This window comes from Streptomyces sp. NPDC012637 (assembly GCF_042954805.1).
Taxonomy (GTDB): Bacteria; Actinomycetota; Actinomycetes; order Streptomycetales; family Streptomycetaceae; genus Streptomyces.
In genome coordinates this window covers 110,350-168,020 of the sequence record NZ_JBIBDS010000005.1, presented here as the reverse complement: position 1 = coordinate 168,020, position 57,671 = coordinate 110,350, and the positions used below count along the sequence as shown (strand labels likewise).

37 protein-coding genes (2 of these 37 only partly in view) are annotated in these 57,671 nt (G+C 72.5%); 22 read left to right on the top strand and 15 right to left on the bottom strand.

Annotated features, from left to right (window positions below; translation table 11 throughout):
- From ACFY8W_RS21135 to ACFY8W_RS21105, 7 genes are all read left to right on the top strand, one after another.
- Positions 1 to 525 carry the 3' portion of a DNA ligase gene (locus ACFY8W_RS21135; protein ID WP_391107273.1) on the top strand. Its footprint begins 519 nt before the window's first position, so only the last 525 of its 1,044 coding nucleotides appear in the window; its start codon lies off the left edge, out of view; it ends in the stop codon at positions 523 to 525.
- 596 nt (positions 526 to 1,121) lie between these two features.
- The gene (locus ACFY8W_RS21130) at positions 1,122 to 3,431 is read left to right on the top strand and encodes a PBS lyase (RefSeq protein ID WP_391107270.1); all 2,310 of its coding nucleotides are present in this window, start codon (positions 1,122 to 1,124) and stop codon (positions 3,429 to 3,431) included.
- Between the two features lie 995 nt (positions 3,432 to 4,426).
- Positions 4,427 to 4,912, top strand: a complete 486-nt coding sequence (locus ACFY8W_RS21125; RefSeq protein WP_391107268.1) for a class F sortase — start codon at positions 4,427 to 4,429, stop codon at positions 4,910 to 4,912.
- Between the two features lie 73 nt (positions 4,913 to 4,985).
- On the top strand, positions 4,986 to 5,828 hold the full coding sequence (locus ACFY8W_RS21120) for a hypothetical protein (protein ID WP_391107265.1): 843 nt from the start codon (positions 4,986 to 4,988) through the stop codon (positions 5,826 to 5,828).
- A 314-nt stretch (positions 5,829 to 6,142) separates the two neighbouring features.
- Entirely contained in the window at positions 6,143 to 7,360 is a 1,218-nt protein-coding gene (locus ACFY8W_RS21115; RefSeq protein ID WP_391107263.1) for a histidine kinase dimerization/phospho-acceptor domain-containing protein, read from the top strand.
- A 59-nt stretch (positions 7,361 to 7,419) separates the two neighbouring features.
- Positions 7,420 to 8,820, top strand: a complete 1,401-nt coding sequence (locus ACFY8W_RS21110; RefSeq protein WP_391107260.1) for an FtsW/RodA/SpoVE family cell cycle protein — start codon at positions 7,420 to 7,422, stop codon at positions 8,818 to 8,820.
- 10 nt (positions 8,821 to 8,830) lie between these two features.
- The gene (locus ACFY8W_RS21105) at positions 8,831 to 10,309 is read left to right on the top strand and encodes a penicillin-binding transpeptidase domain-containing protein (protein WP_391107257.1); all 1,479 of its coding nucleotides are present in this window, start codon (positions 8,831 to 8,833) and stop codon (positions 10,307 to 10,309) included.
- Positions 10,310 to 10,455: 146 nt separating this feature from the next.
- On the opposite strand, the gene ACFY8W_RS21100 is transcribed toward ACFY8W_RS21105, so the two are convergent.
- Positions 10,456 to 10,974 (bottom strand): hypothetical protein, encoded by a 519-nt coding sequence (locus ACFY8W_RS21100; protein ID WP_391107255.1) that lies wholly within the window; start codon positions 10,972 to 10,974, stop codon positions 10,456 to 10,458.
- Between the two features lie 10 nt (positions 10,975 to 10,984).
- Positions 10,985 to 18,502, bottom strand: a complete 7,518-nt coding sequence (locus ACFY8W_RS21095; RefSeq protein ID WP_391107252.1) for a ricin-type beta-trefoil lectin domain protein — start codon at positions 18,500 to 18,502, stop codon at positions 10,985 to 10,987.
- Between the two features lie 545 nt (positions 18,503 to 19,047).
- Between ACFY8W_RS21095 and ACFY8W_RS21090 the strand changes: the two genes are divergently transcribed.
- Positions 19,048 to 22,206, top strand: a complete 3,159-nt coding sequence (locus tag ACFY8W_RS21090) for a DNRLRE domain-containing protein (protein WP_391107249.1) — start codon at positions 19,048 to 19,050, stop codon at positions 22,204 to 22,206.
- Positions 22,207 to 22,303: 97 nt separating this feature from the next.
- Here ACFY8W_RS21090 and ACFY8W_RS21085 read toward each other — a convergent pair whose 3' ends face one another.
- On the bottom strand, positions 22,304 to 23,419 hold the full coding sequence (locus ACFY8W_RS21085) for a diiron oxygenase (protein ID WP_391107246.1): 1,116 nt from the start codon (positions 23,417 to 23,419) through the stop codon (positions 22,304 to 22,306).
- Between the two features lie 110 nt (positions 23,420 to 23,529).
- Between ACFY8W_RS21085 and ACFY8W_RS21080 the strand changes: the two genes are divergently transcribed.
- From ACFY8W_RS21080 to ACFY8W_RS21065, 4 genes are all read left to right on the top strand, one after another.
- The gene (locus tag ACFY8W_RS21080) at positions 23,530 to 24,465 is read left to right on the top strand and encodes a diiron oxygenase (RefSeq protein WP_391107243.1); all 936 of its coding nucleotides are present in this window, start codon (positions 23,530 to 23,532) and stop codon (positions 24,463 to 24,465) included.
- 29 nt (positions 24,466 to 24,494) lie between these two features.
- Positions 24,495 to 25,217, top strand: coding sequence for a TetR family transcriptional regulator (locus ACFY8W_RS21075; protein WP_391107240.1), 723 nt, complete (start codon positions 24,495 to 24,497; stop codon positions 25,215 to 25,217).
- A 282-nt stretch (positions 25,218 to 25,499) separates the two neighbouring features.
- Positions 25,500 to 25,814, top strand: coding sequence for a hypothetical protein (locus ACFY8W_RS21070; protein ID WP_391107237.1), 315 nt, complete (start codon positions 25,500 to 25,502; stop codon positions 25,812 to 25,814).
- 225 nt (positions 25,815 to 26,039) lie between these two features.
- Positions 26,040 to 27,170: an NlpC/P60 family protein gene (locus ACFY8W_RS21065; protein ID WP_391108246.1), complete on the top strand. Its 1,131-nt coding sequence runs from the start codon at positions 26,040 to 26,042 to the stop codon at positions 27,168 to 27,170.
- Positions 27,171 to 27,258: 88 nt separating this feature from the next.
- Here ACFY8W_RS21065 and ACFY8W_RS21060 read toward each other — a convergent pair whose 3' ends face one another.
- Genes ACFY8W_RS21060 through ACFY8W_RS21040 form a run of 5 tightly spaced genes read right to left on the bottom strand, consistent with a single transcriptional unit; the run spans position 27,259 to position 32,985 of the window.
- On the bottom strand, positions 27,259 to 28,494 hold the full coding sequence (locus tag ACFY8W_RS21060; protein WP_391107235.1) for a styrene monooxygenase/indole monooxygenase family protein: 1,236 nt from the start codon (positions 28,492 to 28,494) through the stop codon (positions 27,259 to 27,261).
- 55 nt (positions 28,495 to 28,549) lie between these two features.
- Positions 28,550 to 29,233, bottom strand: a complete 684-nt coding sequence (locus ACFY8W_RS21055; protein ID WP_391107233.1) for an ATP/GTP-binding protein — start codon at positions 29,231 to 29,233, stop codon at positions 28,550 to 28,552.
- Positions 29,214 to 29,627, bottom strand: coding sequence for a DUF742 domain-containing protein (locus ACFY8W_RS21050; protein WP_391107230.1), 414 nt, complete (start codon positions 29,625 to 29,627; stop codon positions 29,214 to 29,216). The genes ACFY8W_RS21055 and ACFY8W_RS21050 overlap by 20 nt, the downstream gene beginning before the upstream one ends.
- Positions 29,624 to 30,115, bottom strand: coding sequence for a roadblock/LC7 domain-containing protein (locus tag ACFY8W_RS21045; RefSeq protein ID WP_391107227.1), 492 nt, complete (start codon positions 30,113 to 30,115; stop codon positions 29,624 to 29,626). Before ACFY8W_RS21045 ends, ACFY8W_RS21050 begins: the two co-directional genes overlap by 4 nt.
- Positions 30,112 to 32,985, bottom strand: a complete 2,874-nt coding sequence (locus ACFY8W_RS21040) for a nitrate- and nitrite sensing domain-containing protein (RefSeq protein ID WP_391107224.1) — start codon at positions 32,983 to 32,985, stop codon at positions 30,112 to 30,114. Before ACFY8W_RS21040 ends, ACFY8W_RS21045 begins: the two co-directional genes overlap by 4 nt.
- 383 nt (positions 32,986 to 33,368) lie before the next feature.
- Between ACFY8W_RS21040 and ACFY8W_RS21035 the strand changes: the two genes are divergently transcribed.
- The gene (locus tag ACFY8W_RS21035) at positions 33,369 to 34,151 is read left to right on the top strand and encodes a hypothetical protein (RefSeq protein ID WP_391107221.1); all 783 of its coding nucleotides are present in this window, start codon (positions 33,369 to 33,371) and stop codon (positions 34,149 to 34,151) included.
- A 17-nt stretch (positions 34,152 to 34,168) separates the two neighbouring features.
- On the opposite strand, the gene ACFY8W_RS21030 is transcribed toward ACFY8W_RS21035, so the two are convergent.
- A complete protein-coding gene (locus ACFY8W_RS21030; RefSeq protein ID WP_391107218.1) occupies positions 34,169 to 34,654 on the bottom strand; it encodes a MarR family transcriptional regulator in 486 nt (161 codons plus the stop codon).
- A 226-nt stretch (positions 34,655 to 34,880) separates the two neighbouring features.
- On the opposite strand from ACFY8W_RS21030, the gene ACFY8W_RS21025 reads away from it, so the two are divergent.
- The 3 genes from ACFY8W_RS21025 to ACFY8W_RS21015 all read left to right on the top strand — a co-directional run bounded on the left by ACFY8W_RS21025 (position 34,881) and on the right by ACFY8W_RS21015 (position 38,162).
- On the top strand, positions 34,881 to 35,717 hold the full coding sequence (locus tag ACFY8W_RS21025; protein ID WP_391107216.1) for a GH25 family lysozyme: 837 nt from the start codon (positions 34,881 to 34,883) through the stop codon (positions 35,715 to 35,717).
- Between the two features lie 206 nt (positions 35,718 to 35,923).
- Positions 35,924 to 36,808 (top strand): lytic polysaccharide monooxygenase, encoded by an 885-nt coding sequence (locus ACFY8W_RS21020; protein ID WP_391107213.1) that lies wholly within the window; start codon positions 35,924 to 35,926, stop codon positions 36,806 to 36,808.
- A gap of 202 nt (positions 36,809 to 37,010) precedes the next feature.
- Positions 37,011 to 38,162 carry a glutamate--cysteine ligase gene (locus tag ACFY8W_RS21015; RefSeq protein WP_391107210.1) on the top strand — a complete coding sequence of 384 codons (1,152 nt, stop codon included), beginning with the start codon at positions 37,011 to 37,013 and terminating at the stop codon, positions 38,160 to 38,162.
- A gap of 148 nt (positions 38,163 to 38,310) precedes the next feature.
- Here ACFY8W_RS21015 and lon read toward each other — a convergent pair whose 3' ends face one another.
- The gene (gene lon / locus ACFY8W_RS21010) at positions 38,311 to 40,722 is read right to left on the bottom strand and encodes an endopeptidase La (RefSeq protein WP_391107207.1); all 2,412 of its coding nucleotides are present in this window, start codon (positions 40,720 to 40,722) and stop codon (positions 38,311 to 38,313) included.
- 130 nt (positions 40,723 to 40,852) lie between these two features.
- Between lon and ACFY8W_RS21005 the strand changes: the two genes are divergently transcribed.
- From ACFY8W_RS21005 to ACFY8W_RS20980, 6 genes are all read left to right on the top strand, one after another.
- The gene (locus ACFY8W_RS21005) at positions 40,853 to 41,488 is read left to right on the top strand and encodes a GNAT family N-acetyltransferase (protein ID WP_391107204.1); all 636 of its coding nucleotides are present in this window, start codon (positions 40,853 to 40,855) and stop codon (positions 41,486 to 41,488) included.
- Positions 41,489 to 41,600: 112 nt separating this feature from the next.
- Positions 41,601 to 42,113, top strand: coding sequence for a hypothetical protein (locus tag ACFY8W_RS21000; RefSeq protein WP_391107202.1), 513 nt, complete (start codon positions 41,601 to 41,603; stop codon positions 42,111 to 42,113).
- A 250-nt stretch (positions 42,114 to 42,363) separates the two neighbouring features.
- Positions 42,364 to 43,047 carry a spermidine synthase gene (locus tag ACFY8W_RS20995; RefSeq protein ID WP_391107199.1) on the top strand — a complete coding sequence of 228 codons (684 nt, stop codon included), beginning with the start codon at positions 42,364 to 42,366 and terminating at the stop codon, positions 43,045 to 43,047.
- 72 nt (positions 43,048 to 43,119) lie between these two features.
- A complete protein-coding gene (locus tag ACFY8W_RS20990; protein WP_128978112.1) occupies positions 43,120 to 43,857 on the top strand; it encodes a response regulator transcription factor in 738 nt (245 codons plus the stop codon).
- A complete protein-coding gene (locus ACFY8W_RS20985; protein ID WP_391107196.1) occupies positions 43,854 to 44,951 on the top strand; it encodes an ATP-binding protein in 1,098 nt (365 codons plus the stop codon). The genes ACFY8W_RS20990 and ACFY8W_RS20985 overlap by 4 nt, the downstream gene beginning before the upstream one ends.
- A gap of 303 nt (positions 44,952 to 45,254) precedes the next feature.
- Entirely contained in the window at positions 45,255 to 49,049 is a 3,795-nt protein-coding gene (locus tag ACFY8W_RS20980) for a multifunctional oxoglutarate decarboxylase/oxoglutarate dehydrogenase thiamine pyrophosphate-binding subunit/dihydrolipoyllysine-residue succinyltransferase subunit (protein ID WP_391107193.1), read from the top strand.
- Between the two features lie 92 nt (positions 49,050 to 49,141).
- On the opposite strand, the gene fxsT is transcribed toward ACFY8W_RS20980, so the two are convergent.
- The 5 genes from fxsT to ACFY8W_RS20955 all read right to left on the bottom strand — a co-directional run.
- Positions 49,142 to 52,162: an FxSxx-COOH system tetratricopeptide repeat protein gene (gene fxsT, locus ACFY8W_RS20975; protein WP_391107190.1), complete on the bottom strand. Its 3,021-nt coding sequence runs from the start codon at positions 52,160 to 52,162 to the stop codon at positions 49,142 to 49,144.
- A gap of 61 nt (positions 52,163 to 52,223) precedes the next feature.
- A complete protein-coding gene (locus ACFY8W_RS20970) occupies positions 52,224 to 53,495 on the bottom strand; it encodes an aKG-HExxH-type peptide beta-hydroxylase (protein ID WP_391107187.1) in 1,272 nt (423 codons plus the stop codon).
- A 141-nt stretch (positions 53,496 to 53,636) separates the two neighbouring features.
- Entirely contained in the window at positions 53,637 to 53,822 is a 186-nt protein-coding gene (locus ACFY8W_RS20965) for a hypothetical protein (protein WP_391107184.1), read from the bottom strand.
- 90 nt (positions 53,823 to 53,912) lie between these two features.
- Entirely contained in the window at positions 53,913 to 57,167 is a 3,255-nt protein-coding gene (locus tag ACFY8W_RS20960) for an SAV_2336 N-terminal domain-related protein (protein WP_391107181.1), read from the bottom strand.
- A gap of 7 nt (positions 57,168 to 57,174) precedes the next feature.
- Positions 57,175 to 57,671, bottom strand: the final stretch of a protein-coding gene (locus ACFY8W_RS20955) for an AAA family ATPase (protein ID WP_391107178.1). It continues 511 nt past the right edge of the window; 497 of the gene's 1,008 nt are visible here — the last part of the coding sequence; the start codon falls outside the window, past its right edge; its stop codon occupies positions 57,175 to 57,177.

The following is a 57,671-nucleotide window of genomic DNA, read 5'->3' as shown; positions in this document are numbered from 1 at the left end:
CTGCACGAACGCTGGGACCTCCTCGGCGCCGCCCTCGCCGGCATCGGGCCGCCGCTCCAGCGGGTGCTCGCCACCGACGACGAGGCGACGGCGCACGAGTGGTTCGGCGCGCTGCGCGACGCGGGCGTCGAGGGCGTGGTGGCGAAGGCCTGGAACTCGGCGTACCGGCCCGGTGGCACCTGGTCCTGGCGGAAGGTACGGCACTCGGACACCGGCGACGCCCTGCTCGCCGGGCTGTTCGGGCCGCCCGACCGGCCGCACGCACTGCTCGTGCGCCTGCCCGACGGGCGCGAGTTGCGCACCACGCCACGGCTGACCGGGGCCCAGGCGCGCGAGGTGGCCGAGCTGACGGCGGGGCGGGTGGCGGCGGAGCCGGTGGAACACCCGGAACACGGGCCGGTACGGCCGCTCACCGGACCCGTCACGGTCGAACTGCGCGTGATCGCCGGTCGCCAGGACACGGCAAGGTTCGTACGGGTACGGGAGGCGGAGCCGTGGCCGGAGCCGGAGGGCGGGGACGCGTAGGGCGGGGACCCGTAGCGCGGGGACGCGTAGGGCGGGGAGCCCGAGGGCGGGGACCAGTAGGGCAAGGAGCCCGAGGGCGGGCAGGCGTGGGCGGGAAGGCGCAGGGCGAGGAGGCGTGGGGCGAGAAGGCGCAGGGCGGGAAGGCGTAGGGCGGGAAGGCGTAGGGCGAGGAGGCGCATGGCGAGGTGGGGCGGGGAGGCGTGGGAGCCCCGCTGTTCGTCCTCGGCCTGCCCGGCCTCCCAGCGTGAACTGGCCCCGCGGCCGGATAGCGATCCCCCTCCCCCTCCGCTCCGTTCCGGACAAAGTCCCCGCGCACCCGGGTGCGGGACGCGGTGCGGGCGGTCGGGTGCGCAAGTGTGCATGTCCGACGGGCGGTTGAGGTGTCGATGGACGGGCGGAGGGGGCCCGTGAGGCTGCTCCAGCGGCGGGTCGAGGGGCCCTCGGGGCTCCCGGCGGGCCCCCGGCGGACCTGCGCGTGGCGCAAAGCGAGCGGCCGCGCGGGGCCTGCGGAACAGCGTCCGGCGGGCGGGTCCTTGTTATGGGTGCGTTGGTGCACACTTGCTGCCTGGTAAGCGCTCACGGGGAAGGCGGCCTGCATGCTGACGGGGATCGAGGAGGTCGACTGGGCCTCGCTGGGCCATGCGTACGGCCCCGCGGACGACGTGCCGGAGCTCCTGCGGGGTCTCGCCTCCGACGACCCCGCCGAGCGGGAGAACGCGCTCGACGGCATGTACGGGGCGGTGCACCACCAGGGTGACGTCTACGACTCGACTCTCGCTTGTATCCCCTTCCTCCTCGAACTGGTCGCCGACCCCACGGTCCAGGACCGGGGCGGCATCGTCGAGTTGCTCACCAGCATCGGCGGCATCGACCTGTGCGGGGACGAGGAGCTGGAGGAACTCGACCCGGACGACGAGGAGTTCATACCGGCGGCGAACTACGCGATGGCCGCCGCCGCGATCGCGGCAGGCGCCGACGTGTTCCTCGCGCTCGTCGACGACCCCGATCCCGAGGTACGGCTCGCGGCCCCGTGCGCGCTGGCCTCGCTGCACTGCGACCCGGTCCGGGTGCTCGACCTGCTGCGCGAGCGGCTCACGGTCGAACAGGACACCGAGGTGCGGCTCGCCCTGGTCGCGGCGGTCGGACGGATCGCGCTGCGGCACGAGTCGCTGCGCGACGAGACCGTGGACTGGCTGGGCTGGCTGTCGCGCGCCGCGCAGGCGCCGGGGCTGCGGCTCGCGGCGCTCGCGCAGCTGGGCCGGGTGGCGCCGGCCGAGATCCCGGAGGACGTGGTGGAACGGGTCACCGTGCTGCTCGACGAGGTACGGGCGGCCCCGCCCGGCCCGTCGGACGCATCGGCGGACGCCTTCGGCTCGCTCGACTCGCTCGGCTCGCTGGACTCGCTGGGCTCGCTCGACTCGCTGAACTCCGTCGCTGGAGTCGTGGGAGCTGCGGATGCCGACGGCGTCGAGGGCATCGGCAGGATCGACGGGGCAGACGGGGCAGACGGGCTCGATGGGACCGACGGGGTCGACAGCATCGATGGTGCCGCGGCGGGCTGTACGGCCGCCGCCTCCGCCGCCGCCTCCGCCTCGGCGTTGATGGGGCAGGTCCGCGAGCTGTTCGAGGAGCACTCGGTGGGCCGCCCGACGCCGTGGACGGAGGAGCTGCTGCGCACGCTGCACTCCGCCCTGGACGACCGGGTCGACGACCGCATCGCGCTGATCCTGGCGCAGCTGCGCAGCCCCGACTGGGGTCAGCGGTCGGACGCGATCTGGTTGTGCGGCGGTCTGATACGGGTGTGGCGCGGGCGGTACGAGGAAGTGGTACGCCTGGTCGGGGCGCAACTGAGCGATCCGGAGCCGCGGTTGCGCGAGGCCGCGACGTCGTTCCTGGAACGGCTCTTCGAGCTGGGCGGGCCCGCGGCGGACGCGCTCGCCACGCGCCTCTCCACCGGGTCGCCGGGGCCGCTCGGCCTGCCGGGGCCGGGCGCGCGGGCCGGGCGGGGCGGGGCGCTGCTCGCGCTCGCCCGTTGCGGCGACGCGCGGGCGATCCCGCTGCTCGCCAGGGCGCTGGAGGAGCGGGAGGTACGGCGGGAGCTGTTGTACGCGGTCGACTCGCTGGGCCCGGCGGCGCAGCCGCTCGCGCCGGTGCTGCGGCGCCGGCTCGGAGAGGTGGAGCTCGACGACCTGCTGTACGACCGGGCGGCGCCGCTGCTGTTCGCACTGGGCTCGGTGCGGGGCGCCCAGGCGTTGCCGGAGGTGCTGCGGGTGCTGCGCGGTGCGCCGGTGAACCGGCGGGAGTGGGTGCGGGAGGCGTGCCTGCGGACACTCGCGGCGTTCGGGCCGGCCGCCCGGAAGGCGCTGCCGGACGTGCGGCGGCTGCTCGACTCGGAGTCGGCGGCGGTGTCGTCGATGGCGGCGCGGGCGATGTGGGCGCTGGACGGTTCGCTGGACGAGGCGCTCGGCGCGCTCGACCGTTGGCTGCGGCCGGGTACGTCGGGCGGCGAGTGGTGCGCGGCGGCCCTCGCGCTGGGTGCCATCGGGCCGGCAGCGGCCCGCTCGGCCCCTGCCCTGCGTGCGGGGCTCGGCGCGCGGGACCTGTGGGTCCGGGTGCGTTCGGCGGCGGCGCTGTGGCGGGTGGCGGGCGACGCGACGGAGACCCTGCCGGTGCTGCTCGCGGGCTGGGAGGAGAACCGGCACACCCGCGTGGCCGTGGCGGAGTGCCTGGCGGAGATGGGCCCGGCGGCGTCCGCCGCGGAGCCCGCGATCCGCGCGGAACTCTCCCGCCGACGCCGCCACAACGCCCGAGAGGACGGCGCGGGTTCCCACGACGTCCACGACGACGAGAAGCTCCTCACCTTGTGCCGCGCGGCCCTGACCCAGATGGAGCGCCGGATGTACTGACGGCGTCAGGCCGCCAGGAGGCCGCGCGACCGGGCGGGCGGGAGGCCGTCGCCGCCTGCCGGGACTGCGCGGCGGGCGGGCGGAAGGCCGGGAGGCCGTCGCCGTCTGCCGGACTGCGTGGCGGGCGGGCGGGAGACCGCGCGGCTCGGCGACCGCGCGGCCGGGCGGCGAGGGGCGCGCGGCCGAGCGGGCGGCGAGGGGCGGGACTGAAGGGCCCTGCCAGGCCCGCCGGTCGGTCGGGGCCCGGCCCCCGGCGGCCGCCGGACGGCGGCCGCCGGGGGCCGGACGGCGGACGGCGGACGGCGGGCGCCGGGCGCCGGGCGCCGGACGAGCCGGCCGATGACGGGGCCGGGCGGACCGGCCGGATGACGGGGGGCGACGGCGGCCACGACCGCGCTCCGCCCTCGGCGGGGGCGCTGGCGCCCCCGCCTGCTGCTTGCGGCACACCGCGGCGGGATGCCGCTGTGCCCACGCGCGCCGCTGCCGGTCCATCGGAGCGGGGCCGCGAGCCCACCGCGGCAGGGCCGCGAGCCCAACGCAGTCGGCCGCCAGCCCCGACGCGGGCCGCACCGCACCCGCGGACCGTGAGCCCCCGGCGCGGACTTCCCCGTGCCCCGCCCCTCCGACCGCCCCTCCGACCGCCCCTCGGACCGCCGCGCATCCGCTTCTCCCGTGCCGCGCACTGCGCGGCATGCACCGAGCCCGCAGGCTCACCTCCGGCTCACCGTTACACAACCGCAAAGACGGACATTTACCTTCGTATCCGGTCAACCGCCGCCACCCGATCGGAGTCCACCATGGGCCGCCGCCCCTCTCCCCTCCGCCGCCCCTCTTCCCTCCGCCACACCTCCCCCCTCCGCCGACGCGGGCTGCTCGTCAGCAGCGCGGTCGCCGTCGCCGTCGGAGGCGGCGTCATCGGGTGCAGCGGTGCCGTCGGGGCGGCGGGGGCCGGGACAGGGGCCGGGGCGCCGGATGTCAGCATGCGGAACGTGGCCGTGACGCCCGCCGCCCGCCAGGCGGCGCCGGCCATGGCGGCCTCGGAACCGAATCGTCTGGTCATACCGTCTGCGGGAGTGGACGCCGGGCCGATGCTGAAGCTCGGCCTTGACGCGGATCAGGAGATGCGGGTGCCGTCGGTGGAGCAGGCCGAGCAGCCCGGCTGGTACACGGGGATCGTGACGCCGGGCGAGCGCGGGGCGGCGGTGGTCGTCGCGCACTACGACACGGCGCGCGGACCCGCCCTGATGCGCGACGTGGCGAAGATCAAGGCCGGAGACCTGATCGAGGTGGGGCGCGCGGACGGTTCGACGGCACGGTTCGCGGTGCGCGAGATCCAGCAAGTGGACAAAAAGGACTTCCCTACGAATAAGGTCTATGGGAAGACCGACCGGCCCGAGCTCCGCCTCATCACCTGCGGCGGGCCCGTCCGGGACGGTCACCGCACCGACAACATCATCTTCTTCGCCGACCTGGTGAAGTGACCCCTACCGGGGTCCAAGGGGAACCCATGGGGACCTCAGGAAGCCGACGACCCCGACCCGCCCGAGGAGGGCAGTGACCACGCGACGCCGAGCGCGGCTCTCCGCCGCCACCGCCACCGCGGCCGTCCCGGTCGCGGCCCTCGGCGCGCTCGCGCTCGCCCTGACCGCCGTCCTCACCGGCTGCGGCGGCCAGGGCGAACTCCAGAGCTCCGGCCGCACTCCCTCCGCCGTCGGCCCGGTCCGGCTCTGGCCCGACCTGCCGCCCGCGACCAACCCGCCGATCGACTACGGCGAGACCGACACCCAGCGCGTCCCCGGGATCGAGGTCCCGGACAACGACGTCCACACCGTCGACGCCGTGGCGGTCGTCCAGGCCGAGGTACGCGGCAACGAGGAGTCCCGCTCCGGCCCGGACGGGATGTACGAGGAGACGGTGCGGGCCGTCGAGGACTGCGGCAAGGACGAGGACAAGGGCAGAGACGCGGCCAAGGGCAAGGGCAAGGGCGCTGCCTGTCCGATTCTCAAGCCGTACTACCGCGACCTCACCGGCAACGGCCGCGACGAGCTCATCGTCGGCATCCGCATGCCGGACCAGCAGCTCGGCGTCCGGGTCTATCTCGCCGAGAACGGCGGTCTGACGCGGATCATGTCCACCGTCGACCAGGTCGTCAGCGTCGAGCTCGCCGGACGGGACCTGATCACGCGGGTCAGCTCGGCCGGGATTCCCGGGTACGAGTACCGGACCGCGTGGTCCTGGGACGAGCAACAGGGGTCGATGCTGCCGGCGCGCGACGAGATCGTGCGGGTGAAGCCCGGCGCGGGGAGCTCGATGGTTCCCGCACCCGAGTTCGTGAGCCCGACCGCCACCGCCCCCGGCCGCACCCCCGCCCCGAGCCCCTCCGAGGCGGGCCCGTGAACCGGCCCGAGGAACCCCACACGCCCGGCACGCCCCGATCGCCCCGCACACCCCGCTGGCACCGCGGGCACCACCGGCCCCGCCGACCCCGCTGGCCCTGGCCACCCCGAGCATCCCGCTCACCCCGCTCATCCCAGGCAGCCCAGACACCCCAGGCACCCCAGGCAGCCCAGACATCCAGAGCACCCCAGGCATCCAGGGCACCCCAGCCACCCTGGGCCGGCCGGAGCACGAGGTCCGCGGCCCGCCGCTTCCCCCGGCTGCCCGCCTGGACCGCGACCCTCACCTGGAAGGCCGCGGTCTTCATCACCGTGATGTGCTGCGCCCTCGCGGCACTCCTCGGCGTCCTCGTCCACGTGTCGGTCGCCGGGCAGACCGTGAAGGACTCCCGGGACAAGGCGCTGACCCGGCTCGACGAGGTCAGCCGGCTCTACGAGTCGGGCGAGCCGCTGCCCCGGTTCGCCGGGGTCGACCCGGCCGGGCTGCCCGAGTCCCTCCGGGCCCTCGCGCTGGCGGGCGAGCGGGGCACGATGGTGACCGAGTTCGAGGGCCGCCCGACCATGTGGGCGGCGGCCCCCGCCGACGGCCGCGCCCTCGCCGTACGCATCGACTACACCCAGAGCGCCGACACCATCGACGGGCTCGACCGCTCGATCCTCGGCTCCTCCGTCCTCGCCATCGGGGCGACCCTGCTCGTCGGCGCCTTCGCCGTCACCCGGATCACCCGGCGCCTGCACGCGACCGCGCAGGTGGCGCGGCGGATCAGCGCCGGCGACCTGGACGCGCGCGTCAACGACCCCCGTACGGAGGACCCTTCGCGCCCCCAGGACGAGGTGGCCACGGTCTCCGGGGCGCTCGACACCATGGCCTCCTCGCTCCAGCGCAAGCTGCAGAGCGAGCAGCGGTTCACCGCCGACGTGGCGCACGAGCTGCGCACCCCGCTCACCGGCCTCTCCGCCGCGGCCGAACTGCTGCCGGAGGGGCGGCCCTCGGAGCTGGTGCAGGACCGGGTGCGGACGATGCGCGCGCTCACCGAGGACCTGCTGGAGATCTCACGGCTCGACGCGGGCACCGAGAAGGTGGACCTGGCCGTGCACGACCTGGGGCCGCTCGCCGAACGGGTCGTGCGCGCGTCCGGCACCGACACCGAGGTCCGGGTGGTGCGGGACGTGACGGTGGAGACGGACAAGCGGCGGCTCGAGCGGGTGCTGGGCAACCTCGTCGCCAACGCCCACAAGCACGGCGCGCCGCCGGTGGTGCTGACCGTCGACGGGCCGGTGGTGACGGTACGGGACCACGGCACGGGCTATCCGGAGTACCTGCTGGCGGCCGGACCGCAGCGGTTCCGTACGGAGGGCGGCGGCAAGGGCCACGGCCTCGGGCTGACCATCGCCGTGGGCCAGGCCGAGGTGATCGGCGCGGAACTCGTCTTCTCCAACGCTCCGGAGGAGGACGGCCCCGGGGCCCTCGCCCGTCTCACGCTGCCGGAGTACGTACGCCTGGCCGATCCGGAAGTGCCGACGGACGCGTGACGGCGGCACACCGTCACACAAAAGGGACATAAGGCTTACTGCTTGCTACGTTGCGGTCCATGACCGCACCGCCGCCGACGGACGCGAAGGACACCAGGGACGCGCCCCCGCCCGGCGTGCGTGTGCCCAAGCGCCGTGGTGTGGAGTTCTCGCTGCTGGTCGGCGCGGTCCTCATCTCCGTGTGCGGTTACGCGGAGGTCGGGCTCGCCCGCAGCGGTGCCGTGCCGCCCGACGCGGCGCGCTACGGTGCCGGGCTCGGGCTCCTCGCGCTGCTCGCCCATCTCGCGGTCCGGCTGCGCGCGCCCTTCGCCGACCCGCTCCTGCTGCCGATCGCCGTGCTGCTCAACGGGCTCGGCCTGGTCCTCATCTACCGGCTGGACCTGGAGACGCCGGGCGACCGGGCCGCGCCGACCCAGCTGGTCTGGTCGACGCTCGGCGTCGGCCTGTTCATCGCCGTGGTCCTGCTGATCCGCGACCACCGGGTGCTGCAGCGGTACGCGTACCTGTCCGTCGCCGCCGCGCTCGCGCTCATGATCCTGCCGATCTTCTTCCCTGCCGTGAACGGCGCCAAGATCTGGATCCGGATCGGCGGACTCTCGTTCCAGCCGGGCGAGTTCGCCAAGATCCTGCTGGCCGTCTTCTTCGCCGCGTACCTCGCCGCCAACCGCAACGCGCTCGCGTACACGGGCCGGAAGGTCTGGCGGCTGCAGTTCCCGACGGGCCGGGTGCTCGGGCCGATCGTGGCGATCTGGCTGCTGAGCGTCATCGTGCTGGTCCTCGAACGGGACCTGGGCACGTCGCTGCTCTTCTTCGGGCTCTTCGTGATCATGCTGTACGTGGCGACCGGGCGCACCGGCTGGATCGCGGTCGGGCTGCTGCTCGCCTCCGCCGGCGCCTTCCTCGTCGGCTCGCTCGAACCGCACGTCCACAGCCGGGTGCAGGACTGGCTGGACCCGTTCGCCTCGATCCGGGCGGGCGACGGGCCGGGGCAGCTGGCCCAGTCGCTGTTCGCGTTCGCCGCGGGAGGGATGCTCGGCACGGGCCTCGGGCTCGGGCACTCGGTGCTCATCGGCTTCGCCGCCAAGTCGGACTTCATCCTCGCCACAGCCGGCGAGGAGCTGGGCCTGGTCGGCCTGACGGCGCTCTTCCTCCTCTACGCGCTGCTGGTCGCCCGCGGCTACCGCGCCGGGCTGGCCCTGCGCGACCCCTTCGGCCGGCTGCTCGCCATCGGCCTGGCCTCGATCCTGGCGCTCCAGGTCTTCGTCATCGCGGGCGGGGTGATGGGGCTGATCCCGCTCACCGGCATGGCGATGCCGTTCCTCGCCCAGGGCGGGTCCTCGGTCGTCACCAACTGGGTGATCGTGGCGCTGCTCGTCCGGGTCTCGGACTCGGCGCGCGCCCCGCGCCCGGACATGGCGGACACCGGCGTCATCGCCCCGATCGCGGAGGACGCGAAGTGAGGGGACCCCGATGATCCGCTACATCCGACGGGCCGCCGCCCTCTGTCTGGTGCTGCTCGTGGCGCTGCTCGTCAACGCGGCCCGGGTGATGTTGTTCGAGGCGGACGAGCTGGACGACAACCCGGCCAACCGCCGCATCGCCATCTCCCGCTGGGAACAGCCGCGCGGCGCGATCCTGGTCGACGGCCGGCCGGTGACCGGCTCGCGCGACAGCGGGCAGCAGCTGCGCTGGGAACGCACGTACACCCAGGGCCCGTTGTACGCGCCGGTGACCGGCTACGCCTCCCAGACGTACGGGACGACGCTCCTGGAGAGCGCCGAGGACGACCTGCTGTCCGGCACCGATCCGATGCTCGCGCCGCTTCCCCTCTGGAGCGACGTGAGCCGCGGCCGGCGGCCGGGCGGCGACGTCGTCACGACCGTACGGGCCCGGATGCAGGAGGCGGCGTTCCGCGGGCTCGACGGCAAGCGGGGCGCGGTCGCGGCGATCGAGCCGTCGAGCGGCCGGATCCTGGCGCTGGTCTCCTCCCCCTCGTACGACCCTGGGGTGCTCTCCGGCACGGGCGCGGGGGTCAAGGACGCGTGGCAGCGCCTGAACACCTCCCCCAACCAGCCGATGCTGGACCGGGCGATCCGGCAGACCTATCCGCCGGGCTCCACCTTCAAGATCGTGACGGCGGCGGCGGCCCTGGACGCGGGCGTGGTCACCGACCCCGACGCCCCGACCGACACCCCGGACCCCTTCGTCCTCCCCGGCACCCGGCAGGTCCTGCCGAACGAGGCCACGGGCTGCGCGGACGCCTCGCTGGCCGACGCCATCCGGTGGTCGTGCAACACGGTGATGGCAGGGCTGTCCGTGAAGGTCGGTCTTGACCGGATGGTGGCGACGGCCCAGGCCTTCGGCTTCAACGACACGGGCCTGCGGGTCCCGTCGTGGGTGGCGAAGTCGAACTTCGACACCGACATGAGCGACGACCAGCTGGCCCTCTCCTCCATCGGCCAGTTCGACACGGCGGCCACTCCGCTGCAGATGGCGATGGTCGCGGCGGCCGTCGCCAACAACGGCGAGATCGCCCAGCCCCACCTGGTCGAGCGCACCACCACCTCGGGCGGCACCACGGTCGACACCACCGGCCGCCGCACCTACCGCCAGGCGATGCGCCCGTCGACCGCGACCCGCCTCCAGGAGCTGATGGTCCGCGCGGTGGAGGACGGCACGGGCACGAACGCCGCCATCCCGGGCGCCCGCGTCGGCGGCAAGACCGGCACCGCCCAGCACGGCCTGGGCAACACCGGCACCCCCTACGCCTGGTTCATCGCCTGGGCCCAGGCCAAGGACTCGGCCCAGCCGGCGGTCGCGGTCGCGGTTGTGGTGGAGGACGCGGAGGCGAACCGCACGGACATCAGCGGGGGCGGGGACGCGGCACCGATCGCGAAGGCGGTGATGGAGGAGGGGTTGAGGCTGGAGGCGGAGGGGCGGGGGCGGTGACACCGGCAGCGAGGGGCCGGGGGGCTGGTGGGGCCCGGCACGTGCGGCTCACACGGACAGCCCGAGCGGGGAACACGGAAAGGGCGAAGCCCCGGCCTCTACGGCCGGGGCTTCACCCCTCTTGATGCCGGCGGGAAAGCCAGGCGTCAGATCTCCTCCTGCTGAAGGTCCCAGGGAAGGCGGTCACCCGCGGCAGCCTGCACCGCTCGGAGCCTCTCCAGGTCCTCCTCGATCAGCATGAGCGCCTCGAACGCGTAGGCAGCCCCGGCGAGCGACTCGCCCTGCATCACCTCCGCGTACAGGACCCAGAGGCCCTCGCGTGCCGCGGCGACGCAATCGACCGCCTCCGGACTCCCGGAATCGACAGCCGGTCCGAGGATGCGCAGCAACGATCCGAGCGTCTCGCGCCGCGCGGGTTCGGACAGCGGACCCAGCAGGGCGGCGAGGGCCACCGAGACGAATGCCGACGACGCCGACACGAGGCTCTCGCCCGGTGTCATCACGTGGTCCTGCAGCGCGGGGAGGAACGCGTCGCCGCTGCCCTGCTCCTCACCGAGGCCGATCAGGTCCCTGATCATGCCGGGGAGGTGAGCAGCACTCTCACCGCAACCACAGTCCATCCGCTCCCAATCGAGCTTCTGGATTTCGATCTCGAAGAGATTCATTGCCACTTGCCTAGTCTCCCCATGGGCCGCCGGGTTCGCCCTGAATCCCGGGCACGAAGTTGTCGCGGCTGGGATAGTCCGCCTGACATCTTACGCAGACCTTCTTCAGGACGGCCGTCCATTTGCGCTGATTGTCCCGCGCCATCTGATACGCGTTGGTGAAGATGACCTCGTCGAGGTTTCCTCCCAAGGCGATCAGTGCATTGCCTTCGGCGCAGTATCCGCCGCCGGACGAGGCAAGCACGGTGTCACCGGTGCGGGTGTTGATGGCACCGACGAACGTACGGGTCCTTGTCGCCGCGCTGGAGGCAAGCGCCGCATAGGTGGGGACGCGAGCCTCGACCTCCGCCAGGCGCTGGTCCAGGTCCCAGTTCGCCGGCGCACGGTCGATGTCGACGTTCGGCGCCCGGCCACCGGAGTCACCCCGCGTGCTGGGCACCTTGCCGGAGCCGCCACTGCCGCTGGAACCGCCGTTGCTGCGGGCGGAACCGCCGGACTTGCCGCCGCCTCCGCCGCCGGAGCCCTTGCTGCCGCCGCCTGCCTTGCTGCCTCCGCCAGGCTGGGAGGAGGACTTCGGTGCGGACTTGGACTGGGCGTTCTTCTGGACCGGGTTACCTGTCTTGCGCTTAGCGGCGGCCGCCGCGTCTGCCTTTCTCTTGGCGGCTTCGGCTGCCTTCTTCTTGGCTCTTTGCGCGGCCTCCTTCTTGGCCTTCTCGATGGCGGCCTTCTTGGCTCTCAAAGCTGCCGCTTCAGCTGCCTTGGCAGCCTTGAGCACCGCCTCCGCGGCCCGCTTGGCGGCCTTGAACGCCTGGATGGCGTCGATGGTGCGGTTGACCGCCTTGATGACGGACGGGATCTTGCCGAGCTTCGTCCACGGAATCGCGTCGATGATCAGGCTTGCGCAGGACCACATGTCACCGCCGAAGCAGGCCATGGCGTCGTTGATGCCGATGAAGTCCTTCAGGGTGTCCCACGCAATGGAGAGGATCACCGAGGTGAGGGACTTGCCCATCGTCGCCTGCGCCTGGGCGACCTGCGCCGCCGACAGACCCGCACCGGCCAGGGCAGCGGCCTTCTCCGAAGCGGTCAGGCTGATCGCGAGACCGGTCGGGTCGGAGTACGTGACCGGGTTGTTGTGCGCGTACGCGTAGCCGTTGGACTGCAACGGATCGTTGGGGTCGAGCAGAGGGTCGACGGACAGGAAACGTCCGACCACCGGGTCGTACAGGCGGGCGCCAAGCGGCTGGAAGCCGGAGGCGTCGTCCCGGTCCTTGCCCAGGAAGCCCTTGTGGGTCTGGAGGTTCTGACCCGCCGTGTCGGCGCCGCGCTGGTTGCCGAACGGGTCCTGCTTGCGCACCCGCACCGGCATGCCGGTGTAGAGGGCGACCTCCGCGTACACGCTGCCCTGGTGGTCCATGGCGAGTGCGTTGAGCGCGTCGCCGCCCGTGCCGTTGGCGTAGCGGAGAACCGCACCGCCGGGAACCGGGTAGGTGCGCTCGGTGCGGACCAGGACGCCGCCCTGCTGGAGGGTGACCTGAGCCTCGCCCAGGTAGAGCGTGGCCTGCTTGCCCTGGATGGTCAGCAGACGCTCGCCGTCGGGGCCGTAGATGTGACGGGTGTCGTTCTGCGGCAGCCACTGCTGGGCGGCCTGGGCCGCGTCACAGGTGGCGAGCACGATCGCGGTGCCGTTGACGTTCGCCGCGCCCTGCACCGCGAGGCACAGGCCGGAGGCCTGGTGGATCAGCTGGCCGGAGGCGTTGCGCTTGACCTGCTGAGCGGTGCTGCCGTTGCACTTCTGCAGCTGGATCGCCGAGCCCGCGGTGTTGGCGGTCGGCTGGACGCACCAGTTGTCGTACACCGACAGCGTGCCCAGGTCGGCGTTCGCCTGGCCCGGGGCCGGGGTGAAGTGCCAGTTCTGCGCGACGGTGGCGTTGCACTGGTAGAGCTGGATCGGCTGACCGGCGGACGCGAGGCCGGACTTCAGGTCGAGGCACTTCTGGCCGAGACCCACGTACGGGGTCTTGCCACCGGAACCCTGACCGGTGATCCGGTCGACCTTGCCGTCGTAAGTCCAGGTCAGGTCCTGCTTGTCACCGTTCTGGACCGAGGTGATCGACTTGGTCTCACCAGTCAGCTCGTACAGACGCGTGGCCTCGGCCGTGACCTGCGCACCCGCAGGGGTGGTGTAGGCCTTCGTGACCTTGGTCAGCGTGTGCGGCTGGCTGCCGTCGGCCTTGCCGTAGGCGTAGGTGCTGACGGCGTCCTTGGCTGTGTTGCCGGAGAGGTCCTTCTCGGTCAGCTTGGTGCGGTTGCCGAGCAGGTCGTACTCGTACTCCTGCCAGTAACCGGAACCGTCCGCACCAGCGGCGACGTTGAGCGTGCCATCGGCGTTCTTCGGAGTGGTGCAGCCCTGCGTCGCCGGGTCCTTACCGGTCCAGGCGGACTTCAGCTGCCCCATCGGGTCGTAGGCGAAGCACTGGCGCTCCTCGATCCCGACGGACTTCTCCTGGATCGAGGTGACGTTGCCGGCCGGGTCGTACGTGTAGGCCCGGTTCGACACCAGGTTGCCACCGACCAGGCTGGCGTCGTTCTTCTCGCGGTAGACCGACTGCTCCTTGAGCTCACCGCTGCCCTCGTCGAAGGAGCTCTGCGTCCACACCCGGTACGGCTGCGCGCCGAGGGTGGACCGGAGCACCTGGCCGTACGGGGAGTAGGTGGTCTCGGAGCCGTACCAGTCCTTGCCGGAGATGGAGAGCGGCTTGCCGTCCTTGTTGTAGCGGACGACCAGCTTCTCGCTGGCGAACTTGCCCACCGCGGGAAGGGTGGTCTCGTTCAGCATGCCGTTGTCGGAGTACACGTAGTCGTACGTGTAGTCCTTGGCGAAGCCCCAGGTGTCGACGAGGGACTGCGGCAGGGACAGCGTGGTCGAGGTCGGCTCGTAGTCCTTCGTGTAGCCGTTGACCTTCTGCGTGTACGCCAGGGTGTCCGTGTAGCGGGTGGCGGTGGCGGGCATGCCCTTGCCGCCCGGAACCGTGTCGTACGTGAAGGAGGCCAGCAGCTTTCCGCTGGCGTTGTTCTCTCGGAGTTCCGTCGGCCGCGACAGCTCGTCGTAGCCATTCCAGATCGTGATGCCGCGGGCGTTGGTGGTCGTCTCGGCCCGGCCGAAGGTGTCGAAGGTGGTCCGGGTGGTGCCCGAGTCGGGATCGGTCGCCGTCTCCACCTGGGCGTTGTGGTTGTACGTCCACGTCCACGGGTGCGTCGGGTCGGCCGACGCGGTCGCCTTCACGAGCTGGCCGCGCGCGTCGTACTGGTAGCGCGTCGACGTGAAGCCGCCGGGCGCCGCCGGGTTGAACGTGTCCGCACGCGTCGTCCGGCCCGTCGCGTCGGTCCAGACGCGGTAGGACGAGTCGCCCTGCGGCTGGATGACCTTCGACCAGTCCTCGCCGTACTCGTAGCGAATGGCCCGCTCCGGGTACGCCTTGGAGATGGCCTCCTGGGTGCTCGGGTCCACGTACTTCATGTACGGCGTCTCCTGGAGCACACGGCCCAGACCGTCGTACGTGTAGCGCGTGATGTTCGGGATGGCCGTGTCGGACAGCGGCGTGAACAGCACGCCCGGCGTGGCCTCCTTGGTCAGGTAGGCGTTGTTGGTCTGCCAGACCTCACCGGAGCTGTTGTACAGGGTGTCGGTGACGAGCCAGCCGGCGTTGTTGTCCGCCTCCTCCATCTGCTGCCGCTCACGGCCGAGGCCGTCGTACAGCGTGACGGAGGTCTCGATCCGGTCCTCGTAGCCACGCGAGTAGGTCGTGACGTACGGAGGCTTGCGGATCTTGATCCGCTCGTCGGCGGGGTCGGTCTCCTCCTTCGGGATCGTGTAGACCGCGCGGAAGTCCGCCACGCCGGAGCCCGGCGTCCGGCCCGGTGCCCACGCCTCGGCCAGCCGGCCCATCGGGTCGTACACGGCTGTGCTGGTGTGGTTGTTCGCGTCGGTCGTCTTGAGTGTGACGGAGCGGCCCGGCTCCAACTCCTGGGTCTGGCTGTGCCCGGCGACGTTGGTCGTGGTGATCTCGAAGATCTGACCGGTGGCCGGCCCGATGGACCGGTACGTGATCGTCGCGGACTTCGGGGTGGGCTGGGTCAGCTGGTCCGCCGGCGTCTGCTTGACCACCCGGCCGACGGCGTCGAACTCCTTGGTGCCGGTGCTCTGGAAGCCGGTTCCGGCACCGTTGAGCGTCCAGGCCTCGGTGGCCAGACCACGGGTCGCGCCGCCGAGCGCGGTTCCGTACGTCGTGCCGTCATAGGCCGTACGGTTGGCGCCGGTCAGCGAGCCGAGGTCGGCCCAGTTGGCGTTCGCGCAGGTCGTCGGCGAGACCAGCACCTGCTTCGAAAGACCGATCAGGTTCTTCGTCGTCTCGTGCAGGTACTCCGACTTGGTGCAGGACTCGTCACCGGTCTTCCCGGTGTCACCGAGCGACTCCACCAGCGTCGGCAGGCCGTACGTCGACTCGTACGTCGTGTTCGTCCGGACCTCGCGCACCGTACGCGGGTCGTCCGTGTTCGTACCCGACGACTTCGTGTACGCGATCTCCTCGGGCTCCGTGACGCGCCAGGCCTTCAGGTCGGAGAGGCCGTCGTCGCGGTCGCGCTTGGCCAGTTCCGTGGCCTCGGGGATCGTGACGCTGCGGGTCAGCCAGTTGGTGTCCGCGTCCGTCGGGTTGGTGTACGTGAGCTCTTCGGATATGCGGCCGGCGAACGGCTCACGGTCGTAGACCGTCGTGCCGTCCGACGCCTTGATCACGTTGCCGTGGACGTCCTTCACCGGCACGGTGTCGCCCATGCCGCGGAAGAAGCGGGTGACGGCCTTGGACTGCTTGCTGCCGAACTCCGGGTCCTCGGCGCCCGTGATGACCGTGGTCTGCTCGAAGCCCGCGAACTGCGAGTACGTGCGGGTCGACTTCTTGGTGAACTCGGCCTCAGCCAGCTTCCAGCCGGCGTTCTTGTACTCGTACGCCGTCTTGGTGGCGTGGGCGCCGTCGACGTTCGGGAGTTCCTCGATCGCCGTGGCCACGTACTTGTGGAACCAGTCGATGTCCTCGACCTCGGGGTCCGGGCTCCAGTACGTCGGGTAGCAGAGGCGGTTGTTGGCCTTCAGCGCGGCCGTGTCCGTCTTGCCGGGCAGGCCGAGACCGGTGGCGCAGTCGTCGGCGGTGTCGCCCCACTTGGGGATGCTGTACGTGACGTAGGTCTCGCCGCCGTACTCGTTGATGACGCGTGCGACGCGCAGGCGGGAGAAGCCCGGCCGGGGGTCGTACGGGTCGCCCTTCTTGTACGAGCCGTCCGCCGCGTCCTCGGTCCGCCGCTTCATGACGCGGTTGGGCATGTCCTCGGCGTTGGGCTCGAACCGCACCGGGTTGAGCTCGACCTTCGCGTCGGTGGTGCCGTTGCGGGCGTAGCCGGTGCGCTGGATGGACTCCAGCCACAGGGCGGTGTTCGCGTTCGGGGTGCCGCGGTACTGCTCGGCGAAGCTCTGCGTCAGGACGTGCTCGTCGACGACCTGGCGGGCGCTGGTGTCGGTACGGCGCTGGGCGGAGGTGGTGATCTTGGCCAGACGCTTGCGCGACCAGAAGGTCGGGCCCGCGTTCCAGCACATCTTGCCCTTCTCACAGCGCAGGTCGGCCGGAGTGTCGTACCAGATGCTGTAGTTGCCCGGGTCCTTCGAGGTGAAGTTGGTCTCGGTGCAGGTCACCGTGCCGACCGTGTAGCAGCGCTCGTCGACGGTGAAGCCGACGCGGGCCGGAGCGGTCGCGCTGAAGATGTTGTCCTTGCGCTGGCCGTAGTAGATGTGGTCGAGCCAGCCGTCGCGGTCGTAGACGACCGGACCCTTGAAGTACAGGTTCCGGGCGTAGTAGTTCTGCTCCTTCTTCCACCACAGCGACATGGCGTTGCCGTGGACGTCCTCGACGTAGTCGAGGCCCCAGCGCCAGCCCTGGTCGCAGAAGGACTTCTTCCAGTCCTCGACGGTCGATCCCTGGTAGCAGTCCTCGCCCGCGTGGTTTCCGTAGACGGGGACGGTGAGGACCGAGTCGGTCTTCGGGTCGTCGTCAGCGGTGTCGGTGGTGCCCTTGTCGGACCAGCCCGGCAGCTTGTTCAGGCCGAAGTGGTACCGGGTGCCGTCCTTGGTGGTGACGATCCAGTACTCGCCGTCCTTGGCGCCGTTGCCGGTGTTCTGGCCCTTGACCTGCTCGATCTTGGAGCCGTCGCCGTTGGCGGTGAACCACTTGTTCTTGGTGGCGTCCCAGACCAGCTCGGTGGTCATGCCGCCGAGCGAGAGGGTGGCGTTCTTCGAGCCCCAGCACAGGTCCGGCGTGCGGTGGGTGGCGTTGTTGGAGCCGGCCTTCTTGGAGTCCTGGCGGCAGTTGGTGTACGTGCGGGTGATGGAGCCCGCGTTGTAGTCCCAGCCGTCGCCGATCCAGGAGGCCTGGTTGTTGCTCGCCGAGGTGCGGCCGTCGACCGACTGCGACGAGTAGCCCAGGGAGACCTTCGGCATCAGACCGCCGGCGGTCTCCGGCACCTGCACGTCGTACGAGTAGGTGAAGGCGCCCGAGGACGAGCCCGCCGACCAGGATCCGGAGGACAGCAGCGGGGAGGCGGTGAAGTCACCGGAGGCGGAGGCGCCGGTGTCCATCATGCCGACCGCGCCGGAGCCGCTGGAGGTGCCGGCGGCGGAGAACGACGCCTTGTTGACCGCGCCGGCCGAGGCATCGGGGCCGTCGAGCAGCTTGGCGACCGGGATGGTGCCGGAGACGATCTTGCGGGTCTTGGCGCCCTTGGCGGCCTTGGTACGGGTCGGCGCGTCCTTGGCCGGAACCGTCTCCACCGTCGAGCTCAGGCGCTCGAACTGGCCCTCGGTCTCCGAGCCGTCCTTGCCGGCCATGGTCTGCGTGCCGGCCTCGGCCTCGCAGTCACCCACGCCCATCGCGTCGATGACACAGTCGGGCAGCAGGACGAGACCGAACCGGTCGGCGGCCTGCGGGCCGTAGAGGTCGGCGAAGCCGGTGGTGTCGACGCTGAGCGCGACCTGGGCGGCCGGGTCCACGCCGGTCGGCGGCGTGACCTTCATGATCAGGCCGGGCACGCCCGCGTCCTGGGACTCCACGGGAGTCTGCAGGTCGACGGTCCAGTTGCCCGCGACGGCCGCCGGGTCCGTGCCCTCGGGTACGCCGATCGCGACGGGCAGGTCGCCGGAGACCGGCTTCATGGTGCCCGGTGCGTCGGTCGACTCGAGCGGGGCCGTACCCACGCCCGCCGTCCACGGGACCGCGTTCTTCGGGTCGTACGGATCGACCGGAACCTGCGGAGCCAGGCTCAGCTTCGTGTCCGCCGTGTCGTCGCCTCCGGCCTCGGTGGCCTTCGGCAGGTCCGGCAGGTCGACCTGGGAGATGGACTCCTCGCGGCTCATGCCCGGCCCCGGGATGGCCAAGGCCTCCCCGCCCAGGCTCGTCACCGTCAGTGTCGAGGACAACAGCATGACGATCGCCGTGCGGCTTCGCCGCCGGCGTCGTCGTTGTGACTCTGTCAAGGCTGGGCGTCCCCGCCCCAGCCATGACAGCGGACCTGAAGCACGCATACGCGTCGACTCCCACCCTGGCAGTTCGAACAACCGATTGAGGTGCGGAAACACCAAAAGGCACACGCCTGGCTCAGGCGCGTGCGTGCGCACTCTCTGTCATGCCCGGACCACATTTCAAGATCGGCCCAAGAGCCGCGAGGGCGAGAAAAGTGATCTCGGTCACGCCCTGAAACGGAGCAGAGCATTCCCATGACAGACCAGCCGGGCGGATCGCGGGAAATCTTCTGATCACGGCCAATACGGCACCGAAAACGGCCTGAACCGGGCGGCATTGACGCTTGGTCATCGGGGTTCCACGTTTGCGTAACGGATTCATAAAACCTTCACGCATGGACGGGATGCTTCACGTGTGTGATCGTGTGCGCGCCTTATGCCCCGCGGCTTGCCGTCCGGGGCTTGCTGTGTTGTCCACCATCCGTCTGGTTCACACGGGAGTAGACCGCGTGTCCGCGCCGCCTCGTTATCTCAGCCCATTCGTGCGCACGCGCACGCGGCTGTCCTTGACAATCGGCCTCGTCCTGGCCGCCCTGACCGCTGCCCTGCTGCCCTGGTGGCAGGGCACCACCACCCAGCCCACGAACGCCGGCAAGCGGCCGGTCGACGCCAAGCCCGCGTCGACCGGTCCGAAGGACGAGGCCACCGCCATGGCCGAGGCCGCCCGCACCGGCAAGAAGGTCCTCGTCGAAACGGCCACCACGGCCACGGACCTGACCTGGGCCCTGCCCGACGGCAAGTTCCGCACGCAGGCGCACGCGCTGCCGCAGCGGGCGAAGAACGCCGCGGGCCACTGGGCCCCGATCGACAACACCCTGAAGCGTTCGGCGAAGGCGCCCCGTGGACTGGGCATCGCGCCCGCGAACGGTGCCGTGCCCGTGCGGTTCGCGAGCGGGAGCGCCGACGCCTCGCGCGCGGACCGCTCGTACGCCCGCGCCCCGCAGCCGGGTGAAACGTTCCTGGCGGAGGCCGAGTTCGAGGGCCACACCATCTCCTTCACCTGGCCCGGCGCCCTGCCGGAGCCGGTGCTGGACGGTCCGCGCGCCCTCTACTCCGAGGTGCTGCCCGGCGTCGACCTGCTGCTGGTCGCCCGCCAGGAGGGCGGCTTCGGCCAGCTCCTGATCGTGAAGACGCCGGAGGCGGCCAAGAACCCGGCCCTCGCCAAGGTCCGGTACGGGCTGCACTCCGCCACCGCCACCTTCCGCAACGACCCCGAGCGCAACCGGGTCCTGGCTCTGGACAAGGCCGGCAAGGAGATCGCCTCCCTGCCGACGCCCTTCGCCTGGGACTCGAACGGACGCGACCGCGAGCTCCCCGAGGGCACCGCGCCGCGCACCGCGACCGGCACCCCGGCGGAGGTCCTGAAGCTGTCCGGCCTGTCGGGCATCGAGTCGGGCTCCGAGTCCGCGCAGCTGCCCGTCGCCCTGGAGGGCGAGAACACCGGGACCGCCACGATCGCGCTCGACGTCGCCGGCACGGGCCTGCTGTCCCGCAAGGGCGTCCAGTACCCCGTCTTCGTCGACCCGACGCTCACGCCCGGTACCGCTGCCTGGGCGCTGGTGGTCAAGAACTACCCCAACTCGAACTACATCAACGGCACCAACTACAGCGGCGGTACCAGCGAGGCCCGCGTCGGCCACGAGAACCAGACCGGCATCACCGCCCGGTCCTTCTGGCGCATCGGCTTCAACAACAACATCAAGACCGCGACGGTCACCCGCGCCGTCTTCAAGGTGAACAACACCCACTCGTGGTCCTGCTCCACCCGTGAGTTCCAGTTCTACCTGACCGGCTCGATCTCCTCCGGCACGACCTGGAACGCCCAGCCGTCCTGGTCGACGCAGCTGAAGAAGTGGTCCTTCGCCCACGGTTACTCCTCGTCCTGCCCGAACGAGTACGAGGCCATCGACGTCAAGTCCACCGCGCAGAGCGCCGCCACCGGCGGCTGGTCGAACATCACCTTCGGCCTGCGCGCGACCTCGGAGACGGACACCTACACCTGGCGCAAGTTCGCGGCCACGTCCGCGCTGATGGAGTACGACTACAACCGTCCGCCGAACGAGCCCACCGACGGCGAGATCAACGGCCTGGACTGCGTCGTCAGCGCCACCGGCCCCGGCCAGACCATGGGCAAGACCAACCTGGTCCTGAAGGCCAAGGCCACCGACCCCGACAACAACCTGCTCGGCCTGCGCTTCAAGTTCTGGAAGTCCGGCGACCCCGTCCCGACCGGCACCCTGGTCACCAACCTGTCCAGCGGCTGGGCCTCGACGACGATCGCCTCGACGTCCCTGGTGGACAAGGCCACCTACTTCTGGGCCGTGCGCGCCGAGGACTCCGGCGGCCTGTCCTCCAGCCACTTCCCGCCGAACACCGCCGACAACTGCGCCATCACCATCGACGGCTCCGCGCCGCCGCCGCCGGCCGTCAGCAGCACCGAGTTCAAGCGGGCCACCTCCGACGGCGCCACCTGGGCCACCGTCAAGTTCGGCTCGACCGGCTCCATGACCTTCACGTCGGCGGGCGCCGCCAAGTTCCGCTACGGCTGGGAGGGCGTGAACTACGTCGACGTCCCCGCCACCAACGGTTCCCTCACCGTCACGGGGCTCAAGCCGCTGCACGCGGGTCCGAACTGGATGCACGTGTTCGCCCTGGACGCGGTCGGCAACGTCAGTGCCCGCACCGACTACGCCACCTACGTGCCGCCGCGCGACACCGCGGACGGCCCGATGGACGTCGGCGGTGACGGTGTCCCTGACCTGATGATCATCGACGCCAACGGCAACTTCTTCTCGTACCCGGGCACCCCCGGCGGCGAGCTGTACGCGGGCCTCACCGGCTCGTACACCATCGGCACCGACGGCAAGCCCGTCCTCGCGCCGAAGACCCCGTGGTGGAACGGCACCAAGGCGGCGCTGATCTCCCACTACCAGGACGTCTACCCCGGCGACGGCTCCACCGACCTGTTCGCGGTCGACCCCGACGGAACGTTCTACCTGTACCCGGGCGACGGCTACGGCACCTTCAACGTCGACCAGCGACTGAAGATCCGCCTCCCGTCGAACGCCCCGGCGCCGTCGACCTGGGTCCAGATGAAGGCCATCGGCGACATCACCGGCGACAAGCTGCCGGACGTCGCCGTGCGGGCCGGTACCGCGTTCTGGGTGCTCTCCGGCTACACCGGCGCCAGCTTCCAGTCGGCGACGCTGATGGAGGGCAGCGCCTGGGCGCGCCGTGACATCGTCAACCTGGCCGACATGAACAAGGACGGCACGCCGGACCTGCTCTGGCGCAACCTGGACAACGGCAACATGTACGTCCGTCACGGCAAGCCGGGCTCCGTGGCCGGCAGCGTCGACCTGGAGTCCATCAAGGTGGCCGCGAACTCGCTCAACGGCGACGTGGCCTTCGGCACCAGCTGGACCGAGGCCAACGTGTCCACCGCGATCGGCATCCCGGACGTGAACGACGACGGCGTCCCGGACATCTGGGCCCGCTTCGCCGACACCGGCAACATCAAGCTGTACTACCCGTCCACCACCAACACCAACGCACCGGTCAAGACGGTCCTGTCCTCGAACTGGAACGGCATCAAGTCCTTCGGCTGATGCGTCCCGTCGCACGACGGCCGTACGACACGTGAGCCCCCGGCGCCGCACGGCGCCGGGGGCTCACCCCTTTCTCCCGGCCGCTACGGCCTGACGGCTACGAGGCCCCGCCCTCCGCGACCGCCTCCGCCACCTCCGCCACCCGCGCCTTCTCCTCCGCCTCGAACCGCTCCCGGTCCAGGGCCTCCGCGATCTCCTCGTCCTGGGTCATCAGGAGGTCGAGGTTGGAGTCGCCCAGGTCGAAGACGCCCATGTCGAGGTAGGCCTTCTGCAGGCGTTCGCCCCACAGGCCGATGTCCTTGACGCACGGCACGATCCGGCTGAACAGCAGCTTGCGGAACAGGTGCAGGAACTCGCTCTGCTCGCTGAGCTCCTCCGCCTCCCGCTTCGCGATGCCGAAGTTCTCCAGGACCTCGACCCCGCGTAGCCGGTCGCGCATCAGGTGGCAGCCCTCGATGACGAACTCCTCGCGCTCGCGCAGTTCGGCGTCGGTGAGCTGCTTGTAGTAGTCGCGCAGCGCCATCCGGCCGAAGGCCACGTGCCGGGCCTCGTCCTGCATCACGTACGCGAGGATCTGCTTGGGCAGCGGCTTGTTCGTGGTGTCCCGGATCATGCCGAAGGCGGCGAGCGCGAGGCCTTCGATGAGCACCTGCATGCCGAGGTAGGGCATGTCCCAGCGGGAGTCGCGCAGGGTGTCGCCGAGGAGGCTCTGCAGGTTGTCGTTGATCGGGTAGAGCATCCCGATCTTCTCGTGCAGGAAGCGGCCGTAGATCTCGGCGTGCCGGGCCTCGTCCATGACCTGCGTGGCCGAGTAGAACTTGGCGTCCAGGTCGGGCACGGACTCGACGATCCGGGCGGCGCAGACCATCGCGCCCTGCTCGCCGTGCAGGAACTGGCTGAACTGCCAGGAGGTGTAGTGCCGGCGCAGCTCGCCCTTGTCCTTGCCGGTGAGCTTGCCCCAATGGCGGGTTCCGTAGAGGGACATGGCCTCGTCGGGGGTGCCCAGCGGGTCGTACGGGTCGACCTCCAGGTCCCAGTCGACGCGGGTGGCGCCGTCCCACTGCTTGTCCTTGCCCTTCTGGTAGAGGGCGAGGAGACGGTCGCGGCCGTCGGCGGCCATGTCGTATTCCCAGTCGAAGCGGGCGGCACCGTGCGCCGGTACCTGCCAGACGGGCTCCTTCGGGGCCTGGGCGTAGAGGTCGTGCGTCGACACTGACGACTCCTTCCGACGTTTCCAGCAGGCTCACACGTTGGTAGACGCAGGGTCAACAAGTCGTGCGCGAGGGATTGACGACGTTGCTGACGGAGAGTCTCATAAGTGTCATGGCGAGTCTCATCGAGCCCGACTTCACCCTTCTGCGGGACGCTCTCGGCCCGTTGCGCGACCGCGAGCAGGTCGCCGAGCGGCTCCTGGAGTCCTCTCTCAAGCACTCCTTCGACCCCGAGACCGAACTCGACTGGGACGCGCCCTTCGAGGACGGCAAGTGGTTCTGGCCGCCGGAGCTGGTCTCGCTCTACGGCACCCCGATGTGGCGGCGGATGTCCGAGGAGCAGCGGATCGACCTGTCCCGCCACGAGGCCGCCTCGCTGGCCTCGCTCGGGATCTGGTTCGAGATCATCCTGATGCAGCTCCTCGTCCGGCACATCTACGACAAGTCGCTCACCAGCAGCCACGTGCGCTACGCGCTCACCGAGATCGCCGACGAGTGCCGGCACTCGATGATGTTCGCGAGGCTGATCCGGCGCGGTGGCGCGCCCGAGTACCCGGTGCCGCGGATCTACCACAACCTGGGACGCGTCCTGAAGACCGTCTCCACCACACCCGGCTCCTTCGCGGCGACCCTGCTCGGCGAGGAGATCCTCGACTGGATGCAGCGGCTGACCTTCCCGGACGAGCGCGTCCAGCCGCTGGTCCGCGGCGTCACCCGGATCCACGTGGTGGAGGAGGCGCGGCACGTCCGCTACGCGCGGGAGGAACTGCGCCGCCAGATGATCACCGCGCCGCGCTGGGAGCAGGAGTTCACCCGGCTCAGCTGCGGCGAGGCCGCCCGGGTCTTCTCCACCTGCTTCGTCAACCCGGCCGTCTACGACAACGTGGGTCTGGACCGCCGCGAGGCCGTCGCCCAGGTGCGGGCGAGCGGCCACCGCCGGGAGGTGATGCAGTCCGGCGCCAAGCGGCTCACGGACTTCCTGGACGACATCGGGGTGCTGCGGGGTGCGGGCCGCAGGCTCTGGAAGTCGTCCGGATTGCTGGCCTGAGGAGCCGATACCGGCGTTACGCTGCGGGCATGACCAGTGCCGCCACGCCCGCGTACCGCCGGCTCAGCGTCGAGGAGCGGCGGCTCCAGCTGCTCGACGCGGCCCAGACGCTGTTCGCGCACCGGCCGCCGGAGGACGTGTCGCTCGACGACGTCGCCGAGGCCGCGGGCGTCTCGCGCCCCCTCGTCTACCGCTACTTCCCGGGCGGGAAGCAGCAGCTGTACGAGGCTGCCCTGCGCTCCTCGGCGGACGCGCTCGAGCACTGCTTCGCGGAACCGCCCGAGGGCCCGCCCACCGAGCGTCTCGCCCGGGTCCTCGACCGCTATCTCGCCTTCGTCGACCAGCACGACGCCGGGTTCGCCGCCCTGCTGCGCGGCGGCAGTGTCGCCGGGACCTCGCGGACCTCGGCGATCGTCGACGAGGTCCGGCGGGCCGCGGCCGAGCAGATCCTGTTCCACCTGGGCGTGACCGAGCCCGGGCCGCGCCTGTCGATGATGGTGCGGACCTGGATCGCCGCGGTGGAGGCCGCCTCTCTGATTTGGGTGGACGAGGGCAAGCGGCCGCCGGCCGGCGAGCTGCGGGACTGGCTGGTCGACCACCTGGTGGCGCTGCTCGCGGTGACCGCGGCGGGCGATCCGGAGACCGCCGAGGTGGTGGCCCGGCTACTGGCCCAGGAGCGGGCGTCCGGGCCGGTCGGCACGCTGGCCAGGAACGTCATCCCGGTGGTGAGCGAGGCCGCGCACCTTCTGTGAGACCCGCGCAGGTGGGGTGGATCCCGCGCCTTCCGGTGGATCCCGCGCACCCTGGGGTGAGTCCGGTGAGTCCGGACACCTGTGCGGGCCCTCGCGCCTCCGGCAGTCCCCGTACGCCTCCCCGAGACCCTGCCCCTCCGCGGACCCCTCGGGCCTCCGGCCCTCCCCGTACGCCTCCCCGAGACCGTACGCCTCCCCGAGACCGTGCGCCTCCGCGGCCCCTCGGGCCTCCGGCCCTCCCCGTACGCCTCCCCCGAGGCCGCCGGAGGGGACACTGGTGGGGTGAAGAGCGAGAACACCCCTTTCCGCGGCGGCCCCCTCGACGGCCGGGTGCTGCCCGTCCTGGTCGGCCCGACCGGTCACCCTCCGAAGTGGTACGAGGTGCCGGTCCCGGCGCACGACGGGCGTCCCCCGATGCTGTACGCGTACCGCCGCGAGCCGGCCGGCTACACGAAGCGGCTCGGGCTGCAGCGCGGCTGGGTGTACGTGTACGCGCCGGACGGGCGGGAGCGCCGGGAGATCAGGTGGCCGTGGTCGAAGCCTGCCGCCCCGGGGAAGCCGGCCGCACCGGAGGAGCCGGCTGCTCCGAAGGAGTGAGCACGCCGGACACCCGCCGGATCATCCGTTAATCGGAGTATTCCTGCCGTCATCATCCCGGGTGGAGGTGGTGACGTGCCGGGACGACTGCTGCGCACGGTCCGCACCGGGACGAAGGCGCGGACCGAGGCGGTGACGGAGAGGGGGGCGAAGGCGGGGGCGGGGGCGGGGACCGGGGCGAAGGCGGGCGCGAGAACGGGGCGGCTGGCGGGAGTACTCACCGGCGTGCTGACGGGAGTGCTCGCCGTGGCGACGACCCTCGCCGCGGGCCCGGTGGCCGCGGCGCCCGGCGAGCCCACCGACTCCGTCTCCGGACTGCTCACCCGGCTCCGCACCCTCTACCAGGAGACCGAGCGGGCCACCGAGGCCTACAACGCCGCCGACGAGGCGCTGAAGAAGCAGACCGCCGACACCCGCAGGACCGACGCCGAGCTGACCACCGCCCGGCAGGCCCTCGCCCGCGGCCGCGACGAGGCCGGCCGGCTGGCCCGGCAGCAGTACCAGGGACGGTCCGAACTCTCCCCGTACCTCGGGCTGCTGCTCGCGCCCGATCCACGGCGCGCCCTGGACCAGGAGCACCTGCTGGCCCGCGCCGCCCGCGAACGGGCCGGCGTCGTCACGCGCCTCCAGGCGGCCGAGAAGAAGGCGGACGCCCTCGCGACGGCCTCCCGCAAGGCCCTCGACCAACGCAAGGCCCTCCTGGCCGGCCGGCAGAAGCAGAAGGACACGGTCCGGACGAAGCTCCGCGAGGTCGAGCGGCTGCTCGCCTCGCTCACCGCCGACCAGCTGGCCCGCCTCGCCTCCCTGGAGAAGGCCCAGACCGCCGGCGCCCAGAACCAGCTGCTCGGCTCCGGCGCCCTCGACGGCCCCCGCACTCCCTCCGAGGACGGCGCCGAGGCGCTGCGCTTCGCGGTGCGGCAGATCGGCAAGCCGTACGAGTGGGGCGCGGAGGGCCCGGAGACGTACGACTGCTCCGGCCTCACCCAGCGGGCCTGGGCGGCGGCCGGCCGCGAGCTCCCGCGCACCAGCCAGGAACAGTGGGCGGAACTCCCCCGCGTGCCCCTGGACCGGCTCCGCCCCGGCGACCTGGTCGTCTACTTCCCCGAGGCCACCCACGTCGCCCTCTACCTCGGCGACGGACTCGTCGTCCACGCTCCCCGCCCCGGCGCCCGCGTCAAGGTCTCCCCGATCGCCGCCAACCCGCTCCTCGGCGCCGTCCGCCCCGATCCGGACGGCGGGGCCCTGAAGACGTTCACGCCGCCCGAACTCCCGCCGGGAGCCACGGACGGCGCGGACGAGGGCTACGGCGGCACCGGGCCCGCGGACGGGGCCCCGCCCGCCGGCACCGGGGCGTGACGCCTGCCGGGCCGGCCGGCGGGTCCCGGGGGGGGCCGGCGGCGACTCGCCGCGCTCGGCAACCACTCCGACGCAGGTCGGAGAGCCGTCAGGCTCCGGCAACCGAGGCCAGGTAGGCGGCGGTCTTCTCGGGCTCGAAGAAGAAGTTGTCGAAGTCCGCGGGGTCGTTGAAGCCGTTGGCGAAGCGGTCGGCGACCGGCTGGAGCCGGCCGGCCGCGCCGAGCAGCTCCAGGACGTGCTCCGGCGGCGGCGCGAGCATCGCGTTGGTCCACTTGGTGACGTGCTCGGCGGTCTGCCAGTAGCGGTCGAAGGTGGCCCGCATCCAGTCCTCGTCGAAGGGGCGGTCGCCGTGCTCGACGATCGACGCGAGGTACGCGGCGGCGCACTTGGACGCCGAGTTGGAGCCCTGGCCGGTGATCGGGTCGTTGGCCACGACCACGTCGGCGACGCCGAGGACGAGTCCGCCGCCGGGGAGCCGCCCGATCGGGTTGCGGACGGTCGGGGCGTAGCGGCCGGCGAGGGTGGCGCCCGCGTCGGTCAGTTCGACCTTGGTGGCGCGCGCGTACTCCCAGGGCGTGAACGTCTCCATCAGCTCCAGGGTGAGCGCCAGGTGGTCGGCCGGGTCCTTGACGCCCTTGAAGACGTCCAGCGGGCCGCCCGGGATCCCCTCCCAGAAGAGGATGTCGGCGCGTCCCGAGGTGGTGAGGGTCGGCATGACGAAGAGCTCGCCGACGCCCGGCACCACGTTGCAGCGCACCGCGTCGAACTCCGGGTGCTCCGGCCGCGGGCCGAGGCCGTGGACGTACGCCACGGCGAGGGCGCGCTGCGGCTCCTCGTACGGGGAGCGCGCGGCGTCCCGGCCGAACATGGAGACCAGCTCGCCCTTGCCGGCGGCGACGAGGACGAGGTCGTAGCCGCGGGAGAAGTAGTCCAGGTCGCCGACGGCCGCGCCGTGGATGACCAGCTGGCCGCCGCGCTGGGCGAAGGTCTCCATCCAGCCGGCCATCTTCACCCGCTGGTCGACGGACTGGGCGTGGCCGTCGAGCCGGCCGACCCAGTCGATGACGCGGGCCGACTCGGGGCCGGCGACCGAGACGCCGAGGCCCTCGATGCGCGGGGCCTGCGACTCCCAGAAGTTCAGGCCCAGGTCACGCTCGTGCTGGAGCGCGGTGTCGAACATGCACTGCGTGGACATCACCCGCCCTGCGCGGATCTCGTCCGCCGTGCGGTTGGACATCAGGGTGACTTCGTAGCCCTTCGACTGCAGTCCGAGGGCGAGCTGGAGACCGGACTGGCCGGCGCCGACTATGAGTATCTTCCGCATGGGCGACCTTGGGGGTGTGCTCGGGGATGTGCTCGGGGGGTGCTCGGGGAGGGAGCTATTCGGGGGTGGCTTCGAGGGCGTGCTCGACCATCGCGAGCAGCGTCTCGACCACGCTGTACCGCTTGCGCGCGTCCATAATCATGATCGGGACGTGCGGCGGTACGGTAAGGGCGTCCCGGACGTCCTCGATCTCGAACCGCTCGGTGCCCTCGAAGTGGTTGACGGCCACGATGTACGGCAGCCCGCAGCTCTCGAAGTAGTCGAGCGCCGGGAAGCAGTCGGTGAGCCGGCGCGTGTCGGCCATGACGATCGCGCCGATCGCGCCCCGCACCAGGTCGTCCCACATGAACCAGAAGCGCTGCTGCCCGGGCGTGCCGAAGACGTAGAGGACCAGGTCGTCGTCGAGCGTGATCCGGCCGAAGTCCATCGCGACGGTGGTGGTCAGCTTGTCGGGCGTGGCGGTGAGGTCGTCGGTGCCCTCGCTCGCCGAGGTCATCAGCGCCTCGGTCTGCAGCGGGGTGATCTCCGAGACGGCCCGGACGAAGGTGGTCTTGCCGACGCCGAAGCCGCCGGCGACGACGACCTTGGTCGCTATCGGGGCGCGGGTGTGGTCCAGCTGCCAGTCCTGGGCGCCCTCTTCGGGATCGGGTACCGAAGCCTCGGCCGTGGGCTGGGCGGGGATGCCGGCGACCGCCGGCGGTTCGGCGACCGAGGTCGCGTCAGAGACGGCGGAGTCCACTCAGCACCCTTTCGAGGAGCGCGCGGTCGGGCTGGCCGGTGCCGTGACCGGTCCCGTACACACGGATCTTTCCCTGGTCGGCCAGGTCGCTGAGCAGCACCCGGACGACACCCAACGGCATCTTCAGGAGCGCCGAGATCTCCGCGACCGTGCGCATCCGGCGGCAGACCTCGACGATGGCCCGCATCTCCGGCATCAGGCCGCGCGCCGCGGGGCCTCCGTCGGTGAGGGCCTTGCGCTCGGGCGCCGCCTCCAGCGCGGCCACGAAGGTCTCCACCAGGAGCACGTGGCCGAAGCGGGTGCGGCCGCCGGTGAGCGAGTAGGGACGGACGCGGGAGGGGCGGCGCCCCTCCCCGCGTATCGGCAGCCGGTGGGCGTGGACGGCGGCGGTCACCGGTCGCTCTCCACGGACCGGGCGGTCTTGGCCAGTTCGCTGCGCAGCTCGGGGGTGAGGACGTGGCCGGCGCGGCCCACGAACAGCGCCATGTGGTACGCGATGACGCTCATGTCGCAGTCGGGCGTGGCGTGCACGCCGAGCAGCGAGCCGTCGCTGATCGACATGACGAAGACGCTGCCCTCCTCCATCGCCACCATGGTCTGCTTGACGCCGCCGCCGTCCATCAGCCGGGCGGCGCCCACGGTGAGGCTGCCGATGCCCGAGACGATGGTGGCGAGGTCGGCGCTGGAGCCGCGCGGACCGTCCGTACGGTCGGCCGTGGGCGCCCCGGTCTGGGCGTCCGGGTCCGACGAGAGCAGGAGCAGCCCGTCCGAGGACACCACGGCGACGGAGCGGACCCCCGGCACCTCCTCGACCAGGTTCCCCAGCAGCCACTGCAGGTTGCGGGCCTCGCTGCTCAGTCCGAATGTTCCGGTCGCAGTCAACTGCGTGCCTCCTCGACGGTGTCCCCCGTGTTCTCCGTGTTCGTTTCGGGCCGTGCTGTGTCAGCGGCGCGGATCTCGGCGGCCACGTCGCGGCGGCCGTTCTCGGCTCCTCGCTGGAAGCCGCCGAGCCGCCTGCGCAGCGCCTCGGCGTCCACGCCGCCGCGGCGTATCGGTGTGGCGGGGGTCTTGGCCTGACGCACCGTCCGCGGCGTCCGCTTGGGCAGTCCCTTGTCGGTGACCCGCTCCCACTGCCCGGCCTGCGGCCCGGGCTCGGGCTCGGGCTCGTCGGCCACGGGGGTGCCGGCGAGCGGCTCCTCGGCGGCCCGCTCGTGGGCGTCCGGCTCGGCCGGCGGACCGGGCAGCCGCACCTGGAGCGTGGTCTCGGCCACCGACGTGCCGAGCGCGGGACCGGGTTGCTCGGGCCCGGACCGCTCGGCCTGTTCCTGGGCGGTCTCCGGCGCGGGCCGGGGCTCGTGGGCCGGCTCGGGCTCCGGCTCCGCTTCCCGTGCCGGTGCCGGGTCCGCCTCGGTCTCGGCCTCCGCCTCCGCGATCGCGCGCTCCGCCGCCTCGACCAGCGGGTCGCGGTGGCGGGAGGGCAGCGTGTTGGAGTTGGCCTCGGCGACCGAGCCGGGAAGGGTGAGGACGGGCACCTGGGTGCCCGTGGCGGCGAGCGTGACGGTCGGCGGCACGGTGGCCGGCGGGGCCGAGGGCAGCAGCGGGAGCGGGAGCACCACGACGGCCGTCGTCCCGCCCTGCGTGTGCTCGCGCAGCTCCACCCGTACGCCGTGGCGTGCGGCGAGCAGCGCGGTCACCCGGATGCCGAGTCCCTCGCCGTCCGTGCCGGTGGGCTGCGGGTCGGCGAGCCGGGCGTTGAGCTCGGCGGTGCGGGCCGCGGAGATGCCGATGCCGCCGTCCTGCACGGAGAGCATCACCTCGCCGGACTCCAGGAGCCAGCCGGAGAGCTGGACCTGGGTGTCGGGCGGCGAGAACGAGGTCGCGTTCTCCAGGAGTTCGGCGATCAGGTGGCTGAGGTCGTCCGCGGCGAAGCCGGCGACCTGGGCGTGCGGCGGCAGCGACTGGATGCTGACCCGCTCGTAGCGCTCGATCTCGCTGACGGCGGCGCGCAGCACGTCGACCAGCGGCACCGGCCCCGGGTGGCCGTGGTGGTGCTCGTGGCCGGCCAGGACCAGCAGGTTCTCGCTGTGGCGGCGCATGACGGTCGCCATGTGGTCCAGCTTGAAGAGGGTGGCGAGCCGGTCCGGGTCCTGCTCGCGCTCCTCCAGCTTCTCGATGACGCCGAGCTGGCGCTCGACCAGACCGAGGCTGCGCAGCGAGAGGTTGACGAAGGTGTGGTGGACGGTGCCGCGCAGGCGCTCCAGCTCGGCGGTGAGCAGGGCGTTCTGCCCCTGGAGCTCGGCGCGCTGGGCGGCGAGCTCGGCGGCGAGGGCCTCGCGGGCGCCGGCCAGCTCGTCGCGTTCGCCGCCGAGCCGCTCGACCTGGGCGGAGAGCGCGGCGAGCTTGCCCTGGAGGGCGTTGAGGGACCGTACGACCTGGGCGAACTCGTCGTTGCGTCCGGTGAAGCGGATCGGCTGCTCGTGCTGCGGCTCGGGCGCGGCGGCGAGCCGGGCGGCGCCGATGCGGACCACGGCGAGGGGCCGGGTCATGCTGCGGGCGACGTAGGTGGCGATGCCGACGGCGACGAGGAGGCAGCCGCCGAGGAAGGCGACGCGGATCTCGAGCGCGGTGACGTCGTCGTCGCGGAGCGCGGAGAGCCGCTCGACCCGCTGCGCGGCGAGCGAGGACTCGACGCCGCGCATCTGCTCGATGCGGGAGGAGAGCGCCGCGTCCAGCTTGGCCGGGTCGGTGTCGAGCTCGGACTCGGAGAGCTCCGGCCGGTCGGTGAGCCGGGCCAGGTGGCGCTCGGCGCTCTTGACGTCGGGGCCGGCGACGGTCGCGGCGAGGGAGTCGCGCGCCTCGGCGCCCGCGGCCTGGTCGAAGTCGGCGAGGGCGGCGAGCTCTCGGACCCGGGCCTGCTGGGCGGCTGCGGTGAGCGCGTTGCGGGCGCGGTCGGCCTCCTCCGCGCCCTCGGGCCGGTCGGTGACGTAGGTGCCCGAGACCGGGTCGTAGTGGGTGGTGCCGCTCGACTCGGGGCGCGGGACGGCGAGCGCCGCGAGGAGCAGGCCGCGTTCGGCGGAGGCCTGCTCGGTGGCGCGGCCGAGGGCGGCGGGGGCGCGCAGGGCCTCGGCGGCGCGCGCCGGGGTGTGCTCGGCGAGCTGGTCGGCGAGGGCCTGGAGCTTGGCGATGACGTCGGTGTAGGCCTTGTGGGCCTCCAGGGCACTGCCCTTGCCGGTGAGCGCGGCACGCCGGATGGAGGGCACGCCGGCGAGTTCGCGGCGCAGCTCCTCGGGGGCGGCGGGGCGGATCTCGTCGATCTGGCGGTCGACGCGCGCGGAGCGGGCGTCGGTGATCCGGCGCTTGTCCTTGGCGGCGGAGCCGCCGGCACCGTCGTCCGCGCTGTCGGCGGTCTGCTCGTCCCTGCCCGCGGCGATGTAGGCGACGACCTCGTCGCGCTCGTCGGAGAGCGAGTGGGCGAGGGTGACGGCCTGGCGGTCGAGTGCGGCGAGGGCGACCAGGTTGACGGACTCGTCGAGGTCGGCGGAGGCGGTGAGCACCATGGGGGCGCCGGCGGCGAGCACGGTGACGCCGACCAGGGCGACCCCGGCGACGAGCCGGCCGCGGACCCGCTTGGCGCGGCCGCCGGAGGTCACGGGCTCGGGGGCCGAAGGCTCCGCGGGCAGCCCGGGGTTCTGCGGGTCACCGGGGGTCTGGCTCCGCGTGCCGTTGTTGCTCCGAGGCCGCTTCTTCTGCACCGGTGCTCGCATCCTTGACTCGTCCGCCCATGAAGCAGAGGTGACGACCGGTCACATGTAAGAGCCCCCACCCCTGGTGTGTCTTCCGACCATTTCAGCGGTTCTGGTCAGGGGACTGGCATCGGCCGCTCCGCCACCCGAACGAGTGAACAACACTCCGTAGTTGGGGAACAACTCGTCTCCGTGGGTGCCGGGGCGGCGGGCTTACCGCCGGTTGGATCTTCCGCGCGGGCTTTGGCAGGATGCGCGCCCGCAGCTTCCCGGAGCCCTCACTTCCGGCCTTCCGGCACCGTCAGAACCCTTTGGTACAGGCCATATCAGGCTATCTGGACGCGCGGTGAAGGTCCGATGCAGACCGGCGCCGGCGGGGCAGACTGTGGATCATGCGTACGGAAGCGGCGTCCCTGCCCGGCAGCCCCGAACGGCCCAATGAGGACTGGGCGGCCGCAGTTCTGCCCGCCTCGGGGACGGGTGGCGTCGTCGTGGTCCTGGACGGCGTGACGCCTCCGCCGGGCGACGACGGTTGTGTGCACGGGGTGCCCTGGTTCACCGCCCGGCTCGGGGGCGCCCTGACCGAACTGTCCGCTTCGCGAAGTGATCTGACGCTGTCCGGGATCCTGTCACTGGCAATCCGGCGCACCGCGGACGCCCACCGGAACACCTGTGACCTTTCTCACGTCCGCACACCACAGGCGACGGTGGCCATGGCGCGCTGGGGCGCGGCCTCGGTGGAGCACCTCGTGCTGTCCGACGCGGCCCTGCTCCTCCAGGGCGCCGACGGCACGGTACGGGCGGTGCTCGACGACCGGCTCGACCACGTCCCGGCCGAGGTCCTGCGCTCCCGGGAGGCGACGGACCGGCTGCGCAACCGGGAGGGCGGCTTCTTCACGGCCGCCGCCGACCCGTCCGTCGCGGCCCGCGCGGTGACCGGTACGAGCCCGAGGGCGGAGGTCCGGGCGCTCGCGGCGCTGTCCGACGGGGCGACCCGCTGGGTGGAACTGTTCCGCGAGGGCGACTGGGCGGACCTCCTCACCCTCCTGGACAAGGAGGGCCCGTACGGCCTGCTCCGGCGGGTGCGCGCCCTGGAGGCGGCGGACGCCCGGGCGGGCGTGCCGCGCCGCTGGAAGCCCCACGACGACGCGACGGCGGTCTACGCGGTCCTCTGACGCGCCGGGGCGGCCGGTCAGCCCTCCGCCGCCCGCACGTTGAAGTGGTGCAGCAGCCGGGCCAGTTCCGCGACCTCCGCGCGGTCCCAGTCGGCAAGCTTGCGCACGTACCGCTCACGACGGGCGTCCCGTACGTGCCGGAAGCGCCCCTGTCCCTCCTCCGTGAGCCGGACCAGCGAGGCCCGGCCGTCGGCGGGGTCGGGGTCGCGGGCGACCAGGCCGAGGTCCTCCAGGGCGCGCAGCTGACGGCTCATCGTGGCCTTGCCGACGCCGAACCAGCCGGCGAGGTCGGTGGCACGCTGGGGTCCGGCCTCGTCGAGCCGTACGAAGAGTCCGTAGGCGGCCGGCTCCAGTTCGGGATGGACCTCGCGGGCCATCTCGCCGGACTGGGCGCGGGCGCGGCGCAGAAAGACCGCCAGTTCCCGCTCCAGGGCGAGGAATTCCTGGTCCACACCACTCCCGCCCTTGGGTCGGGATTCACTCCCCGTACCGCTTCCGTGCACGTCAGCACCCCTCGCGCGCTTTCCGCTCGCTGAAAGTTTCTTTCGGGCCGCGGTCATCGCCGCAGCTCCTTCAGTATTTCGCAGGCGTAGACCAACGGCAGCCCCCGGGCCCTCTTCCGCAGGGCGGGTCTACGTGCGTAGCGTCTTGTCCGGCGACACCGCCTGACATGTCCACACCAGGGCATGTCCGCCATGGTTCCCCCACCGAGCCTTTCGGAGGCACGCAATGCGTGTGCACAGATCCGGAACGTCCCTCGCCGGCGCCGCCCTCGCGGCCCTGGCCCTCCTCCTCCCCGTCACCCTCTCCGGCACCGCCAGCGCCGCCGAGGACCCCGGCACCCGGCAGGTACCCGCCCGCGGCTCCGCCTACATGGGCATGGGCGTGATCGCCCACGACGGCCAGGGCGCACAGCCGGGCGGCATCTCGGTCCAGGCCGTCCAGACCGAGGGCGTCGACGTCTCCAGCCACCAGGGGAACGTCGCCTGGTCGACGCTGTGGAACAGCGGGGTGAGGTGGGCCTACGTCAAGGCGACGGAAGGCACCTACTACAAGAACACCTACTTCACGCAGCAGTACAACGGCTCGTACAACGTGGGCATGATCCGCGGCTCGTACCACTTCGCGACACCCGACACGACGACCGGCGCGGCCCAGGCCGACTACTTCGTGAACAACGGCGGCGGCTGGTCCAAGGACGGCAAGACGCTGCCCGGCGCGCTCGACATCGAGTGGAACCCGTACGGCGCGACCTGCTACGGCAAGACCCAGTCCGGGATGGTCAGCTGGATCTGGGACTTCGTCAACCGGTACAAGTACCGGACCGGCCGCTACCCGGTGATCTACACGGCGACCAGCTGGTGGAAGCAGTGCACGGGCAACTACGGGGGCTTCGCCACCAACCACCCGCTCTGGATCGCCCGTTACGCCTCCGAGGTCGGCGAGCTCCCGGCCGGCTGGGGCTACTACACGATGTGGCAGTACACCTCGTCCGGCCCGACGGTCGGCGACCACAACCACTTCAACGGGGACCTCTCGCGCGTACAGGCGCTCGCGAACGGCTGACAGGCGCACGACGGACGAGCACGTGGGGCGGCGGGCTCCCGGGTGTGCGGCGGCACACCCGGGAGCCCGCCTTCTTCGTCGCACCCCTTGCCCATTGGTATGGACCAATGCGACCCTCGGGGCGGCGCACGTCGTCCGCAACTGCCGTGCGCCGCAGGCCTGTTGCTCGTCCCGTCCTCCCCCACGCACGAGAGAGAGCTGCCCGCATGCCCCGCATCACGACCTCCCGGACCCGCCGCGCCGCCGCCGCGAGCGCGCTGACCGCCGCCGGCGCCGCCGCGCTCGTCTCCCTCACCCCGACCGCCGCCCAGGCCCACGGCGCCGTGTTCAACCCGGTCAGCCGGGTGGCGGCCTGTTACGCGGAGGGGCCGGAGTCCCCCGACTCCCAGGTGTGCAAGGACCTCGTCGCCGACTCGGGCACCCAGCCGCTCTACGACTGGAACGAGGTCAACATCGCCAACGCCGACGGCAACCACCAGGCCCTCATCCCGGACGGAAAGCTCTGCTCGGCCAACCGCGAGAAGTACCGCGCCCTCGACTGGGCCCGCACCGACTGGCCGGCCACCGCCGTCAGCCCCGGCGCCTTCGGGTTCAAGGTCCGGGTGACCGCACCGCACTCCGGCACCATGACGATGTACCTCACCAAGCCGGGCTTCGACCCGACCCAGCCGCTCAGGTGGTCCGACCTCGACGGCACCCCGGTCGCCGTCCACACCACCACCCGCACCGCGACGGACGGCTACTACGCCTTCACCGGCAACCTGCCGGCCCGCACCGGCCGCCACATCGTCTACATGGTGTGGCAGCGCAACGACAGCCCCGAGGCCTTCTACAGCTGCTCGGACGTCACCTTCGGGGCCGGTACGGCGGTCAAGGCGCAGGCCCCGACGGAGGAGAAGATCGCGGCGGGAGCGTCCCTGTCGACCGTCAGCCACGCGGGCCACGGCGGCGACGAGCAGGCCCCGGCCCTCTCCGCCGACACCGCCGAGACCCCCGCCTCGCCCCTCCCGCTCGCCCTGGCGGGCGCCGGCGCCCTGGCCGTCTTCGGCGCGGGCAGCCTCCTCCTGACCCGGCGGCGCGGCGAGAACTGACACCGCACACGGCTCACGGAGGGGCGTCCGCACCGGGCGCCCCTCCGGTGCCTTCCCGCGTGGTTCCCCGGCGGCATTTCGCGCCATGTCGGCGCGGACGGGTGAGAGCGGGCGCGCTCGTGGACACGCTTGGGGAAAGCTCTTTTCGAACGGCCGTCCCGCGCACCTCCCGCCCGCCCCCGCCCGTGAAGGAGTGCCCTGCATGCGCCATGAGCAGCCGTGGACCTACCACCGCGGAGAAGGGCTGCGCACGTTCGGTGTGGAGGAGGAACTGCTCCTCGTCGATCCCGAGACCGGGGTCCCGCAGCCGCTCTCCGGCACCGTCACCGAGATCGCCGGCTGGCACGCCGACGTGCTGCGGCGCTCCGACCGGGTCGAGCCGGCGAAGGCCGAGCTGTTCTGCGAGATGCTGGAGATCGGCACCCGGCCCTGCGTCACCTCGGCCGAGCTCGACGAGCAGCTGCGGCAGGCCAGGATCGCGGCCGCGGCCGCGGCCAAGGAGGCCGGTGCGGCGGTGGCGGCCCTCGCGACCGCGCCGGTGCGGTTCGACCCGCTGCTCAACCCGGCCGACCGGTACCGGCGCATCGAGGACCGGTTCGCCCGGCTCGTCGACGACAAGCTCACCTGCGCCTGTCACGTCCACGTCCACCTCACCTCCGCCGAGGAGGGCGTCGGCGTCCTCGACCGGATCCGGCCCTGGCTGGCGCCGCTCCTCGCGCTCAGTGCCAACTCGCCGTTCTGGCAGGGCCGGGACACCGGCTACGCGAGCTGGCGGCACCAGCTCTGGTCGCGCTGGCCGATGGCCGGGCCGAGCGAGCTGTACGGCGACGTCGAGGCGTACGAGGAGACCACGCGGGCGATGCTGGCGAGCGAGGTGCTCGTCGACGACCACATGGTCTACTTCGACGCCCGGCTGTCCCGCCGCTATCCGACGGTGGAGGTCAGGGTCGGGGACGTGTGCCAGCACGTCGAGGACGGTGTGCTGTTCGCCGTCCTCGTCCGCGCGCTGGTGGAGACCGAGGCCCGGTCCTGGCGGGCCGGCCTGGAGGCCGACCCGGTGCCGACCGCCGTCCTGCGCCTGGCCGCCTGGCGGGCCAGCCGGCACGGCCTCGCTGACGAGCTGCTGCACCCGCTGACCTGGCAGCCGGCCCGGGCGGCGGAGGTGCTGCAGGCCCTGCTCGACCACGTCGCCCCGGCCCTGGACGCCGCGGGCGACCGGGACCTGGCGGTGCGCGGCGTCGAGCAGCTGCTCGCCCGGGGCACCGGAGCGGACCTCCAGCGCGCCGCCCACGACGGCGACCCGGGACTGGCCTCGGTGGTCGCCGACGCCGTACGCCGGACCCTCCCGGCCTAGACGCCGTGCGCCGGGTCCTACCGGCCCAGGCGTTTCTTTCGGATCAGGGCCGGACAAGGCCGCGCGAGACCCGGCAGAGGCGGCCTGGGTACGGGCGGTGGGGCGCCCTCCCGGAGGAGGACGCCCCGCCGCCGCGCCCGGGGGTGTGTCAGGCCGCCGCGCTCACCGCGACCTCCGCCGGAGCGAGGGCGAGCTCCAGGACCTGGCGGACGTCCGTGACCGGGTGGACGTCCAGCTTCTCCAGGATCTCGGCCGGCACGTCGTCCAGGTCCGCCTCGTTCCGCTTGGGGATCACGACCGTCGTGATGCCCGCGCGGTGGGCGGCGAGAAGCTTCTGCTTCAGGCCGCCGATCGGCAGGACCCGGCCGGTCAGGGAGACCTCGCCGGTCATCGCGACGTCCGTGCGGACCAGCCGGCCGGAGAGCAGCGAGGCCAGGGCCGTGGTCATCGTGATGCCCGCGCTCGGACCGTCCTTCGGGACCGCGCCCGCCGGGAAGTGGATGTGCACGCCGCGGTCCTTCAGACCGGTGACGGGCAGCTCCAGCTCCGCGCCGTGCGAGCGGAGGAAGGAGAGCGCGATCTGCGCGGACTCCTTCATCACGTCGCCCAGCTGGCCGGTGAGGGTCAGCCCCGCCGCACCCGTCTCCGGGTCGGCCAGCGAGGCCTCGACGTAGAGGACGTCGCCGCCGGCGCCGGTGACCGCGAGCCCGGTGGCCACGCCGGGCACCGAGGTGCGGCGCTCCGCCGGGTCCTGGGCGGACTCGGGCACGTGGTGCGGACGGCCGATCAGGGCGCGCAGGTCGTCCGCGCCGATGACGAACGGGAGCTCCCGCTCGCCCAGTTCGTGCTGGGCGGCCACCTTCCGCAGCAGCCGGGCGATCGAACGCTCCAGGGTGCGGACGCCCGCCTCCCGGGTGTACTCGCCGGCCAGCCTGCGCAGCGCCGCCTCCTCCAGGACCACCTCGTCCTTCTCCAGGCCGGCCCGCTCCAGCTGCCGGGGCAGCAGGTGGTCACGCGCGATGACGACCTTCTCGTCCTCGGTGTAGCCGTCGAGGCGGACCAGCTCCATGCGGTCGAGCAGGGCCTCCGGGATGGCCTCCAGGACGTTCGCCGTGGCGAGGAACACCACGTCGCTCAGGTCGAGTTCGACCTCCAGGTAGTGGTCGCGGAAGGTGTGGTTCTGCGCCGGGTCCAGGACCTCCAGGAGCGCCGCCGCCGGGTCGCCCCGGTAGTCGGAGCCGACCTTGTCGATCTCGTCGAGCAGGACCACCGGGTTCATCGACCCGGCCTCCTTGATGGCGCGGACGACACGGCCGGGCAGCGCGCCCACGTACGTACGCCGGTGGCCGCGGATCTCCGCCTCGTCACGGACGCCGCCGAGGGCGACCCGGACGAACTTGCGTCCCATCGCGTGCGCGACGGACTCGCCGAGCGAGGTCTTGCCGACGCCGGGCGGTCCGACGAGCGCGAGCACGGCGCCCCCGCGCCGGCCGCCCACGACGCCCAGCCCGCGCTCGGCACGCCGCTTGCGCACCGCCAGGAACTCGGTGATGCGCTCCTTCACGTCCTCCAGGCCCGAGTGCTCGGCGTCCAGGACCGCCTTCGCGCCCTGGATGTCGTACGCGTCCTCGGTCCGCTCGTTCCAGGGGAGCTCCAGCACGGTGTCCAGCCACGTGCGGATCCACGACCCCTCGGGCGACTGGTCGCTGGACCGCTCCAGCTTCTCGACCTCCTTGAGGGCCGCCTCGCGGACCTTCTCGGGCAGGTCGGCGGCCTCGACGCGGGCGCGGTAGTCGTCGGACTCGTCCCCCTCGCCCTCGCCGTTGAGCTCGCGCAGCTCCTTGCGGACCGCGTCCAGCTGACGCCGCAGCAGGAACTCGCGCTGCTGCTTGTCGACGCCCTCCTGGACGTCCTTCGCGATGGTCTCGGCGACGTCCTGCTCGGCCAGGTGGTCGCGCAGCTGCGCGGTGGCGAGCCTGAGGCGGGCGACCGGGTCGGCGGTCTCCAGGAGCTCGACCTTCTGGTCCAGGGTCAGGAACGGCGAGTAGCCGGAGTTGTCGGCGAGGGCGCCGACGCCCTCGATCTGCTGGACACGGTCGACGACCTGCCAGGCGCCGCGCTTCTTCAGCCAGCTGGTGGCCAGCGCCTTGTACTCCTTGACCAGTTCGGTCACGGAGCCGGGCAGCGGGTCGGGCAGGATCTCCTCGACGGCGGCGCCCTCGACCCACAGGGCAGCGCCGGGCCCGGTCGTCCCGGCGCCGATCCGGACGCGGCCCCGGCCGCGGATCAGCGCGCCGGGGTCGCCGTCGGACAGCCGGCCGACCTGCTCGACGGTGCCGAGCACACCGGTCCCGGCGTAGGTGCCGTCCACCCGCGGCACGAGCAGCACGCGCGGCTTGCCGGCCCCGCTGCGCGCGGCGGCCTGCGCGGCCTCGACCGCGGCCCGTACGTCCGGGTCGGACAGGTCCAGCGGCACCACCATTCCGGGCAGCACGACCTCGTCGTCGAGCGGCAGCACAGGCAGAGTGAGCGGCGCGGACGCCATGGACTCAGATGCCATGATCTCCCCTTCGGCAGTCAAGTTGAGCTATGTGGACTCAATGCACCTGCGCCGCCGAATGTTCCCCGACGCGTGTTCGCTCTGAGCGATCAGCCATCCGCAGGCCGTGAACAGCGGCTGTAATGCCTCCATGGATATCTCAGCCATTACAGCGGCGTGGGTGGCCGGCTGGACCGCCTCCCGCGGCACGCCGCCCGCCGTCGCCGAGCCCTGGGGCTACCGGATCGATGTCGGACTGCCCGGGCACGTCTTCCGGCACGTGCTGCCGTACCCGGACGAGGTGTCCGTGGGCAAGCTGTGCGCGGCGATCACCGAACCGGGCGCCTGGCTGAAGGTCATGGCGGCGCCCGAGGACGTGGCGCCCTGGATCACCGAGGGCTGGACGATCCCCGACGACCCCGGCTTCATGATGACCAAGCGGCTCGACCCCTCGGTCCGGCCCGCGCCGCCCGAGGGGTACGCGCGGACCACGGAGACCAGGGACGGGGTGATCCGGGTGCGGATCCTCGCGCCCGACGGGACCCTGGCCGCCCGCGGCCAGATCGCGCCGACCGGGCCGACCGCCGTCGCCGACCAGATCGAGACCGACCCGGCCCACCGCCGCCGCGGCCTCGGCGCGAACGTGATGCGCACCCTGGAGGCCGCCGCCGCCCAGGCGGGCGCGGAGACCGGGGTCCTGTCGGCCACGACCGACGGCATGGCGCTCTACGACTCGCTCGACTGGCACTACCGGGGCCCGCTCACCGGGATCGTCCGCACCGGTTGAGCCGTTCCGTCCGCACGGTTGAGCCGTTCCGGCTGCGCGTTTGAGCCGTTCCGTCCGCGCGGTTGAGCCGTTCCGGCTGCGCGGACGCCGGGTGAAGGGGCATGCTCGGGCCATGGAGTACGCGAAGCGGTACGGGACGGCGGCGGTGCTGGCCGCGGTCGTCGCCGTGGCGGGCTGCGGCCGGTCCCCGGCGGCGCCTCCCGACGACTCGGGCCTGAGCGTGCCGCCGGCCCCGAGCGCCCCGGCCACCCCCACGGCCGGGACGGACCGGCCCGCGCCCCGGGAGGTGCTGGTCGAGGTCGTCGTGAACGGCGGCTTCGCGGGCGTGCGCAACAAGCTGGTCGTCCGCCACGACGGCTCGTACGAACTCCGCAAGGGCACCGGGGAGCCCGCCTCGGGCCGGATGACGAAGGCCCAGGTCGCCGAGCTGCGCGCGGCCCTGGAGGACCCGGCGTACGCCAGGGTCCCGGACCGTCCGACCGGCGCGCCCGCCCCGGACGGCTTCGAGTACTACGTCACGTACGCCTACCGGCTCGTCGTCACCCGCGACGGCGAGGACCGCCCGCCCGCGCTGGAGCGGGTCTTCAAGGCGCTCCCGGAGGGCCACCCGCCGACCGCGCCCTGAGCCCGACGGCGCCCCAGGAGGCGCCCGGGTCGCGCCCGTCACCTGGGACCGCACCTACGGCACCCCCGTGGACGCCCGCCGCACGCTCCACCGGATCGAGCACTACGTGACGCACGAGGCCCCGCGCCCGTGAGACCGCCCCGCGGCTCGTCGGGCAGGCTCGTTAACCGTTTGTCCCGGCCGTCCGAGGACGCCCAGGATGGCCGGGACGAACGCGTACACATCGAGCACATCGAGCCACGGAGTGAGCATGAGCAGCCCCGTCACCCTCGACCGCCGTGAGGGCCCGTACGGAGAAGTCGTCCTGCGCCGCCGGGACGCCGAGGACCGCACCCACTACGAGATCATCGCCAACGGCACCTTCCTGATGGACACCTCCGACGGGCGTTCGGAACGGCTGCTCGTCGACGCGGCGATGGACGCGCTGCCCGGGGACCGGCGGACCGGCCCCGCCGTCCTCATCGGCGGCCTCGGCGTCGGCTTCTCGCTCGCGCACGCCGCCGCCGACCCGCGCTGGGGGCGGATCGCCGTCGCCGAGCGTGAGGAGGCGATCATCGACTGGCACCGGCAGGGGCCGCTTTCGGCCGTCTCGGGCCGGGCGCTCGCCGATCCGCGCACCGTGATCCTGCACACGGACCTGATGGAGTACCTCCGCACCACCTCCGACCACTACGACGCCCTCTGCCTCGACATCGACAACGGGCCGGACTGGACGGTCACCGAGGACAACGAATCCCTTTACTCCGCCGAGGGTTTGGCCGCCTGCGCGGAGCGGCTCGTCCCGGGCGGAATCCTCGCCGTGTGGTCGGCGCGGCCGTCCGCCGATTTCGAAGACTCGTTGCGGAATGCCGGATTCAGCGGGGTACGGACCGAAGAGGTCCCCGTTGCCCGGGGCGTCCCCGACGTGGTCCACCTCGCCGTCCGGCCCGCCTGATCACCTGCGTAGCCTTGACGCCGCCGGTGCCTCTAGGCTGCTGCACCGACATCGGCGACGCGAGGCGGGGCAATGGAGCAGACACACACCACGAACCAGGGTGCGGCGACGACTCCGGGAGCCCAACGCCGTGTCCTGGTCGTCGAGGACGACGCCACCATCGTGGAGGCGATCTCCGCGCGGCTGCGGGCCGAGGGCTTTCTCGTCCAGACCGCGACCGACGGCCCGGCCGCCGTGGACGCCGCCGAGGCGTGGCAGCCGGACCTGATGGTGCTCGACGTGATGCTGCCCGGCTTCGACGGGCTCGAGGTGTGCCGCCGGGTGCAGGCCCAGCGCCCCGTCCCGGTCCTGATGCTCACCGCGCGGGACGACGAGACGGACATGCTGGTCGGCCTCGGCGTCGGCGCCGACGACTACATGACGAAGCCGTTCTCGATGCGCGAGCTGGCCGCCCGGGTGCACGTGCTGCTGCGCCGGGTGGAGCGGGCCGCGCTCGCGGCGGTCACCCCGCGCAGCGGGATCCTGCGGCTCGGCGAGCTGGAGATCGACCACGCGCAGCGCCGGGTCCGGGTCAGGGCCGAGGACGTGCACCTGACGCCCACCGAGTTCGACCTGCTGGTCTGCCTGGCGAACACCCCGCGTGCGGTGCTCTCCCGCGAGCAGCTGCTCGCCGAGGTGTGGGACTGGGCGGATGCCTCCGGCACCCGGACCGTGGACAGCCACATCAAGGCCCTGCGCCGGAAGATCGGCGCCGAGCGGATCCGTACGGTCCACGGGGTCGGGTACGCGCTGGAGACCCCGGCGCCGTGAGCCGCCGGGGGCCGCACCCCGAGCGCCGCCGCAGGCGCCGGATCGTCATCTCGATCAAGACCAAGCTGGGCGCTCTGGTCGTCGGGGCGGTCCTGCTCACCTCGGGACTCGCGCTGGTGGCGATCCGGACCTCCACGGAGTTCCGCTACATCACGATCTTCGCGATGATCGCGACCCTGTTGATCACCCAGTTCGTGGCGCAGTCCCTGACCGCGCCGCTGGACGAGATGAACCACGTGGCCGGGTCGATCTCGCGCGGCGACTTCAGCCGGCGCGTGCGCGGCGCGGACCGCCGCGACGAGCTGGGCGACCTCGCCTCGACGATCAACCGCATGGCGGACGACCTGGAGGCGGTCGACCGGCACCGCAAGGAGCTGGTCGCCAACGTCTCCCACGAGCTGCGCACCCCCATCGCCGCGCTCCGCGCCGTCCTGGAGAACGTGGTGGACGGCGTCTCCGAGGCCGATCCGGAGACCATGCGGACCGCCCTGAAGCAGACCGAACGGCTGGGCCGGCTCGTGGAGACCCTGCTCGACCTGTCACGGCTCGACAACGGTGTCGTCACGCTCAAGGCACGCCGCTTCGAGGTCTGGCCGTACCTGTCCGGCGTGCTGCGGGAGGCCAATCTCGCCGCCTCCCAGCGCGGCCTGTCCTCCACCTCGGGCCTGCACAACCGCACGGACGTCCATCTGCACCTGGACGTGTCGCCGCCGGAGCTGACGGCGCACGCGGACGCCGAGCGGCTGCACCAGGTGATGGCCAACCTGATCGACAACGCCGTGAAGCACTCGCCGCCGCACGGCCGCGTGACGGTGCGGGCGCGGCGCGGGCCCTGTCCCGACTCGCTGGTGCTCGAGGTCGAGGACGAGGGCCCCGGCATCCCGGAGTCGGAGCGGCACAAGGTCTTCGAGCGCTTCAACCGCGGCACGGTCCCGGCCCAGCAGGGCCCGGGGAGCGACGGCGGCACCGGTCTCGGCCTGGCCATCGCCCGCTGGGCGGTGGATCTCCACGGCGGTCACATCGGAGTGGCCGAATCCGCACGTGGCTGCCGGATCCAGCTCACCCTTCCGGGGAGCCTTCCGCCGCGCCGTTGACGTAGGGTTCGAACCGGAAGCTCTCGTTCTGCGTGTACGTGTACGACTGCTCACACGAGTGCTCGTAGCGGATACCCGTGGGATCCGGTCAGGGGTGCGGCCAACTGGGCCGCAGCCACGGTTCCCCGTACCCTCACAGAACCGGAACCCCGCTTGTTTCCCGCCATTCACGGCACCGAAACACCTCGTCAAGTGTGACTTGCGCGACGTTGGAGCGCCCGGCCTGCACCTCCCGGCCAGGGAGGCGTAGCCTTTATTTCCGCTGTCCATCACCTTGCGAAGCGGAAGAGGGCGGTTGCCGCCGTGTCGTCTCAGTCCCCCAGTACCCCGAGCTCCCCGGCCGACCAAGACGGGCAGGGCGTGAGCCCCGCAGCCGCCTTCGGTGCCAACGAGTGGCTCGTCGACGAGATCTACCAGCAGTACCTCCAGGACCCGAATTCGGTCGATCGTGCCTGGTGGGACTTCTTCGCCGACTACAAGCCGGGTGGTGCGGAGAGCCCCGCAGCCCCGGCCGCCACCACGCCGAGCGCGCCCGCCGCGCCGCAGGCGGGCCCCGCACAGGCCGCGCCTGCCGCTCCTGCGGCCTCCGTGCCCGCTCCGGCCGCCGCTCCGGCTCCGGCTCCCGCCGCCCCGGCTCCGGCCCCGGCGAAGCCCGCCGCCGCTCCGGCCGCCGCGAAGCCCGCGCCCGCCCCGGCGAAGCCCGCCGCGGCCCCCGCGACCGAGGCCCCCGCCGGCCCGGAGCTCATCACCCTGCGCGGCCCGGCCGCCGCCGTGGCGAAGAACATGAACGCCTCGCTGGAGATGCCGACGGCCACGTCCGTCCGCGCCGTCCCGGTGAAGCTGCTCTTCGACAACCGGATCGTCATCAACAACCACCTGAAGCGCGCCCGGGGCGGGAAGATCTCCTTCACGCACCTCATCGGCTACGCGATGGTGCAGGCGATCAAGGCCATGCCGTCGATGAACTACTCCTTCGCGGAGAAGGACGGCAAGCCGACCCTGGTCAAGCCGGAGCACGTGAACTTCGGCCTCGCGATCGACCTGGTGAAGCCGAACGGCGACCGCCAGCTCGTCGTCGCCGGCATCAAGAAGGCCGAGACCCTGAACTTCTTCGAGTTCTGGCAGGCCTACGAGGACATCGTCAAGCGCGCCCGCGTCGGCAAGCTGACGATGGAGGACTTCACCGGCGTCACGGTCTCCCTGACCAACCCCGGCGGCCTCGGCACCGTCCACTCCGTGCCGCGCCTGATGCCCGGACAGTCGGTCATCATGGGCGTCGGCTCCATGGACTACCCGGCCGAGTTCCAGGGCACCTCCCAGGACACCCTGAACAAGCTGGGCATCTCCAAGGTCATGACCCTGACCTCGACCTACGACCACCGGGTCATCCAGGGTGCCGCCTCCGGCGAGTTCCTGCGCATCGTCTCCAACCTCCTCCTCGGCGAGGACGGCTTCTACGACGACGTCTTCAAGTCGCTGCGCATCCCCTACGAGCCGGTCCGCTGGCTCAAGGACATCGACGCCTCGCACGACGACGACGTCACCAAGGCCGCGCGCGTCTTCGAGCTGATCCACTCCTACCGGGTCCGCGGCCACGTCATGGCCGACACCGACCCGCTGGAGTACAAGCAGCGCAAGCACCCCGACCTGGACATCACCGAGCACGGCCTCACCCTGTGGGACCTGGAGCGCGAGTTCGCGGTCGGCGGCTTCGCCGGCAAGTCGATGATGAAGCTCCGCGACATCCTCGGCGTGCTCCGCGACTCGTACTGCCGCACCACCGGCATCGAGTTCATGCACATCCAGGACCCGAAGCAGCGCAAGTGGATCCAGGACCGCGTGGAGCGCCCGCACGCCCGCGTGGAGCGCGAGGAGCAGCTGCGCATCCTGCGCCGGCTGAACTCGGCGGAGGCCTTCGAGACCTTCCTGCAGACCAAGTACGTCGGCCAGAAGCGCTTCTCCCTCGAGGGCGGCGAGTCGGTCATCCCGCTGCTCGACGCGGTCATCGACTCCGCGGCGGAGTCCCGCCTCGACGAGGTCGTCATCGGCATGGCCCACCGCGGCCGCCTGAACGTCCTCGCGAACATCGTCGGCAAGTCGTACGCGCAGATCTTCCGCGAGTTCGAGGGCAACCTCGACCCGAAGTCGATGCACGGCTCCGGCGACGTGAAGTACCACCTGGGCGCCGAGGGCACGTTCACCGGCCTCGACGGCGAGCAGATCAAGGTCTCCCTGGTCGCCAACCCCTCCCACCTGGAGGCGGTCGACCCGGTCCTCGAGGGTGTCGTCCGCGCCAAGCAGGACGTCATCAACAAGGGCGGCACGGACTTCACCGTCCTGCCGGTCGCCCTGCACGGTGACGCGGCCTTCGCGGGCCAGGGCGTCGTGGCCGAGACCCTGAACATGTCGCAGCTGCGCGGTTACCGCACCGGCGGCACGGTCCACATCGTCATCAACAACCAGGTCGGCTTCACCGCGGCCCCCGAGTCCTCGCGTTCCTCCATGTACGCGACGGACGTGGCCCGCATGATCGAGGCGCCGATCTTCCACGTGAACGGCGACGACCCGGAGGCCTGCGTCCGCGTGGCGCGGCTCGCCTTCGAGTTCCGCCAGACGTTCAACAAGGACGTCGTGATCGACCTCATCTGCTACCGCCGCCGCGGTCACAACGAGGGCGACAACCCGCAGTTCACCAACCCGCAGATGTACAACCTGATCGACAAGAAGCGTTCGGTGCGCAAGCTGTACACCGAGTCGCTCATCGGTCGCGGCGACATCACCCTGGAAGAGGCCGAGCAGGCCCTCCAGGACTTCCAGGGCCAGCTGGAGAAGGTCTTCGCGGAGGTCCGCGAGGCCACCTCGGCCCCGGCGCCGACCCAGGTCCCGGACGCCCGGCCCGAGTTCCCGGTCGCCGTCACCACCGCGGTCTCCCAGGAGGTCGTGAAGCGGATCGCCGAGTCGCAGGTCAACGTTCCGGACCGGGTCACGGTCCACCCGCGTCTGCTGCCGCAGCTGCAGCGCCGCGCGGCGTCGATCGACGACGGCACCATCGACTGGGGCTTCGGCGAGACCCTCGCCATCGGCTCGCTGCTGATGGAGGGCACCACGGTCCGCCTGTCGGGCCAGGACTCCCGTCGCGGCACCTTCGGCCAGCGTCACGCGGTGCTCGTGGACCAGGAGACCGGCGAGGACTACACCCCGCTGCTCTACCTGACCGAGGAGCAGGCCCACTTCAACGTCTACGACTCGCTCCTCAGCGAGTACGCGGCGATGGGCTTCGAGTACGGCTACTCGCTGGCCCGCCCGGACTCCCTGGTCGTCTGGGAGGCCCAGTTCGGTGACTTCGTCAACGGCGCGCAGACCGTCGTCGACGAGTTCATCTCCTCGGCCGAGCAGAAGTGGGGCCAGACCTCCGGCGTCACCCTGCTCCTGCCGCACGGCTACGAGGGCCAGGGCCCGGACCACTCGTCCGCCCGCCCGGAGCGCTTCCTCCAGATGTGCGCCCAGGACAACATGACGGTCGCCATGCCGACGCTGCCGTCGAACTACTTCCACCTGCTGCGCTGGCAGGTCCACAACCCGCACCACAAGCCGCTCATCGTCTTCACCCCGAAGTCGATGCTGCGTCTGAAGGCCGCGGCCTCGAAGGTGGAGGAGTTCACCACCGGCGGCTTCCGCCCGGTGATCGGCGACACGACCGTCGACGCGGCGAACGTCCGCAAGGTCGTCTTCTGCGCGGGCAAGGTCTACTACGACCTGGAGGCCGAGCGTCAGAAGCGCGGCGACACGGAGACCGCGATCATCCGTCTGGAGCGCCTGTACCCGCTGCCGGGTGCCGAGCTGCAGGCCGAGATCGCCAAGTACCCGAACGCGGCGAAGTACATCTGGGCGCAGGAGGAGCCGGCGAACCAGGGTGCCTGGCCGTTCATCGCGCTCAACCTGATCGACCACCTGGACCTGGCGGTCGGCGCGGACATCCCGGCGGGCGAGCGCCTGCGCCGGATCTCCCGCCCGCACTCCTCGTCCCCGGCGGTCGGCTCGGCCAAGCGCCACCAGGCCGAGCAGGCCCAGCTGGTCGCGGAGGTCTTCGACGCCTGATCGTCGGACCGGGCTCGTACGACCGGAGGCCCGGCACCCCACTCGGGGTGCCGGGCCTCCGGCGTCTCCGCGTCACGGGGCCTTACGGGGCCTCACAGGTTGGCCTCGAAGTCCCAGTACGGCCGGTTCCGCTGGCGCGCGGACAGGGTGTGCGGGTGCTGGGCGCCGAGCGTACGGGTGAGGGTGAGCAGGGCGTCCTCCTCCAGCTTGGCCGCCTCCTCGTTCTCCCGGAGGCCGCGCAGGTCGGTGGCGAGCGCCACCTGGCCCGACAGGGTGAGCGGATGCTCGTTGCCCAGGGTGTGCCGGGCCCGGCGCAGGGTGTCGCGGCTCAGCTCGGCGGCGTCGGCCACCCGCCCGTTGAAGTTGCGGGCGGCGCTGGTGTTCAGGGCGCAGCCGAGGACCCAGGGGTGGTCGGGTCCGAGCGAGGAGGTCAGACCGGCGAGTGCGGCTTCCAGGATGGCCAGCGCGCTGGTCCGTTCGCCGGACGCCTGCATGACGAGCGCGGTGTTGGCGAGCACACCGGTGGCGATCGGGTGGGCGGGGCCGAGGAGGGCGCGGTAGCCGGCCTCGGCCTCGTGGCTGAGCTCCCGGGCCTGGTCGAGGTCGCCGTGTTCGCGCAGGTAGTTGGCGTAGTTGTTGATGGACGACAGCGTGATGAAGTGGTCGCGCCCGTGCACCTGCTGCATCTGGTCGAGCAGGCTGGCCATGGTGGCGCCGAGGTCCTGCGGGAAGCTGCCCTCCCGCCGGCGGCACAGGGCGAGCTGCGCCCGGGCGTACAGGGTCTGCAGGTGCTGTGAGCCCAGGATCCGGACCTGTACGCGGACGTTGGCCTCCTGACGGGCCAGCGCCTCGCGGTAGTGGCCCAGCAGGCGCAGGTCGTGGGCGACGTTGTTGCTGGTGATGAGGGTCTGTGAGTGCAGGGCGCCGAGGGCGCTCTCCGCGCGGGTGAGGGAGGCGATGTCCTGGTCGTACGCCTCCTTGTAGCGTCCGAGGTTCCGCAGCACGACCCCGAGGTTGTTGCCGGCGACGAGGGTGAGGTACTCGTTCTCGCCGAGCAGGCGCTGGGCCTCGGCGAGCGCCTCGCGCTGCATCCGTTCCGACTCCTGGTACTGACCGAGGTAGCGGAGGTCGCTGGCGATGGAGATGTCCGAGCGGAGGGAGCCGAGCGGGTCGGGGGCCGGCGCCTCGTCGAGGCGGGCGCGCACGGCGAGGTCCAGCTGGTACGCGTCGCGGAAGCGCCCGTACTTGCGCAGGATGTCGCACTCCTGGTTGGTGAGCTCCAGCATCTCGGGGCTCACCGGGTCCATGAAGCCGGACCACTGTTCCCGGATCTTCTCCGCGAGCCGGATGCCGGCCCGGTACTCGGCGCTGCGGTAGCAGTAGCGCAGACAGTTGAGCACGGCGGTCTGCACGCGCGGGTTGCGGCTGGCCAGCGCCCCCGAGGGCTCCAGGTGCGGCAGGAGTTCGGCGTACCGGGGCCAGTTCCGGCTGTCCATGGGGTCGCCGGGATCTGCCTCGGCGAGCAGGGTACGGACGGCCTTGCGGTGGGCCGTGCGGTGTTCGCCGTCGGTGAGCCGGGCGACGATGTCGTGGACGAGCCGGTGCATGTGCACGGACTCCTGGTGGGGTCCCACCTCGCCGCTGACGACCGAGCCGCGCGACTCGCGGCTGAGCACGGAGAAGTTCACCAGGGTGTCCAGGGCCCGGGACCAGGCGGCCAGGTCGTTGACCATCCAGCGCAGGTCCTCGGGGAGGTCGGCCTGCGGGTAGGCGCGGATGAGACCGAGCGGGATGCGGCCGGGGGCGAAGGACGCGCACAGGCTGAGCACGTCGATGGCCTGGGGCTGGGACAGCCGGAGCCGGTTGATCAGTATCGACCAGGAGGTGAGGGACGCGTGCGGGAAGCCCTCTCCGCCGGACGGCTCGTCCACGGTGGAGAGCCGTCCGTCACGGACCATGCGCAGGTACTCGGGGACCTCCATGCGGGACTCGCCGAGCCAGGCGGCGGCCTGGACGAGCGGCAGCGGCACGTCGCCGAACTCGGCGGCGACCTCGTCGGCCTCGGGTGCGGTGATGTGCGGGGCGCGGCGCATGAGGTAGGCGGTGGACTCGGCGCGGTCGAAGCTGGGGACCTCGAGGATGTCGGTGTAGTCGCCCCAGCCGCGGTTGCGCGAGGTGATGAGGACGTGGCCGGGGCCGTGCGGCAGCATCACGTTGGCGCCGTCGGTGTCGTCCCAGCCGTCGAAGACGACGAGCCAGCGGGAGTGCGGGGCGCCGCGGCGCAGGGCCTCGCGGACGGCGCGGATGCGCTCGCCGGGCTCGTTGCCGGTGGAGAGGCCGAGTTGGGCGGCGAGCTCGCCGAAGCGGTCGCGCTGCACGTTGCGGTCGTCGGAGCTGACCCACCACACGACGTCGTAGTCGGAGCTGAAGCGGTGGGCGTACTCGGCGGCGATCTGGGTCTTGCCGATGCCGGACATGCCGAGCAGGGTGCAGGCGGCGTTGCCGCGCTCGGCGTCCATGAGCCGTTCCTGGAGCTCGGTGAGCAGGTCGTCGCGGCCGGTGAAGCGCGGGTTGCGGCGCGGGACCTCGCCCCAGACCTCGGGCGGCGTGTCCGGGAAGCGGACGAGTGCGCCGGCGGGCAGCCGCCGGCCGGTGGTGCGGCCGGGGTCGACGCCGAGCCGGCTGAGCAGCCGGGCCTCGGCCTCCTCCTCGCCGACGCCCCACAGGCTGACGGGTTCGAGGACGGCGGTGGCCGGGAGCAGGGTCCGGTTGGTGAGGTTGACGGCGGCGAACCGCTCCGCGTGGGCGGCGACGAAGCCGCGCAGCACGTCGTTCCACTCGCCGGCCTGGCGCGGGCCGAGCTGGAAGAACCAGTCGTCCAGGACGAGCAGCACGTGTCCGCGGGCGAGCAGCAGGTCGCCGAGCGAGTCCTCCAGGGGGACGTCGCGGGGCGGGTCCCAGCGCTGGAGGCTGGCGCGCACCCCGTGGGCGTCGAGCCGCTGGTTGATCCAGGTCGCCCACGGGCGGTGATAGCCGGGGAAGACCACGAGGACGTGCCCCGGCGCGCTCCTGGCTCCGTGGTCCACCGCACCGCCCGACCGCTGTTCCGCCATCTGTCGTGTCTCCCGTCCCGCTCCCGCACGCAACGCAGTGTCATGTGCCGTAGGCACAGTGTTACCCAGCGGCGAGGGGAGTCGCGCCGAGGCTCGCATGGTGCTGCCTCATTTGGGCCGCGAACTCCCGTCCCTCCGCAGTCAGTTCATCGGATTCAAGCAGGATCTCCAGTGCGTCGCCCACCTGATCGTGGATGTCGTCGAACTGCTGCCCGGCACGGGACCGCCAGGACTTCGGCACCTCGTCGGCGGTGGCCGCGCGCCGCCACAGATCGGCGAGGGCCAGATGCGCGTAGGCGCCGTGCAGCACGCCGGCGATGGGCCTCGGGTCCGGCCGCCAGCCGACCCGGTGCACGGTGTCCCGCCCGTGGCCGTAGAGCGGCACGAGTTCGTGGAGGGTGGCCAGTTTGCTGTGGTGCAGCTCGTGGACGAGCGTCTCGGCCATCCCGTGGGCACCGGCGGGCAGCGAGGTCAGTACGGCTCCGGGGGCGGCGCTCAGGGTGGCGCCGCGGTGCCGGGGCCCGCGCGGGACGAGCGGGACGACGACGCGGACGGCCCGGGCGATCTCGGCTGCCCGGCCGGGGTCGGTGCGCCGCAGCAGGTCCTGGGCGGCGCGCCAGCGGGCCGACCAGGCCGCGTGGTCGGTGTCGGCGTGGTCGGCCGCGGTCCCGACGGAGCCGCCGCCCGCGCCGGCCCGGTACGGGTCGAGGTCGTCCAGGCAGGCGGCGCCTCCGGGCAGCGGGTGCACCTGGCGCCAGCCGGGGCCGTGGCCGGTGAGGAGGCCGTGCCGCACGCCGCTGAAGGTGAGGACGGCGGGCGCGGCGTGGCGGGCGCCGTCCGGGTGGAACCGTACGATCCGCTCGCCCGCGCTGATCCGGACGCGCGGGGCGGCCACGGGCAGCCGGCCGACGCCGGGCAGCGAGAGCAGGCCGTCGGGGGTCTCGACGGTCACGTCGAGCGGGCCGCCGCCGCGCAGGGCGGCCGTGGCGGCGATGCTGTCGAGGCGGGCGAGCAGCCGGTCGAAGCCGGGGCCCAAGGGTTCGGCGAGTGCGCCGGCCAGCCAGGCGCCGGTCGTCGGGTAGTCGAGGACCTCACGGACCACGGCGGGCCGGTGCCGGTCGACCCGCTCGACCAGCTCCCAGGAACGCTCGAAGCGCCCGAGCGCGCCCGGTTCGACGGCCGCGCGGTGCCGGTGGACGCGGACCAGGAGCGCCTTGAGGAGCAGCAGCCGGCGGGTGTGCAGGGCGGATCCCAGGAAGGTGAGCCCGGCCGGGTCGGGGCTCGTCCGGGCCAGCCGGGCGAGGGCGGGCGCGGGCAGGGGCACGACGTTCACTCCCGCCTCCCGGGACGGTCGGCGGCCGGGCGGCATCTGGCCGGAAACGGCCGGTCGGCGCGACCGGTGCGCCGGAGGCCGGGGCGTGTCTTACGGATCAGGCCGGGCGTCGGGACACCGGCCGGATCCGGAAGAGGCGGCCTAGTCCTCGAACCAGGAGTCGGCCAGGTCCTGCGTGCGCCAGAGCACCCGCTCGACGGCGGCCGCCAGGTCGGGATCGTCCATGAAGCGCAAGGTCCGCAGGTCCACGCCGGTGAGATCGGGCAGGCGTCGTGGCCGTGCACCGGCCCGGTCGACGCCTGCGACCCGCTTCGTGTGCTCCAACACCCTCGGCTCCTCCTCACCGACCCTTGTCCCCCACGGTCGTAGCGGCGGAGCGGTTCTTCCCGACGCCTGAAAGCCGGAAACCCGTTCGACTCAACTGCGCCCATGCGCGCCCCCGTTATCCGGCCGTTCCGCCTTCCCTTCGCGCCACTCCCACCAGGGCGGCGCGATCCGGCGCCGTTCGTCCCGGGAGAGGCGCTGCGGCAGCCGGCGGGAGTCGGCGCCCACCTCGGCGAGCAGGGTCCGGGTCCGCTCCACGTCCGTCCAATCCACCGTCAGCAGCGAGGCGTCCAGCCGGCGCCACTGCTCGGCGGCGGCTTCCAGGAGCTGGGTTGCGCGGGCGCGGCGGTCCATCAGGTGCAGCACGGCTCCCTGCGCGTGCAGGGCGCGGGCGAGGGTGACCGTGCCGGGGGTGTCGCCGTGGGCGGCGCGGGAGTCGGCGGCGGCGTTCTCGTACGCGGCGAGCGCGTCGGCGAGCGAGGCGTCGAGGGCCACCTCGCTCAACCGGGCCCGCACCCAGCCGAGTTGCAGCCACACCTCGGCCCGGGCCGCGGGCTCGCGCGCGGTCCGTACGGCCTGCTCGAGGAGGTGACGGCTCTCGAACAGGTCGGGCAGGAAGCCCGCGCGGTCGAAGCGCAGCGCGAGGACGCTGCCGATGAGGACGACGGCCCGGGAGCGGACGTCCGCGGCGGCGGGCAGACAGGTCAGGGCCTCGCGGAGGACGGACTCGGCGCGGTCGACGGGCGCGGTCCCGGTGCCGGCGGCGGCCCGGCGCAGCAGCGACTCGCCCCAGGTCAGCAGCAGCCGGCCGCGCTGCTCGCCCTCGGCCGGGGTGAGCAGCGTGGCACTCTCGTACGCCTCGTCGGCGGCCGGACCGTCGCCGGTGCTCTCGTACAGCCGGGCCCGCGCCGTGGTCCAGCGCAGCCGCAGCGCGACGGAGTCGCCGAGCAGGGCCTCGGCCCGGTCGAGGGCGTCGGCGACGGACGCGGGGGCGAAGCCCGCGAGCTGGTGGGCGTCGGCGAGGTCGAGCAGCACCGGGCCGGTCTCCTCCGTGGCCAGGGCCTCGGTGAACGCGGCCGCCGCGGCGGCGCCTTCGCCCCGGGCGAGCAGCAGCCGCCCGCGCCGTACGAGCAGGGCGTGGCGGTGGCTCTCGGGCCAGTCGGCCGGGTCGCCGGCGAGCGCGGCGAGGGCGGCGTCGAGCATGCCGTCGTCGCCGCTGTGACGCCACAGGGCGTACTGGGCGGCGGCCTGTTCGAGCCGGGCCTCGGCCCGGTCGGTGCTGCCCGGTCCGGCGAGCTCTGCGGCCCGTACGAGCTCGGTCACGGCCCGGTCGAGCAGCTCCCGGCGCTGGCCCCGGTCCCGTACGGCGGCGGTGCCTGACTGCGCGTACAGGACCTGGCCGAGGACCAGCCGGGCGGCGGCGACCTCCTCGGGGCTGCCGGGCGGTCCTTCGGCCGCGAGCGCGGTCTCGACGAGTTCGCGGGCGGAGTCGAGGAGTGACGGGTCGGACTGGGCGCGCCACTGGCCGAGCAGCCGGCGGGCGGCGGCGAGCGGTTCGGGGGTGACGAGGTCGGGGTGGTAGAAGCGCAGCACGCGCGCCGGGATGCGGGCGAAGAGCTCGGAGGCGGCGCCGGCCGGCTCCTCCTGCTCCTCTCCCGGCCCGTGTCCGGCGGTGCCCGGCGCGCGCTCCTCCTCGTCGGTGCCGTGCCCGGCGAGCCGGGCGGCGGCGAGGGCGGGGAAGTTGCGCATGCCCTGGCCGAAATGGCGCTCGACGAACTCGGAGCAGTGTTTCAGGACGAGCGCGGCGGCGCCCCGGTCGAGCGAGCCGAGGAGGTGCTCCTGCACGGCCGGCGGATAGCTGAAGCAGGGGTACGGGGTGGGCTCGGGCAGGCGGCGCAGGAGGCCGCTGAGCAGCACCTCGGCGAGCTCCATGGGTCCGGTGTCGGGGAGCATGGCGCGCTGCACGAGCTGCATCACGGGCAGGGCGAGCGGGGCGGCGGCGAGGTGGACGGCGAGCCGCACGGCCCCTGGTGAGGCTCCGGCGCGGAAGGCGCGCAGCAGTTCCTCGTCGGCGCGCCGGACGGACCGCCCGGGACCGGCCCCGGCGACGGCGAGGGCCGCGGCGGCGGCCGTGGCGCCGGTGTCCGGGCCGATGCGCGCGGCCCAGCCGCGTACCGCTCCGCCGCCGTGGCCGGTGAGCAGCCGGGCCCAGGAGGCGAAGGCCTCCGGGGTCGGGGTGAGCACGGGGACGGCCCGCAGGTCGGTGGCCACGGGCTCCCAGGCCTGCTCGTCGGGTTCGAAGCGGACGTGGCCGCCGGGGGTCGCGGGCCGCACGAGGGTGCCGGGTTCGACGGGCAGCCCGGTGCGCTGCCACAGCCGTGGCGGGAGGGGCTGGACGAGGGCGAGCGGGGAGTGCCGTGGCCACTGGTGGATCAGCCGCTGGGCGGCGCCGCGCTGCCAGAGCGGGCCGACGCAGTCGCTGACGACGAGGGTGAGGCGGCGGCCGGTGGGTTCGTGGAGCTGGTCGCCGGGCCGGAGCCGGGGCCGGCCGTCGGGTCCCGAGGTGGTGGTGACCAGCGGCGGGCCCTCGCCGGTGTCGTGGAGGCGGTGGACCTGGACGTCGCGGAAGGCGCCGGACTGCTGGCAGGCCTGGCGCAGTTCCTCGACCATCCGGGTCCACACGACCATCGCGGGGCCGGTGTCCATGAGGAGCTGGATGTCGGGGCGCTGGCCGGCCGCGGGGCGCAGGACGGGGGTGAGGATGCCGGACGCGGCGCTGCGTTCGGCCGTCGCCTCCTCGTCGAGGCGTTCCTCGCCGGGCCGGGCGGGGAGGTGGGCGGCGTAGTGGCGCAGCGGCCGGAGGGCCTTCTGCAGTCCGAGGAGCCCGGGCAGGGCGTTGGCGCCGGGGGCGCGGACGGGCAGGGCGGCACCCGGAAGGCCGCGCGCGCTCCCGCCTCCGGACCGGTGTCCGTCTCTGGTGGTGGTTGCGGTGCGGGGGGGCGGTGGCATGAGGAGGTCGACGGTCTCGCCGGGGCGGGCCGGCGATGCGGGAGTGTCGGGTGGGGTGGATGGTGCGGTCGTGACGGGATCGCCGGTGGCCGGATCCCGACGGTCCCCGGAAGCGTCGGGGGTGCCGGAGGGGTCGGACGCATCGGCGCCGGCGGAGGGAGGCCGGCCCGGCGGAGGGTCCGCCTCCCCGTCCTCCTCGAGTCTCCCTCCGGAGCCGTCGCCATCGGCGCGCGGCAGCCACTGGGCGAGCCAGACGGCGTCCGCGAGCTCCTCGGCGGTCGGGTCCTGCCCGCCGGCCCGGAGTCTGCGGGTGAGCTCTTCCAGATGCATCCGGTGCATCCGGCCATCACCTCGGCTGATCGAGCGGCTGCATGAGCATGTCCGCGATGCGGTCCCGGGTCACCCGCTCGGTGCGGGGGGCGTGCTGGGTCAGGTAGAGGGCGTTGAGGAGCTGGTCGGTGGCGATGACCTCGCCGGGCTCCCGGTCGAGGAAGCGGGCGACGAGCCCGGGTTCGGACGCCGCGGCGCCGGCGCCGAGATGGGCCTCGATCATGGCGTTCAGCTGCTCCTCGCCGGGCGGCTCCAGCTCCAGGCGGATGCAGCGCCGCAACAGGGCGGCGGGGAAGTCCCGTTCGCCGTTGGAGGTGAGGACGATGAACGGGAAGGTGGTGCAGCGGATCCGCCCTCCGCGCACCGGCACCTTGCGGCCGTCGTCGGTGAGCACCTCCACGATCGGCTCGCGGTCGGCGAGCCGCTCCAGCTCGGGGATCGCGAACTCGCCCTCCTCCAGGGCGTTCAGCAGGTCGTTGGGCAGGTCGAGGTCGCTCTTGTCGAGCTCGTCGA

What these genes read in the sequence shown, in the direction of transcription:
- ACFY8W_RS21130 (WP_391107270.1), top strand. Translation starts at nt 1,122, where the DNA reads ATGCTGACGGGGATCGAGGAGGTCGACTGGGCCTCGCTGGGCCATGCG.
- ACFY8W_RS21115 (WP_391107263.1), top strand. Translation starts at nt 6,143, where the DNA reads ATGTGCTGCGCCCTCGCGGCACTCCTCGGCGTCCTCGTCCACGTGTCG.
- ACFY8W_RS21110 (WP_391107260.1), top strand. Translation starts at nt 7,420, where the DNA reads ATGACCGCACCGCCGCCGACGGACGCGAAGGACACCAGGGACGCGCCC.
- ACFY8W_RS21105 (WP_391107257.1), top strand. Translation starts at nt 8,831, where the DNA reads ATGATCCGCTACATCCGACGGGCCGCCGCCCTCTGTCTGGTGCTGCTC.
- ACFY8W_RS21100 (WP_391107255.1), bottom strand. Translation starts at nt 10,974, where the DNA reads ATGAATCTCTTCGAGATCGAAATCCAGAAGCTCGATTGGGAGCGGATG.
- ACFY8W_RS21095 (WP_391107252.1), bottom strand. Translation starts at nt 18,502, where the DNA reads ATGCTGTTGTCCTCGACACTGACGGTGACGAGCCTGGGCGGGGAGGCC.
- ACFY8W_RS21080 (WP_391107243.1), top strand. Translation starts at nt 23,530, where the DNA reads ATGGCGAGTCTCATCGAGCCCGACTTCACCCTTCTGCGGGACGCTCTC.
- ACFY8W_RS21075 (WP_391107240.1), top strand. Translation starts at nt 24,495, where the DNA reads ATGACCAGTGCCGCCACGCCCGCGTACCGCCGGCTCAGCGTCGAGGAG.
- ACFY8W_RS21060 (WP_391107235.1), bottom strand. Translation starts at nt 28,494, where the DNA reads ATGCGGAAGATACTCATAGTCGGCGCCGGCCAGTCCGGTCTCCAGCTC.
- ACFY8W_RS21035 (WP_391107221.1), top strand. Translation starts at nt 33,369, where the DNA reads ATGCGTACGGAAGCGGCGTCCCTGCCCGGCAGCCCCGAACGGCCCAAT.
- ACFY8W_RS21025 (WP_391107216.1), top strand. Translation starts at nt 34,881, where the DNA reads ATGCGTGTGCACAGATCCGGAACGTCCCTCGCCGGCGCCGCCCTCGCG.
- ACFY8W_RS21020 (WP_391107213.1), top strand. Translation starts at nt 35,924, where the DNA reads ATGCCCCGCATCACGACCTCCCGGACCCGCCGCGCCGCCGCCGCGAGC.
- ACFY8W_RS21015 (WP_391107210.1), top strand. Translation starts at nt 37,011, where the DNA reads ATGCGCCATGAGCAGCCGTGGACCTACCACCGCGGAGAAGGGCTGCGC.
- lon (WP_391107207.1), bottom strand. Translation starts at nt 40,722, where the DNA reads ATGGCATCTGAGTCCATGGCGTCCGCGCCGCTCACTCTGCCTGTGCTG.
- ACFY8W_RS21005 (WP_391107204.1), top strand. Translation starts at nt 40,853, where the DNA reads ATGGATATCTCAGCCATTACAGCGGCGTGGGTGGCCGGCTGGACCGCC.
- ACFY8W_RS21000 (WP_391107202.1), top strand. Translation starts at nt 41,601, where the DNA reads ATGGAGTACGCGAAGCGGTACGGGACGGCGGCGGTGCTGGCCGCGGTC.
- ACFY8W_RS20995 (WP_391107199.1), top strand. Translation starts at nt 42,364, where the DNA reads ATGAGCAGCCCCGTCACCCTCGACCGCCGTGAGGGCCCGTACGGAGAA.
- ACFY8W_RS20990 (WP_128978112.1), top strand. Translation starts at nt 43,120, where the DNA reads ATGGAGCAGACACACACCACGAACCAGGGTGCGGCGACGACTCCGGGA.
- fxsT (WP_391107190.1), bottom strand. Translation starts at nt 52,162, where the DNA reads ATGGCGGAACAGCGGTCGGGCGGTGCGGTGGACCACGGAGCCAGGAGC.
- ACFY8W_RS20960 (WP_391107181.1), bottom strand. Translation starts at nt 57,167, where the DNA reads ATGCACCGGATGCATCTGGAAGAGCTCACCCGCAGACTCCGGGCCGGC.